The organism is Sphingobacterium spiritivorum ATCC 33861 (assembly GCF_000143765.1).
GTDB lineage: Bacteria > Bacteroidota > Bacteroidia > Sphingobacteriales > Sphingobacteriaceae > Sphingobacterium > Sphingobacterium spiritivorum.
In genome coordinates this window covers 173,014-229,370 of record NZ_GL379770.1, presented here as the reverse complement: position 1 = coordinate 229,370, position 56,357 = coordinate 173,014, and the positions used below count along the sequence as shown (strand labels likewise).

Sequence of the window (56,357 nt, the reverse complement as noted above, 5' to 3'; positions counted from 1 at the left end):
CTTTTTTGGCTTTTCTTAGTAGATCTATGTAAGCTTTAATGGCATCTGTGCTAGCGATCCAAGATTTTTGTAGGTTAAGTTCAATTCTAGCTGAATTCACTTGGCCGATTAAATCTTCATAATGTTCCTTAATTAAATTTCCACTACTTAATTCCTTATTAAGTCTATCCTGAATATCCTTTAAAGATTTGTTAGTTGCCGATTTACTCAAATATTGAAGGGTTGAGAAAGTCTTTTCCCACTGAACCTCCTTTTGAAGGCCTGCCATAACTCCTGCACTTATTTCTTCATTATGACGGTTATTTAATTCTTCCAACTGCTCCTTGGTAGCATTTTTTCCTAAAACTAATCTTGCATCGTTGTACTTTTTTTCAATGTCAAGCAGCTTCTGATTATGACCTTTAGAAAGATTTAAAGCTGAAACAAATTCCTCTTGTAATCTCAATCTCTCTTCTTTATTCAAGGATTCTAGATACTTTTTATAATAATCTGCTCTCTCTTTTTGAGCCTGAGTCAGTTCAGATGCGGAACCTGTAAATCCGCTTAAAGAAGCACTCTTTTCAAGAGCTATCAGATCTTCATATTCACTTTGAATGTTTTTTTTAAAATTTTTAATAATTGATAATTGTTCGGAGAATCTTTTATCAGCTTCTTCCTTTGACGTTTTCGCTAAATAGTTATTGTATTCATCAACAAGAGCCTTTTGTTCAGCTAGGTCTTCAGAAATTCTTTTAGTCCCTTGCCTAAATTGGAGTTCACTTATTTCAAAATCCTCATTCCCTTTCAGTCTTCCAGTATCAACCTTTAACCCTTTGTTTTTTGGATCAGCATAGAACTTCCTGACTTCTTCTCTGATCTTAGCATATTTATCGCGAATAGAAGCTACTTCCTGTTCATCTCGAGACAACTGCCCACGTAGTGATTGCTCATTTATTTGGTCAATAGACAACTGCAATGCTCGCTGCCTTTCCATAGCTTGGCGACGGGCTTCTGCTTCTCGTTCCGCTTTATTTCTCGCTGCTTCTGCTGCTCTTTCAGCCTTTCTTCTCTCCTCCTCTGATTGTTCAAAATCTATTTTTTCTGTAGCCTGAGGAGCTCTTGATTTCATAAAAAGCTCAATTTGCCACATTGAACCGCTAAGGTTTTGAATTAACTTAGTATAGTCCTCAATTCTTTTTTGCCCTCCTTCTGTCAATAGACCATCTTTTACATAAGTTTTATATTTTTCTGTAACGATTTGCAAAGCCTTAATTGATGACCCTACCTCTTCATATTTTTCTTTGAGTTTATCATAATTAGCTGCAGAAAAATTGAACCCAGATAAACCTGCGAATGTTTCTGCGGCATCTTTGTATCCAATTGTGACTTCTCTGATTGCATCTGCTTCGTCATTAGCAAATGATACTCGTGATTTCCATTCTTGAAATGAAGAAGGGTTAATTACCTTAGCCATGTAGTCAGCATAATTAGCTACAAGATTTGCTATACTCGCTGCGGCTTTGCCGAGTACACCATCCCCTTGTTCAATTGATAGGATGAAGTTGTCCCAGGCTATTCCAATTCTATTTAATTGTTGTTCCAGTTTGCTTGCTCCGGTTTCAAACTCCCTATCCATTGCCCCTGCTGCCTCTCCAACTTTCACTAATGCGTCACTTAAAGTAGCGTAGCCATTAGTTGCAAGAGTAGCAATAACCCTTTGATCTCGAACAGCTATTACTCCCGTTCTTTCTAACGCTTCGTTTACTGATCCTCCGGAAAGCGATATTCTGTTCAGTCCGTTTATATAATCTTTAAAAACAGATGAAGCATCTTTTTTAAATTGATCAGAGATTTCTTGAGAAGATTTACCAATAACTTTAGAAAGATCAGCGACACCTTTTCCTGTCCTGATCATCTTTTCAAACTCTCCTAAAGTTCTAGAGAAGGTAGAACCAACAACCTCAGCTTCAAGTCCAACAGCTTTAGTAGCTACAGCATACGCAAGAACGTCCCTTCTACCAACTTTATACACCCCAGTATTCTGTGCAATTGATTCGGCATTTGAAAGAATTTCACCTTCAGTTGCAGCGAAATTATTACCCAGGTTTACAATTTCATCGCCAAAGTCCTTCACATTCTGCACGCCACCATCTACCAGCGTCAATGTTCTTGCTATAGAAGTACCTCCTTCTTCGCCTTTAATATCAGAAGCTGTTTCTAACTTTGCTAATGCTTCGGCGAAAGCCAGTAGATTGGCTCTACCTTTAACACCTAGTTGCCCGGCGACAGTAGCATATTCAAGTAATTTATCTGTGCTAACAACCTGCAGTTTTCTTGATAACTCTACTATCGCATCACCAAACTTATTAAGCTCTACACCTGCTAATCCGGTAGTCTTAGAAACAGACATTAGACGAGAATTGAATCCAATAACTACTGATCCACCAGCGCGAATTAAACTATACAACGTAGCAAGCAATGCAATAACTGCTCCTACAGGAGTTAAAAGAAAAGATGCAAGTCCAGCTCCTAATGATTTTACACTGGACAGCAAAGTGGTGAACCCGGCAGCTCCCCCAGCAGCTAACTCACTTACTGAAGTCCCCATTAGTGCAAGGTTCATATTTAACCGGGCTATTATTGGAGACATATTTTCTAATGCCTGTGCATAGTTACCAACGTTACGCTGATGCTGACCCACTGTAGCATCAATACGCTTTATTGCCTTATCTAAATATTGAGTTTGCTTTGTTAATGCTTCTGATTTCCTTTTGAGCATTTCATAAGAAGCGGAACTAGATCTACCTTGACGCTCCAATTTAAACATCTCTGCAAGTAAATCTTTGGTTTCCCTTCTAACATTATTTAATGCTTTTGAGAGCTGAGCATATTCACTATTATCAGCAAGATTCTTCTTTAGCTCCCTTTCAATTCTTGATTGTTCTTTTCTTGCAGCATTAAGCTTCCCTTGTTCAAGACGAAACTCTTGCAGAGTAAGTTGTCCCTCTTTGAACTTCGTTGTTAACTCAGATTGCTCTTGTTTCTGCTTTGCCTGTTCTAAACGAGCCTGTCTAATAGACTCAATGTTTGCAATCTGCGCCTCTTTTAATCTCAAGGTGGCATTGCGAACATCATCTACGGTAGTAGCTGATTTTTTAGAATCTTCTTTAGGATTGGAGGAAGATCCCACACCCGTATTCGACAAAAGCTCGCGTAATTTTTTGCGAGCTTCTGTATCGTCTAATACTACTTTATATCTTAAATCAGCCATGAACTATCCTCAGATGTGATAGCTCAAAAATAAAGTTTCTAATATACGCAAAACAGCAACAATCATTGCTGATTACTACAATAGCAACACCTTCTTATCTGTTACTAAACATTTGAAACATATCAACTTCCTTTTGACTGTTAGGTGCATTTTCATCTTTTGAGTAAGATGGTATGCATAACCCATACAACATTAAATTTACATATGAGATCTTCCATTTAATGTGATCCTCATCCCAACCTTTACTTGCTATTGCAGCGCTAATTACGCTTGCCCAAGGGCTTCCGGATCCGGGAAAAGGTTTAGAGTCAGATTCTTTGATAAAGCCATAATGTCGAAAAAAGACGATAAGTCTAACCTCCGGTAGACTTCAATAAAAGCTTTATAAATTAACGACATACTCCATTGCTCAGAAATAGCTGTCAAGGTATCAACTTCGAAACGTCTTGTTTTACTAATCGCAATCGCGATAATTTGTAAAATAGGATTGATATTGTCTGATAATAAAATGTTGATCTGATCTGCTTGAGAATATTTTTGAATAGACTCTAAATTGGTCATTTGCTTAAGCAAAACTCCTATCTGCTGCACTTTGCCAACAGGTATAGGCCCTACTTCAATATCAATTGAATGAGTTCGCTTCAATATTTTATTAATTAATCCTCCTTTGGGCAATGCAATAGAGCCAATGTGAGTAGGAGAATCGATAAATGTATCAGCAATTTCTTGTTGTGTCATTTCCTTTTTGGTTAGATGAATAAACCCCTACTTTCCAGCTAACCAAAGTGGATTTCGGGGTTGTTTTTTTATGCTACTGCTACTTTCTCATAGTACCATGGAGAAACAGCATCTCCATCAGCATCACTTACAGCTTGAGCTTCTGCAGTGAAGCCCAAAGCCAGGAATGCATCTCCGTCTTTGGTAAGAGCATTCTCAATTCTTCCAATTACTGATCCATTAAGAATTACAAAAACCATCTTAAATCCATCCCAAGGTTTACTTGTAACGCGAACAGCAAGATTTACTGCGGTAGTGCTATCAATAGCCGCTTCAAATTTGGTCGTTGCGGTGGAAGTTGCATTACCTTTGAAAATTAAATCTGCCATCTTTGGATCAAGATTTAAGAACTTAGCAGTTACACTTGCTCCATCACCTTCTTCTCCAATTATTGCGAAAATACCTGCTTTGTCTTCGACTTTAACTTTAGTCATAGTCTTTTCCGGAATGTTCATTGTCGCAGACCCCATTTCAATATTTTCGCCTTTAACCCAGCCTGTAGCTGGTAAGGTTCCATCTGTACTCACAGGCGCAAACTCAATGGATTCTACTCCTTTTACAACAAATTGTGCCATAATTTATTCTTTGTTATATCGGGGTTCCCCGATGTTAATTTTATTATTAAATATCTGTTCTTAAGAACGTATACTCAACTTGGATGTTGTATAACCACTGCTTGCCAAAATTCTCTATATGACCGGGATCTCGAAGTTTTAATGAAAAGTTAGGACCTATATATCCATCCAATTTAGATGATGCTATACGTCCGAGATATTCCATCCTCTGAATATCTGGTTGAGTATTGTCTACTACTGTAGGGTTTTCAGCTGATGATCCTGGAAGATTAGGTACATGAAAGTTAATATTCAGCACTCCTCCTTGTATCTGTTCGGCATCCCAAATCAAAGTATTAATAACACAATCCTCCTTAGTGCTGCCAAGCTTTCGTTGAAATAACCGAATTTCACCAGTTATAAGATCTTCAATGCCTGCAACAATCAATACGGATTTGACATCCTTCATTCCTTCTATGGAATTCTTTAAGACCTTTGCTATCATACATCAATTTCGTTAAAGGCTTGATCAAGCGACTTATATACTTCCTTTCTCGCTTCACTTACAACTGTAAGTCCATGATTAGTTTCAACCCAACTGGCATATTCCATCCCGGCAACTAAAGTAATACCCCAACCTGATGATTCACGTAACTCTGCAAATGCCTTCTCACGTCCTTCTTTCAGTCCCGGCGCTTTATCCGTTCCGTATGGGCTTAACTCGAAATCCTCATAAAGCACCTTTCCATCACGGTAAATAATGCCGCCAGTAGACGATCGTAGCTGACCAGTTTGATCATTATACCCATCTGGCCTTATCTTCGCTCGCTGTATTTGCAAAGCCCTGGAAAGAACACGCTTAAACGCTTCTAACGTTTTGCGATCCATCTCCTCGATCTGCTCATTGTAAATAGCATCAAGTTCGGATTGGTTCATATCTAATTTCATTCTAAACATAAGCTACACAATGAAGTTGCCCCCTATGAAAGATCGCAATACTGTCTTGCCACACAATCACCTCACCATTCCTATCATATCCAGTTATCACCTCGTCAACTAAGAGCATTGGAGAATCAACCGGAAGGGCGATGGTAAACTTTACATCAACCTCGGCACCATCCTTAATCTTCTTTAGGCCTGCGCTGCGGTTATTTGGGTAAAAACGGCAAGATAACTGGCTACCGTCTTCTCTCACCAACTTGTCCGGATATTGTTCTATCATCTTTCCTTCTTTTAGTGAGTATTTGAAATATCTACGAATCCAGAGTCAGAAGGTACTTCATCAATTCCCCATTTCCACAACAAACGACGGCGTAAAGCTTCCAAAGCTGCAGCGTCCTGTTGAGTAAGCTGATAATCCAATTCCTTGACAGATTTAGGCTGTGTTAAAAGGAAGTCAATCAACCCCGCTCGGGATAGATCCAATGCTTTAGTCTGATCTTGACTTTGGGGCTCACGTTCCGCTACAGGATCCAACCCATTTTCCGCCAACACCATGTCAACTGTTGCATCCGGGAACTTATACCCCATCGATGACACTAAGACTTCCTTTACACTTGCCATTATCCTAGCCCTTCTTTACCAAACCACGTTCAACACACAAGTCCAAACGGTCCTGCTCGAAATGAGATACATCATCACCTTCAACCCATTTCTTACCAAAGTTGTCTTTGTCAGCAAATGGAGAGATGACAGTATATTTTTTAGACTTCTTGTCCTTCTCGGCTTTGGCATCAGCTTTAGCCTTTGCGTCGGCCGCATCCTTGTCAGCTTTAGCCTTTGCTTCTTGCTCTGCTTTTAATTTTGCATCTTCAGCACCTTGTGGTGAAGATGAAGGAACACCTGGTTGCGTTCCCTGCTTATTTTCTTGATCTGCCATTATGCTTGTACAGTTTTAGTGTCCAATTGGAAAATCTCGTTTACATTGTTGATTACAGGAACGTTGCGCGCCTGGATGTCAGTGAATTCTCCAAAAGGTTTGTGTGTAACATATTTAGAAAGCAAGGCCCCGTGTTCACCTTGACGATACTCAACCGCTTTAGATTGGTGATCTGATTCAACTGGCTTTTTCCATACTAATTGCCCGACAAGCAAGTCAGGGTGCAAAATTGCTTTACCTTCGTCCCAAGCTTTCACAGTTTTCTTTGCGCCATCTTTTTCAAACTTGATTGAACGATTGACAACAATCAACTTCACTCCCAATTCTTCTTCTAAAAAACTTGGGAAGTTTTTATTAGATGGCGAAGGCTTAGTGTCACTAAAGTTTCCATTAGCCACAGCATACAAATCCTTAACCTCATTACATCTGCGCGCGATGTCCAAAGAAGTTTTGTCAATTGATATGTAGCCAATTGTAATTCCTAAAGCATCTGCTTTGTCAATCTCCCTCTGTAAATCCGCTACAGGGGTCATTGTAGCTAAATTTGCATTCGACCAAACAACGGGCACACCAGCTTGATTTGTATATCCATAATTGACGCGTACACCAGTACCAACATTGTCGTTATCAGTTAATGCAATGCCGCTTGAGAAACCACGAAGAAAAAGGTATTCCTTTTGTTCTTCTACACCGACGATACAACGTTTTGTGTCATCAAAAATTTCAGTTACAATGTCCTTGATATCCGCGTTTTTAGCAAGCATAGTGTCAACCTGATCGAGTTGATTCTCGTTCATTTTTAACTCCATACCTAACTTTGGAATATCTCCTGAAACAGATCCCATTGACGGACGTAATTTCAATGGTAATGGAGAATCCATTGCCACAACATCAGCTGCAACGTTTTGGTTATCCGCCAATAGAGATGTCCATTTACCATCAACAGAAGGTTTTGGCGTCAACATCTGTTTGTACAGATATTTTGGCGCATTCTTCTCACCATTAATGGTTTTATATACAGAAGCAATAAACCCTGTAAAGTACTTCTGAATGTATTTGATAAATTGTGTTTGCTCTGCCATTATGCCAAATCTGATCTAAATTTAACCTCGTTGTTTAATGCTGTAAGAAACGCCGCTTTGATTGCCGTCACTGGAAATGGCGATGCCACTTCATTCACATATCCCTCAATCATTACACCTGCGAATGGGCGTTTTTTAAGGATTGTTGCTACCAATACGCCTGCATACTCATGGTCTGCCGGTAAAGCAGCGTAAGCTGTTGCACCTGCATTCAAAGGCATTGGCTTGTAATTGTTTGTTGCTGTTTCTTTAATTAAGATGTGACCAGCATTAATCACATCAGGAGCGAATCCAGTAACATCCAAAGATTTCCCACCAGGAATGCAGAATTGGTTATGTATAATAACAATGCTATCCTTTGAGGTATCTACGTTAATCTGATCGTCCACTAAGTTTACTTGAACTGCCATTTGTTTTAAATTTTAATGTCTCCAAACAGCTTATCTACTTCTGCTTGTGAAGCTTCAGTGATTTTGCCATCTTTACCTACTCCTGCAAATGGATTATCTTTCCCTAATTTACTTTCAGCCTGTGTTTGCGTATGATTCGCAAAGTCGGTTTCAACATCAGTAAGATATGCTGTAAAGTCTTCATCAGTTGCAAAGTTCATTCGACCGAAGTCACGTAAAACCTTTGAACTGTAGTCTTTATCGGCGTCTTTGAGCTTGGCTTGGATGATAGATCGACGGTCGTTAACTACCTTTTGCCCTTCAAGAGCTGCAAGTTTCTCAGTCACTGTTTTATTCCCATCAATAATTGCCTTGGCCCACGCTGGAATCTCTTCCGATCCTGCGCCACTCGCCGCACCACTTCCACCAGCACCTTCATCTCCTTTGTCCTTATCGTCAGATTGGCCAGCGCCTTTTTTAAGTTTTTCAATTTCAGATTGAAAACTTCTCATTCGGTCATCTTCTTTAACTTTCTCTGAAAAAGGTTCCAACTCATTTAATAAAGAAAGCTTCTCTTTGAGCTCATCTTCTGTTGTCACTTTGCCTTCTAAGCGCTTCGCTAATTGCTCCACCCTGGCATCTGAAAGTTGCGCGCCTCCAAAATTTGATTGGAGTAATGTCTTAATTAGTTCTTTGATATTCATCCGTAATTTCTAATTTTAGTAATAGCCCTCATTGAATGGCCTATCTATGAAGTATATGCCTAAATAATTGTTGCGCAAAATTGCGCTAGTGCAACAAAAATAATAAACGGATATTTGCATAAGAAAGTTAAAGTGTTGCTGATTTTAGTTTTGGCAATAGTTATACTAATACTTTATCTTACAAATGGGTTCCCATAAAATCTATAAATGTTTTTTCATTATATTTACATTTCAAAAATATAATTATGAGAAAATATTTATTAACCTTCTTTGTTATAGGAGCGTTTTCAAAATTAGCAACTGGACAGGAGCTCAAACTAATTCAATCTGGATTTGCTGATGTCAAAGAAAATAGCAAAAACTTCATTGTTATTGATGCTCCTGGAAAGGCAAAGAATGATTTATACAATTCTACCTTAAAATTTATTTCATCCACTTATAATAATCCGAAATTTGTAACCACAAAAATTGATGGAGAACAAATTATAATTGATGCTGTTGGTCAAGGCGTTAGTAAAAGAACAATGAGATTAAGTGAATCAAATGTATGGGATCTGAACTATAAGCTTATTATTGATTTCAAGGATAGTAAAATTAGAGTCGAGCCGATATTTAAGAACTATGAGAATTTAGAAGGTAGCAATGTAATTCTTTCCGGGAAAAAGATTTTAGGTAATGTTTTTGGACTTTTTAATGATAAAGGGAAGCCAAATTCAGATAAAGCCATTAAAGATGCTGAGGCATTTATCAATGACATAATCAAAAGATATGCTGACAACATCAAGGTATCAAAAGATAATAACGATTGGTAATGATTGCATAACTTAATATTATTAATATGTTTAACAAAATTGATAATGCATTTGACAAAATTGCAAATAGTAAATGGTTAAAATTCGGCATTGGAACGGTAATTATAATTTTCATAATGGATCAATGCTTTAAAAAAACCCCTGACGCTCCTAAAAATAAAATTGAAAATCAACTTTCTAATTTTGATGGTTCATTGATTAAATTCAGAGAATATATAAAAAACAATCTGAATGATCCTTCCAGTTTTGAGCATGTTGAGACAAGATATAAAGATAATGGGGACGGCACAGCATCTGTATATATGAAGTATAGGGGCAAAAATGCATTTAACGCAACTTTAACTAAAATAGCAAAGTGTACACTAAATGTAAGTACTGGGAACTTTTATGATGTAGTAACTGAGTAAAATATAAATATTATGAAAAAACCAATTATAATACCTGTAACACTTAGCAATGGAGAAAATGTCAAAATTCCGCTTCTATACACTATAACTAATGATGATAATAATCCTAATATCAGGTTTATTGATTGTCAGGTAGACTTACCAGATGAAGAAATACCGGAATGGCTATCGCCTACAACATTTACAATTCGACAGGTTTGCTTACCAGGAGAAGCCGGTGGGCTTGGTGTTACGAATACAGAGGTTAGCCATATACGATGCAAAAATACTGACACAGCCAAGTTTATTGGTAATACTTTTCTTGGAATAAAGGGAATTGAGGGATTGGTCTAATAATATTTAAACTACAAAATTCTATTTATGAAATGTATACTTATAATTATTTTATTGTGTTGCTGCAGTTGTGTTTATCCACAAAAATCTTATTGGACTGATATAAGAAAAAAAGAACTAATCAATTTCCTATCTAAATCAATGGATGAGAACAAAATTAATATTTCAAATTCATCCAAAAGAGAAGAGTACTTAATTTGCGTCGTTAATAAAGTTATAGCCAAATATCCTACAAAAAAAGAATTTGATAAAATATCTAATAAAAATCTAGGAGATATTAAAGAAATGTATATAAGTTGCTACAAGGACCTGCTCATCCAACAAAAAGATGGAGAATCAAAAATAATTGATACTAAGCTTGGATGGTCGGAAATTAATAAATCAGCATTTAAAAGAACCTTATTAAAACGGTTAGCAAAAGAAATGAATTCAGATTTATCAAATCCTGATTTAATAAAAATAGTTGATTGTACTACGACCAAAGTTATAAATTCTTACCCTCAAGGGTTAAATTTTTCTCAAATAGACTTATCTCAATACCATGAAAATATTAAAAAATTTGTTTTTGATTGCATAGCAATAAAAGAATAAATGGTGAATATTTTTAAATAGTATTGATTACTTAATAATATTGAAAAATAAAAAATAAAATTATTATAAATGACGAACTTCGAAATAATTACATCCATCCTAGCATTCGGCACTTTATTAACTGGGACAGGAACAATAATTTTAGCTTGGATTACTAACGAAACGAATAAGAAAATTGCAAAAAGGCAAGGAGTAATTGATCTTCACAATGCCTGGAATAATATTAGAAGTATTTCTAAAAGTGATTTAATTACCCCTGATATAGTAAACGCAACAAATGCATTAAGTCTCACTGCTTCATTATGGAATAATAGTGTTATGGAAAAAAACATTTTATACCAATCATATTGGTCTAATTTTAAAAATCTTTATGACACCCTTGCTAGCATAGATGAGCTTGTCCCAGGACATAATTTTAGTTGTAAAAGCTTATTAACTGCAGATATTAAATCAGTGTATAAAGAAATGGAAAAAATTGAATTAAGTAAAGTATCTAAAACAAATTATTAAAATCATGACTGAACGAGAATTGTTATTAAAAATTAGAGAGTTAAACAAAGCTTTGGATGATTATAAGAATGGTTGGATTAAAAAAGAGGATCTAGATTGGGGGAAAGAAATCCTAAGTGAATCAAAAGAACTTATGCAAAAAAGCCATACAATGCAAACTGGTGGCACCAAATGTGGATGTTGTGGAGGATCTGGTACTGCGTAAAAAATACCTTTCCTGAAAATCATTAGATCTTTTGGAAAGGTATTTTTATTTATTCACCTAAAAAGCTAAATATGCAACTAAACGAATTATAAAAGATTTGATAATAAAAATCTATGATGAAATTTCCTCGCCAATAGATTTCTCGTGAAAATGTATGTTACTTATGTGTTTCTGTTCATTTGAAATCTCTTTGTATATGCAAAAATTGAGGATATTGATTATATAAATAATTTTAGTTATAATAAAGTAAAGTATCTTTATCATAATGTATTATTTTACAACCTCCCAATGAGCTAGTTTTTCTATAATTTTGAAATATGAATCCCATTTATTGGAAACTGTTGGATTAGTTTTATCATTATAAAACCAAATAACCTCGATTTCATTTTTATCATCTAAACGAATCAATTCCTTATCATATATAATTTCGTCTATTTTATTTTTAGAGATATTTTTATATTTTGTATACAAAGGTAAATCTCCATACTCACTATTTTTAAAAGAGTCATTTCTTTTAAAACCAACATCATTCCATCCAATAGGTAAATATTCTCTATTAAATGCTATCCATTCATTGTTGCTATTTCTTGCGATACCATAAGGCAAGTTTATTCGAAAAAAGTTTGAAAGAGACATATTCTATAATTAATAATTGATAATCCAAAATAAAGAATTGTATTGCTAAAAACAAACAATATTTACTGTTTAAAGATGAATATTTATAATGTGTGTATAATAATCTTAAATATATTTTTCTCAAAACTTATTTTTAGCATTGCAAATTAATGTATTCATTTTACTCCCTCACCCCTGTAGCAAATCTCGCTATCAACTCGTTTAACTCAAAAACCTTATAACCATGCAAAAGTATTTTTTCTCAATTTTAATTCTATTAGCTACTACGATCTTATTCCAGGGATGTGATAAAGAAGGAAACCCATTACCTGATGGGAGATATGTTGAAGTAAATTTTAAGGGGCAGACCTATATTCATGAGGGGAAGTTCTTATCATTAAATGGAGCCATTAGAAGCCCTATGTTTGAATATTACTACTACAACCTTCCATCTTATGCAAAAGGGGTAAAATACATATCTCTAAATGCGGATCTGCATAACAAAAACACAAAAGAAAGTTCTGAACATACTATTCAAATTAAAATCCCGGTAGGAGATCAAATTATTCTAAATCATGCATATGAAATAAAATCCCTTCCGGACTATCAGTTTATAAATACCAGAGTAGATAATTATAGTATCTATGATGATGAGAATATAGCTTATATCAAATACAATAAGTATTCATACTATACACTCCTATCCTACGGTTCCGGAAAAGTCTATTTCACCAAGATCACAAAAAAGGATAATGGAGCGGAGGATATTGAAGGAACATTCGAGTGTACCATTCCCTCCCTGGATAAAGAAGGTACTAATGATAATATGAAAGGAAAGTTTAAGCTGCTGTTGAAGAGGATTTAGGGGGAAGCTTAATAACAACATTAGATCATTTGTAGAGGATAATCCACAGTTTTTCTGTTACAATTTGTAACAAATCCAAAATATTAACAAAATATTTTATCGGTCGTTTTTTTTAAACGGCTTTAAATAAGGCGATTTAAGACAAGGTAGGAAGGAGAGGAGCGATAATATATAACACAACAAACAAAACGAATTAGAGCAGCATAAATAGGTAAAGAGAAGAAAAGAGACAGAATAATCAGAAAAAACAAAAGAAAGTAATGATTTTTAGTACTATTTAGGTTGCAAAAATTTTACGGGTTCCCATATTGTATTATCAAAAAAGGTTCTTATACTTGCAACAATACCTGTTTTCGAAGGGGCTGCAAAAGTACAGTTCCTGAAACTAAATACAAAACTTATTTGACAGAAGTTTTAAACTTTTTGTTGATAAGTTGGTTTAATAAATACATAGATTTTAATATAAAGCCTTCATAAGAGTAATGGTAAATTTTAGTTTAACAGCAAATGATATAGCCCCTTTCTTTGTAAAAAAGAAAGTGTCTCCGCTTAAACTGCAGAAGCTTCTTTATTATTCACAGGTTTGGTATGTTAAAAAATTTGATCTGAAATTATTTAGCGACCCAATTAAAGCTTGGGTATTTGGGCCGGTAGTACCAGTAATTTGGAATAAGTTTAAAATTGTAAGAAGAAGCGATATAATTGCTCCAATTGCCCATTTTTATCCATGCCCTACAATTTTGCCCCAAAATGTTTTAGATCATTTAGAAGAAATATGGAACTCTTATGGACATCTGTCAGGTTCTGAATTAGTTGATCTTACTCACTCTGAATATCCATGGAACGCAAGTAGAAAAGGACTTTTGGATACTCAGCCAAGTGATAATGAAATCATAATAAATAATGATACTTTGGCTGAGTATGTTTTGGATCGTTTCAACAATATTCCATATGTCAAATCAAGTAATTCTTTAGGTTTTTTTAGTTCGTAAATCTATTTATGGATTGGATTGATCTAGTTGAAGTAAAACATATAATGAATATCCCCTTAAAAGAAGGGGATTCTTTTTTTAAAAAACAATTATATAGCTATAAGTTTCCTAGAAAGCCAAAAGCAAAAACAATCATTGAGGTTGAGCATTATGAAGGCAATATCATTGTAATATCATTCTATAAAGATGGAGCTGGAACTGATAAAAATAGATATAAGTTACGTCACAATTATCCTTCAATTTTAGTTTTAAGGATCTTACAGTCGTGTTTAAAAATATTTTTAGAACTAAACTCTGATAACTCTTATACTCTTGTATTCAATGCTTCTGATGATGTAGACGATTATAAAGCATTCAATCATAGGATGTCATCATATACCAAGTTCTTAGAGATCTATTATCCTAATTACGAGGAACATTGCTTTTATTCAGGATATATGAACCTTAACACATTTTATTGTCATCATAAGGACAATCCAAATCATGAAATAGCAAGATCATTCTTTGAAGAATATTGTGAAAAAGTTAAGGCTCAATTTAATAATTCAGAGGAATCAAGTAAATAATCCTATATACTTAATAGATTTTTATTAATAAAAATCAAATGATGCTTGTGTGTCAATTAGTAAATGGATAAATATTATTAGATTGTTATTACATTTTTAAATATAATATTAAGTCCTCCTAATTATATTAAGCTTAATCGTTTTTTATATTTTTATTATCTATTTTGAAATTATTAGGCTTTTGAATAGAGTCTAATCTATATTGCAAGTCTCTAATTTCTAATTTAGTTTTATCCTTTTCCATTTCAAATGTTTTCCATTGGATAATAAGGCTTCCTAAAGTACCCAAAGTTAAAATTGCAGTAATAATAAATTGTATATTATTTAATTTAAAACTTTGATTAGTTTGTTTAAGTATTGCTCCTTCTAGTATTTCTTTATTTATATATTCTTGATGAACATCAAGTGTTGATTTTTCATTATTTAATAAGTCTAATCCCTTTGGATTTATTATGTATGTATGGAGAAGATTTGCGTCAAATTTATAATCAACTAAACCGAAATGTAAAAGAGTATTACACCATCCCGCATAACTGGTACTGTTATTAATAGTGTCAAAATGTACATTTTGCCTTCTCGCTACATCTTGCGTATAGCTCGCCCATCCTGCGTAACCTTGAGATCTTCTAAGAAAATCTAAAATATCATCTAATTTTTCGTAATCCATATATTAAAAATTGATTGGTATAAATATAATAAAAAACCGTGGAGAAACTTGGGAGGAATCCCCACGGAATAACCAATTATAAACCTAAATTATGAAAAGACAATTTAAAAACAAGTTAGGGACTGGTTACCCTCTTGCGAGTTAATGGCTTCATCTTAGCCACTCTGAGCTAATCCTCCAACTTGTTAGATTTTTAAAGGCCCTTTGCTACTAATCCTTTATTTCTTTGATTGAAAACCATTGATGCTATTATTTTACTATTCCCTGCATCAACCCAGAAAATAAACCCTGTTCGGGAGTATCTGCAATTACTAATCGCCATCTTTCAATCAAATACTTTAAAGAACCAAGAGCCTTTCTCTCTGTATGCGTTGTGGAAAGCGAGGGAACCGACCCCCCAATTATTTGCTAATTCATTCAAATCAAAATAACTTTCAATCGTTCAGCTTAAACGCTTACTTATTACTTTTCAAATCCTGAACTTGAACCTGTTTCTATAATTTTAGCGCGCTATTATTTATAGTCATAATTCCAAATTGTTTTTCCTGTTAAACTAGCTTCCCCATTTGCCCGACTTTCCGGGCTGTCTTGTGGAGGACAAGTGATTCGAACACTTACACATCGTCATGTGAAAAATCCTAATTCCCCCAATTTCCCCACAATTCTGCATCACTGCTGTAAGTGGGTGTATTTCACTTAAAATATTATGCTGTTATAAGCAACCACTCTTGTAGAGTTGGTTTTTCAAAACAATCAACCTCTTCTTTACAACCTGAACAAATATTTACACCATCAATTGCTTCTGACCAATAACCCTTTGAAGTTTCATTGAATTGCAATTGAGAAACTTCAGATCTACAAAAAGGACATACTTCATCTTTTGACTGATAGTAATCATTGTAAATAGCTATCAAATCTTCACAATTTAAATAATCACCAGTAGTATCAATAATAGTTTGAAAATCTTCAACTGATACATTGAATTTTAATGATGCTAATAATATTTCTGCTTGCTGGTTCATAAGTCAAATATAAAAACTAAATTTATCATTTGCAAATTTTATTTTACATTTATTTATCAATTGATAAATCAGATTGCTTATTAATCCTTTTTATCTCCTCTTGCACATTTGTAACTAACCCAGACATTCCAATAGCAGTCTCCACTGAAATTAATCCACCGTCCTTAGCTCTGATTGCAAGATCAACATCAGCATCCAAATCGTCGAGCTTGAACCTTGGCACCTCAACGGTGACAGCAAGTTCCTGCAATGCAGCAGTAAGACCAGTATCCATACTTGCCAGCAACGCCTTCTCCAGGTTCACACTACGCTGTAACAGTTCGCCATATCCCCCATCAATCTCATTACTAGCGGCTAAATGGGCATCAATAAAAACCCGATCGAAAGCAACACCTGAAAGATCGCCTAACGCCTTCATTTCTTCAAAACTGATATTTGGTGTTTGGGTAAGAGAGTAGATGAAGTTCACCAATGTATCAATTTCCAATTCAACCGCAGCAACGGATTGATCCCAAGTGACGTATTTCGCGTCAGCGTGCTCACCAGTCAGCAATACAGCTTTGCCACTTTCACCTTTCTCCTGAGCTTGGGCACCCGTTGCACCTTTGAACACTAAAGTCGGAGAAGCGTGGTAGTCGTTAGTATCAGCAAAGTTTGATATCACTGTTTCCAATCGTTCTATCAATGGTTGCACATTGGCCCAAATCGGGATATCTTTGGAGTAGTAGATAATTGGAAGCTTTTTGTATGGCAAATCCACTGATGCAACTAACATCCACCCACCTTCAGCTCCTCCACCGGATCCTCCTTGCTCAAACTTAAGAAGACGATCAGAACTGTAGATATCAAAGCACTTCACTGTCTTGTCCCCACCACTGGTTTCTCCGGCAAGTTCTTCTAAAGACTTACGACGATCGTATTGCCTACCGAAGTAAGTCAAATCACCATTTGCATCAAACACCGGAAGAAGAGTGTCGCCTTTACTTGGCGCTAGGATCTGCATTTTATAGTCAACAGCAACCTTACTCAAACCTCCCCAGTGGCTCGCGTCATCAGTCACCTTAGAATACCACAACTTAGCAACCTGCAGTTCCTTGTTCAACAGCTTTGCAATCTCCGATTCCTTGTACCCAACTTTATTATTTTCCCTCAAACGTTGCAATAGGTTGAAAGCCTTTTCCTGGGCACCCTTGGCCGGCTCCGCATATAGCCTCGCTTTACCCAAGTTCATAAACGCGACCCTTCTGGTAACGATGATCTCCTGCAGCGCTAAAGGAAGTCGAGCAGGATCGACGTAGGTTGTAGTTGTTGTTGGCGTTCTTCCATCCGCCATCATCACAGGCTTACCATCAGGCCCTATTACTTTCTTGACTACTGTCTTGAGTTTCCTCAGTTGCTCATCATATATATTGTGCTCCTTTATATCGGTTTCCTTCTTAACCTCATAAGCAGGAGCTGACTCCTTACCTAGTTCTTCAATTATCTTTGGATCAATGGCAGCAGTTGCCACCTTAATTTCTTTTGCCATAACTATATATTATTGGGGTTACCCAAACATTCCAATTACTGAGTCGTCAAAACCGTTAATACCCTTCTTATGTCTACGCTTTGCATATCTGATTGGGTCAATAGTATGGTTATTTGAATCGACAGGTATATTAGCTTTTTTATCACTCCAAACGTATGTTTTCAACTCGCGCTTAATATTTGGAGAATCGGGACTAACGACTATAGTATAATCTTGTAAATCTGCTATCCCTGCCTTAACACTTCCAGGACCTTTGTCGCATTCTTCAATATTCAAACCCAATCCTGCCAAGTCTGCAATTAGCCTATCCTCTGCACTATCACCTATTATTAAATCATTTGGATAGTCTAAGTAGGCTAAATTCATATTATATACATTCTGCAATTTCAGTTGAGACTTACTGTAGAATTTCTCCTGGACATATACTCGCTTTCTACGTTCATCAACAGCTACTTTTACAAGTGTTGTTGGATCAATAGAGAAACCATAATCCTGACCATATAAGTAAGGCAAACTTTCATCAAAGTCTCCTTCTTCCCAATCAGTGAATATTACACCTTCTGCAATATCAGCCCAACGGCCAATAACAACATATGCATATTTTGTACGTTGAAAAGCCCGGTGGTACGCCCTTTTATATTCTTCACTATGAACCTCAGGAAACTCAGCAATAGCTGCTTGATGGGCTTGCTTTTCACTTTTACGTTTGATCTCAGCTATTTCAGCAAGAAAAGTTTCGCTGACATTCTCAATGTTATCCAGGTAAGATGTATGAATATGAAGTACATTTGGATGAGTGGAAATTTGGACCTCTACACCATCTATAACCTCAACACGATGTGTATCTTGGATATATTTTTTATAAACGAAATGCTCATCATCTGAAGGGTTCATAATCAGGATTACACGATTCTGTATTCCTTTTTTACGAATGGAAAGGATTAGTTTATCGTAATCGTCTTCGCTCTGCCATTCTTCCATCTCATCCCCCACAAACGTCGTAAGACCTTCAATAGATTTTAAGTTTGCAGTTTGGTTTCCTGATGATGTTTTGATACCACGAAACATGATTTCGCTCTTTGAGTATTCATTGACAATATCCTCTGATTTAACCGTGAAATGTTGCGACACTCCATCTAAGTCAATCTTTCCTTTAATCTCAGGAATAACGGATATATCTGCCGATTTCATCGTATAACGACTGTATAAAACTTTATGACCGGCTTCGAAAGTAAGTCTAGTAACAAAGGTAGAAACCTCAAATGATTTACCTGATCCACGGCCTCCTGTCACTAAAATGATGAAATGATCCTTATCAGTATAAATCGGTTGAAATTTATCCTTTACAACTACCATTACTTACCCTCCTGTAATTTTAACCAATTCTCTGGCCTTATTGATCCGTTTACGTTCGCTTCAACATTAAGGTTATCTTTAAACTTACCGTAAATACGGGCCATATTTACTGCCATGTCAGCAGCAGAATAAAATTCAACTTCAATACCATATTTGCCGTACTTAAATGATTTTATCCTCCCCGATTCTTTATCTTTTTTAAGTTTTACCAAGTCAAGTTCAACTTCATCAACAAGTTTGGTTTCACCATGGACAATTCTATGCGCTTTTGGATTTCTTTCAAGTTCAATCTCAAGGCGTACAACTTTAGCATTTAAAGAAGCGATCATCTTATCATAAGATTTTTGCGCTTCCTTATCGGTTATAGGAACTCTACGGACAAACTCCTCTTCAAATGATATTTGGTCTTTAACTTCTTGAATAATATCAATTAAAGGTTTTTTTACCCGGTCTGACCTTTCTACTTTCCTAGTGATCAAGTAATCTTTAATATCAAATTTTGCTATATCAGAAATGAGCTTGACCGTCTCATCGGCTGATATTGTCTGCTCTTTTGCCAACCGGTCGATTTCTTTGCGTATGTAGGGTTTTGTTAGGTTTTCATGACCAATAAAGCGAGCACTATCTCTGCTATACCCAGCAGCTGTAGCTGCCTTTGTAGCATTGAAATTATTATCCAAATAAGCTTGGCAAAATAGCTTTTGCTTTTCAGTAAGATCTTCCCTTTCCTCACTCATATCCTCTTACCTCCTTTACAATATAATCTACAGCCTCCCGAACCCTTGCTACGTTGAGGTAGTAATGACGCGCCCGGTCTACTTTATGACAAACTGCTTGCCGGGAAACTCCAAGAACATTGGATATAGATACAGCAATTCCGTTGCGAACTTTGCTTTTAGTATGAATGGTCTCAGGACTACACAAGACCAATACCGCAGCTATAGTTTTTAATTGATATTCCCAGTGTTCTTCTGCAGTTGCTAGAGAAGAGATCTTACGAACTAACTTAGGATTGCACTTTATAGATGTAAGTTTAGTGATGATTTCTTCGGCTACATCAGGATAATGCGCAGCTAGATAAGATTGGATGTGGATGGTTGATGCTATCATGCCGCTACCTCCTTTTTTGGTTCACCGATTATGGTAAAGATTTCAAACTGGAACTCTTCGAAAGAGCGAATGATGTAAACGGGTGTTCCATCATCCTGCCAAACCTTGTGTACTTTTTGCTGTTCCGGACTAACTTTACCCGATTGGGTTTTCATTTCGAATCCGTAAGCGTTCCCCATGTGGATTAGCACACAGTCAGGAATACCAGCTACAACACCAGATGCTTTTAGCTGCATACCTTCTACAGCATTGCGACTACCACCATTAGGTACATGAAAAAACTTACGTCGTGTTTGTGGGTAGTTATTCCACAACCATTGAAAGCATTTAGATTGTAACTGGATTTCTGACATAACACACTTAATTTATGAACCAGGTACTTTGACCTCCCTGATACTCACAAAAATAAGCATAGTTTCTAATTATTGCATAAAAGCAACACAAAAAGCAACAATTAATAACAATTCATAATTAAAACTGTGACTTGTTACGCAAATTAAGAAAAGTTTCAAACAATATTACAAAATCTAACCATCGTAAATAACACAAAATCAATTAATTAAATATCATGTTACTCAATCTAAGGTGTTTTTATAAACTTTTGTATAATCATAAAAAAAGTAAATCGTAATTAAGGATATACGTATGTAAATGACATATACATTAAAAATAATTATAGGGTTTTTGGGAAAAAGGGGTGTATTTTTGTAATTTTATGTAATATAGCTGATTATCAATAAATTACAAAGTAACAGAAATTATAAAAAACTGTAACAAAAAACCGTCATACTTATGGGAAGCATGACGGCACGTCAAAGAATTATTGATTAGTATTAAGTATGTATCATTGATAGAATTATTATTAATCCTATAAGAAGGAGTATCGATAGTATGATTATTATAATTCCTAATATTGCATCTTTAGTATCTTCTTTCTTTAAGGATGATTCATAAATTATTTTTAGATCATTCCACCTCTTTAAAACCTTATCAGAGGTATTTGGAACTTCATTATGAATGTTTCTTAAAGTGTCATTTAAGAAACATCGTGAATACATTGATTTACTTTTGTTAATTTGCGAGTTCATAATAAATTACATTGTTAAGTGTGATTAAAGCGGCCGAAGTTTTGCCGACGACGGCCGCTACTTTATACTCCAATCCTATCAACCCCTTGGGTTAACGATACAAATGTATAAATTATTTATCATTTGAAAAATTAAATGTAAAATAAAGTTTTCAAAAGTTGCCAAGCTCAGGCGCCAATTTAAAACGGTATTCCGTCATCCTCATCTAGATATACATTAAATTGTTCCCAATTCCCAGTAAATATGTGAGTACGTACAGTTTCATGTGCAATACGTTTTACCATACTTTGTTCAAAATTAATATCGTACCGTTCGCAAAACTCCTTGACGGCCGACATTAACTTCTTCTTACCGAGTTTATAACGCTCCTTCAATTCGCTAATATGATTATCATATTGCACCTGAAAATCTGAGGCTTTTACATAATCCGATTTAACCCAATTTTGGATGTTGTCGCGAATGAAATCGTAGTTATCCTCTCCATACATCGTGATGAACTTCTTGATCCATCCAGTTTCCGATAAATCAACACTCTCAATCTTACCATTAGCGGCGAGATTATGTTGAATGCAGTGCAGGATCATATCATCAAAGCCCTTCCAATCTTCTTGCGCCCAATCTCCCTTTGAACCTGGGGCAGGGAATAACTTCCCATGCACAGTGTCCACGCCGCCATTAATTGTGTAATAGTCCGTAAATTCTACAATGCGTATACGGCGTTTTAATCCCCCATCGACATCTGCAAATGAATAATTGGTATTGAGCAAGAGCTTCGGTGTTTCCTGCATATTGATCGATATCTCACGATCGTACTTTTTATTTATTAGCGGGTTCTCAATAGCATTCTTTAAAAACGTCCAGTCGATGACTTTAGGCAGATCAGGAACGAAGTACAGTCGGTTTCCCGGCTTCCAAACAGCATAAAACTTATCATCCCATTTGACCATAGATCCCGAAGCTGTAGACATCCCGATAACATTGGCCAGCAGGCCCGCAAAAATGTTCTTTCCTGATCCTCCACCTTCTTTGGGATCCAAAACACGCTCTGTCATCACCACCATGTAAAGGCGGGCCGCGGAGTTGTAGTCGTGGCAGAGCCATCCGATGATGTTTTTGACGTGCGGATCGATCTTACCAGTGACCGATGTCGAATTAATAAGGTATTGTTCGTACAGATTGCTTGATTGCCTCTCTATATGATATTCACGATCCAGCATCTTATGCGACCAAACGTAACCCGAAAGTTCCTCGTAGGGTTTTATACGAATCTTCGAGGCAGTTATCTCAACAAAACAATTTGCATAAAACTTATAGCAAGCGTCCGCGGAATCCGTAAGAATATCCTCGTCATCGAATGCAGCAAGGCGTTTAGAGGTTATAAAGCTGCCGTAAGTCTTAAGAAATCGCTCGTAAACATTCTTTATTTCAATGGCCACATCCTCATTATCCTCCTTGATGTAATCCTTAATTGTGTCGAAGAAATAAATATCATCAACAGTTGTAACGAACTTTCCATTGACCTGCACGACGGTCCCATTAAATGACCTGAAGCCAAGCTCGACAGCCACAGTGAGCAGATTTTCAAGGTTGATAACGAAATCCCCCTGCTTGTTGTACTCCCAAAAGGTTCCGTGCGGATGATCTTCATTGTACTTTTCAGCTAACTGGATGTGGTCCGCCTTTGCTTCGTCACTAAAGTTGGATGGAATGCCGGTGCCTTTGATTGCCGCCTTTTTAATTACCGCTTGTTCTATCTGCCTCTTAACTTTACCGTAACCGCTTTTTACTAAGTCGTGGTAAGCCTCTTTCTTATTTCCTCCGTGACGAAGCTCGGCCAGTATGCTTGCAGGATTATAACCTCGTGTTGGCTCAAGCTCGGTTGAGCTCGTAAAGATGTAGAACACACGCTTACTACGATTAAATGAAGCGGAAACTCCCTTATCTTTGCCGGGGCGCGTAAACCAAAAGAACCTATCCGAAAAATGCTTGGTGCGCTTCCATCCAAATTCCTCGATGAGTTGAACAGGATCGCAGTTCTCGTTGAAATCTTCAAACGGGTTGGTCGTGTACCAGTCATCTTCCTTTTTGGTTGGTTTAGGAGTTGGTTCAATTTTTACCAAACGGTTGTATGATCGGCATAGGTTAATAATACCGCAGCGTTCCTCCCAAGTTAATTGAGGTATAGGCACATCCTGAATGACAGAATAGCCCATCGATGGAGGATAAAGAAAATACCCGCCTTCGCCGCGTGTCTCTAGGAAATTCACCTGAGTAGATAAGCGCTTGCGACCCTTTTTGCGCTGATCCTGCAGTTCCGCTTCTGTTGCCTCACGTCCCGCTAGCTTTTGGTTTCCCTCAACATCACCATCCTCAATTCGGTAAATGATATGCCTTCCTCCGGAAGGTGTTGCATGAATGCGAAGTATTGGGTATAGATCAGGGTATAATTTTTCTATATCCTTCAGCACTAGTGCTTCGATACCTGGCTCGTACTTACTATCTATATCAATAAGCTCAAGTCTGCCGGAAACTTCTCCAGTTACAACAGCAACAGCGGAAGTACCATAGGTTTGCATAGCCTGCCATAAAGCACCCTCATCCATCCTTTCGGTTTGGTATTGCTTCCATGCGCTTATGCAGGGAGTCTTTGCAGGCCTTTCCCCTTCATCTTTATCGCGAACAGGGATCAATGAGCACCCGTCGTCGATAAGCTGTTTTATTTGTGGCCACAAAGTAGCCATCCTAATTTGCTCTTGCATTTAACGTAATTGTATGTCAGTAAATTCAATTGGCATTGATCCAATCATTCTAGATTGAATATCAACCCAAGTAGACTTGTATCCCATAGCAGCTCCGAATGCGGAAAGAAAGCCCTTGTGCATTTGCTCTTTAGCTTTAGCAACACGTGTCGCAAAAACCTGCTTCTTTTTCATCTTTGCATAAATGGCAAGTTCAATCGGAGTGAGTTCGCTGATCTTTCTGCCTATGAGCGAGGTGTAATGCGAAGTGACTTCCACCAATTCCCCTTGCTCCAGTTCCTTTTCGGTCAATGGCCGTTCGTGTCCACAGAATGGACAGATACGTTGCGTTGTTGAAATGATGGATTCGCACGAAGGGCATAGGGCCACGGGTGCAACACCTTCACCTTTCTTGGAACGCTTTGTAACCTCCCACATGTTTTCCCAATCGCGGTCTTCAAAGTATAAGCCGTGACGCTCCCAGTTGCCGCCGTAGTCGAGCACGCGAAAGTGAGCTTTCAGGGGCATGCCATCGGGTGCCCAAACAGGCCTTGATCCTCGGCCTATCATTTGCAGATATAGAGGTAACGAGGTTGTTGCGCGGTTGAGAATAACCAAATCAACAGCCGGAGCATCGAAACCCTTTGTCAAACTCGCTACCGATACGCAAATATTTGCTAGTCCCAGTTCAGTAAATTTTGCTAATTCATAGGAACCATTTTCAAGTTGGGAGTGGTACTCTACGCATTCGAATCCCCCGGCAAGTAGTCGCTCATTCATTTCACGCGCATGTTTGATGGACGAAACGAAAATCATACACTTTTTAAAAGTAGCTGAACGGAGATCTTCGAAAATACCATCGTACACCGCTGCGGTTGAAAAGGCTGCGGTCTGCGATTGCTCTGTATATTCTCCATTGCGCATTTCGAGGATATCGGTATCAGCTTTAGTGCGTGCAAGATGTTGATATGAACAAAGAAAACCTTGTTGGATTAGTTCGTCTACCTGACAACATACAACACAAGTATTATATAGCTCCGTGAGATGTTTAGCAACTCTACCATCGGGAGTGGCGGTAAAACCAAGGATATACGGATTACTTACCTCGATCAAACGACGGATAATATTCGAAGGTGTCCCAATATGGGCTTCATCGACAATAATAAGTGGCGGAAATTCCAATTGCGCAAGTTGCTCCAGTATCAGTGGGCGCCGCGTGAGTGTTTGGGCCATTGCAATATATAGTTGCCCGGCTTTGATATGGACGTGCTTTTTACCGTTGGCTATCTCAATCCCTCCTGCTTCACCAATAATCTGGTCGAAAATCTTGGTAGTCTCACTGATGATAACGACGGCTCGGCCATTCGAAATTGACTTGTAAGCAATGTCAATAAACATTTTGGTCTTTCCGGATCCTGTCGGAGCGCAAGCAATGACCCGCCGGTGATCCCTCAGGGCCACAGCTAAGTTTTTTACAAATTCAGCTTGATATGGTCTTAATGTTGGTAGCATAACTTTCATGCCACTACCTCACTTTCTGGTAGCGCGCAAAAAATCAATACATGATTTGTCATGCGGATAAATTTTTGTTAGAGATTTTTTAAATGAAGCGGTGAAAGGGTTTGCCCTCCACAGTCACCGCTTTTAGTAACTTCGGACTCGGATTAGAATGGTAGATCGTCGTCGTCACTTCCTGAGGAAATATCCACAGGTGCCGGCGGCATATCTGCATATCCTGATGATGGTGGAGCCGATGTGGTATTACCCAGTTTAGTGACCCTCCATGCCACAAGACTGTTGAAGTAGGTTGTCACACCGTCTTTGTTAGTCCATGGGCGGCCACGGAGATTGAAAGATACTTCGACTTCTTGCCCGATAGCTAGGTTGTCGAAAATTGATGTCCGATCTTGTGTAGCTTCAAATCTGATATACTCTACAAATTGCGGATTCTCCGCATAAGCGACTATCATATCGCGTTTTTTAAATGATTCTGTCACTTGTTCTGTTGTTCCAACTTCGTGTACTTTACCTCTAATTTCCATTGTTATACTGCTTTTTGTAATTTATTCTGTTTTGATTTATGCTCCGCTTCCAGGTTATCCATGATATCCGAAATGGTTTCCGGTGCTAGTCTGGAAAAGAAGTCCATCGCTCGATATAGTTCCGCAGGCGCTTCGAATTGTACGGTATCATTGTCCTTCGGTTTGAAATGCTTTCTGAACTCTTTGAGCAGGAAAACAGAGCTTTCACGTGCTTTTCGCAGATGATTATTCATTAACGGATTCCAAAACTTAATCGGTTCGAAGAAACATTTGTCAACGTTTTCGGCGCACTGCAAGAAAAGGTAATACGCATTTATCTGATAATACATTTCCTCGGCTTGGTCTTGTGTTAGGTGGACTTGGTTCATGGTTTGGGGTCTCCTTTCGTGATGCCGTAGCCGTATTTTTTATCAATTTGACGTAGAAAGAACCTATCATACCAGTTAGCTTTTCTTAAGTTCTTGGCTTCTCCAAAATATTGAGCTCTTCTTATTGCAATAGTCGTCTCATTCATTCGGGAAAAGTAGTCAGTGAAACGTAGTCGGTACCACCCTTTGATAATTAATTTTTTATCAAGCCAACAAATTAATGCCTCAGTGAAACAATAGAGGCAAACAATTGAATAATATGGAAGTCCAATGAGCACACAAATAATACATTGCAATAAACCTTCCCTGTACCCGATCGCTAATCCCGTCATAAATGCATTAGCGATAAAATAAATATAGATTAAGTGTATCATCCTCCAATCTCCTTCCCAAAAAGTAGTTCCACCACTTCACTTTTATTCAATCTAATTGCGTTCAAAAATCTAAGACCATTGCAATAGTAAGTTGTAGGTATAACAAATAAACTTGGAGAATATCCAGTCATTACGCCAATAACATAATCTCTTGAGTCGTAATCCCAAAACTTACACACATCTCCAACTCTTCCATTTTTGTCTTCAACACGATTATCGATTTTTATTTTTGAACCATCAGCAAACTCAATTTCCTCACTAATGCCAACTGCATCTTCCAAAGCGGCTAGCCGTCTTAATATTTCTTTCTTCCCCATTACGCAGCCCTCTTTTTACTAACACGTGCAACAGCCTTGTATTTAGGCTCATAAACCACGTCCTTATGTTCAACCATTTCACCAGTAGCTTTGGCCTGCTTTTCAGCAAACATGCGCATACTATCTAGTTTCACCTTTGCAAGATCTTCCGCGGTTGTGCCGCTGTTGGTCAAGTAATACTCAATCACAGCGCGCCAACCATCTACACTGCCCACCACCACTGCATACGATTCAACTGTTTTTGGAGCTTCCTCCTGGCGATTTGCCTGCGCCACCATGACAGTAACATTTGCTTGTTGCTTTGCTTTGGCTGCTTCATCTGCGGCTCGCTTTTCTGCGGCCAATCGAGCTTCCTCAGCTTCTTGCTCCTGCTTTTGTTTTAGCTCTTCAGCTGCTTTATTGTCAGCGATACCTTGTTCTAACTCGGCAACGCGATTAGGGAACATTTCAAGGATATATTCTGCGTATTTGGTTACCTCGCTAGTAAAATGAGCTGAGCAAGTAGCGAAACGCTCCTCTGTGCGAACCTCGCCGATCAACTCCTCCGATCCAACCAACGAAATAGTTTCCCACGCTTCATTTGAAAGCTTGGCGTTGACGAAAGATTGAATAACTGCCTTGGCTTCCTCAGCGTTTGCCAAATTGAAATTACTGTACACTTGTAGAATAGTACGCTTTGTTTCGCCAAGCAAAGCCGCATATCCATTCCTTAACTGAGTCTCCAAACTGGCTATGTCATCAATCCTCTTTTGCTTGCGTTGAAGTTCCTCTCGTTCTTTACGTGCAGCTTCAGCTGCTTCTTCCGCGTGAATCTTTGCAGACTTGTCACGCAATTTTTGAATTGGGTCGTATAAGTCTTTTCCCAACTCGTTTTCGATCGCTGTGAATGCTTTAATGAAAGCGTGTGCTTTTTCGGTAAACGGCTTGCGTTGTGCTTCGATGGAAGAAACGGCTTTTTTATTTGTGACTTGATATTGCATCAACTCGTCATCCAATTCTTTCGGAAGTTTATCACCATTGGCATTAGCCTTCGCAATAAGTGAATCGAATTTCGATTTGCGCTTCCCAAGATATTCTATCGAAGTATTATAAACAGCACCTGCACTTTGCAGGTCTGTTTGGGACAGGTGTATTGCTAGACCTGTGGTTTGATTTTCTTGTGTTGCCATAATTAAAACGGTAATGGATCAGAAACTGGTTCTTTAATAACAGTAGACTTCTTTGGAAGTGGATCGATATTCTGAGCAGCCTTATAAGATTTTTCAACGTAATTCTGAGTTTTATCACCGCCCCTCTGTATCGGCTCCATCGTCTCCTCCGCAACTCCAAACTTCCTTCCAACAAATTCACCAATACCCTCCCGAAGGATAACCGAGGACAGCCCCTTCTCACGGTCGGCTATTGAGAATACCCCGCCAATGGTAGTGTATGTCTTACTTTCAGCCTTGCTAGCATACCTAATATCCGCAAGAGTCATAATCGCATCGACCTCTGCAGTGGTGATATCGCCAGTCCAATCTTTAAAGTTATAAGTTGGCGTTTCACCTCTCCATTCTTTAGGCGACCAGTTGCATGCGGCATCCAGTGGAAGATCCGGAAAGTTTTCTTCCCATAATTGACGCTCGGCTTCAAGCTGCAGTCCATTGGTTCGGTAGAAACCGTGGCGGCCTGACTTGAAGTTGATGATTGCGCGGATGGTTTTATCCACTTTGATTTCTTTGGGTTGGCCTTTTCTCGGACCCGACTTGTAAACCTCGGTATCTGAGTAGCCATCTACTTGAATAGTCATGTTGCAAACTAAGTCGATCAAGGTTCCGTAACCTCTCTCCGACAGCAGGACGTATTCAATACCTAACGGCACAATTTGGTAATCCAAATAGAACTGAATGAATGCAGCTAAATCATTGCGAAGCTTTTCAGGCCATTCTTTGGTGTCCGGCTGATAGTAGCTGTTTTCGGCCAAATAGTCATCAACCACCGTATCAACAGCATCAAAGTCGTATTGCCCATTGATCAGAAACTTGCCTATTTCCAAGTGCATCAATGTGCCATAATTCTGACTTAGCTCTAGCAGTCTGCCGGCCTCTTTCAATCCGTGCTTAACATACCATTCCAACAATGGCTGCTCCATAGGTGCGCAAGCATTGATTGCGGTGGTTAGACTGGTGTATAGCCGTAGCGGACTATCGACGGGAATTCCATCTTCATTTAAACGAATGTATGAACGACCTTGGCCGAAGTTGACGCGGCCTACTTTATATGATGGTAGTCTCAGCGCTGTATCGTTGAACCACTCTGTATTAATATTTTCGAATGTAATTGACATAGGGGTTATATTTTGGTTGCTGCTTTGATTAGTTCTTCAATTTTGTAGGCTTCAACGATGTTGCCACATTTCGCCAATGCCAATATATGGTTTAGCATTTCTAGCATCTCAGGCGCCTTAATAACTAATTGCGCATTAGCATGGGCTTCTTTAATCTTTTTCTTATTGTTCTGTCCATCCAACAATGTGGATACATCGAAAAGAATATTGCCTTTAGAATCTCTAATAAACTTTCGGTAATTATCACTCATGTCAAAATTACCATCAATTAACCACTGGTCTTTTGTCCCTTTAAATTCCATTACTTCACCTCCTCAACTGCTACAGCTACACCACTTCCCGAACCCAACTGCAACAAACTTCCGCTGGTGATCATGTTGGTGGTTAATCGGTTCAATTCACCGCCCGATTCAACATAGGCACGTACCTGCTCGATAGTTTCTTCTGTGAAATTTGGGATAAGCTTAACTATTGGATAGTTCTTTGCCATACCGGGAGTGTACGACTGCACCTTCTCCACCACAAGCGAGAACGGGAAACCAATTATGCTTCCACTACGCTCCATCACCATATCAAATGCTTTCACAATACTAGGGATCGTTGTCTCTTTGGCCTTCGTTTGAAATGTCCAGTATCCAAGAACACCTTTCATTTTAAGGAGGACAAAACGTAAAGTCAGCGTCCGCGCAAAAAACTTCCTGATAGCACCGACCTTTGGATCGGTCGGTGCCAAATCAGACTCATAGGCACCTTTATTATCTTTTCCCCCTGAAGGATTCCAAACAGTAAAGGTCGAACCGTCTCCCCATCCAAGTCTCTTGCCTTTATCCCATGCCTCGAATTGCTCATTACACACCTCACTAAGATTATTACTAACAAAAGCAATGTGCAATTCGGTGGGCTTATCACCCACTAGCGAGGCGAAATGAGTTGCAAACTTTCCGGTAGCCCGGAAATAGTCTAATGATGTAGGCAAACCACGTTCGGTTTTCATACCTACCTTAATTCTTCCGATTTCGGGCAACGTACTACCTTGTACAGTTCCCGTTGAAATTCGTCCTTTCATAATAAATATTTGTTAAGTGTAGCCTTTAGGCTGTTTTACAATATTCAGTTGGTTAGTTTGCCGTCATCCCCAACTGAACTTTAATTTCATGCACATCTTCTAATGCGCTATGTACTTCGCTAAGCAGATCTTTTACCTGACTTAGCAATTTTTTCTTTAGCTCTGGACTCATTATCCTTTTCAATTTGATAGCTTAATAAGTCGTCAGCTTCTGCCAACGCTTCAATTTCACCCCTGTTGATTCTCATTTTACTGCTGGTCCCAACTTCATCCTGACTGATAGACAAATGCCCATCTGAAATCCATTTATCTACCTTTCCTCTTCCATACATCTTATAAGCTTCAGCTTTACTTATATATGGTTTAAGCCCTCCTGTCATAGTCAGCATTTCGGTAGCGGTCAATTTTGCCATTGACCGCAGTACCTTTGCTATTGTAGATTGATTTTCAACAAGTGTTACATCTCTACTTTGAGTTGCTAGTAAACTAATCATTGTTTAAACCTCCTTCCTTAAGGGCATCATCTTCCTTTCTCCATAATTTATACTTACCTGGATGCATCGGATCTTTTTTTACTGTGAATCGCTTTTTACTTCGTGCCTTCGCTGAGTGAAAATGCTTGCTTGCGATGTATCTTACAGATTTTACAACCCTTTGGTCCACAGGTTCACTTTCACCTATTTCCATTCGATCCATTTTTTCACGCCATGATTGAGGCCAAGTAGGCTTAGTTATAGCTTCCATACTATTCTTAATTTTGAATGATTGATAAATTTCTTTTGCATTTTGAACACACTTTATTTACTTTTGTTAAACTTTGACAATACAAATGTAATATTGATATTTATCATTTGCAAATATTATTTATCATTTGTACAATATTTTTTGCTAAAACACACTTGAAAGATGAAAAATCAAGGATTGTATATTAAATCAATCCTAAAAGAACGCGGAATAACAATTGAAGAATTGGCTAATTATTTAGGTATGACGCGAGTAACTTTAGGAAATAGATTAAAACATGAGGTGTACCCAAGCACCGATGAAAAAGTTAGAATCATCGAGTTTTTAAAGATGACTCCTTCTGAGATAAATTCACTCAATGCGATGGGTGGAAATGCCTTTGATTTAGGATCAATAGAAGAAGATCAAGTAAGCGAACTTGTTGAGATCTCACCAGGCAGATTCCGGATGAAAGTAGAATTAGTTCCTATGTATGCTCAAGCAGGTTATTTAACAGACTATACTGATACACATTTTTTAGAAGAATTACCAGTACACTATTTTACTACAGATAGGCCTGCAAAAGGAAACTACCGTGCTTTTGAAACATATGGAGATAGTATGGATAATGGAGATATAAAAGAAGCTATACCAAGCGGAATTATTGTAGTTGGCAGAGAACTCGATCGTAAGTATTGGACTAGTAAACTTCATAGTCACAAGTGGCCCAACTGGATCTTTGTTCACAATACAGAAGGTATTGTTGTCAAGCAGATAGCGGATCAAAATCTAGAGACAGGAGATTTGACTCTAACAAGCTTAAATCCGGATAAAAGGAAATACCCTGATTTCACAATCAATCTTGATGATGTTAAACAAATCTATAATGTTATAAAGAGAGAGTTGGATTATTAGAATGGCAACTTCTAATAAATGGGATGAAACAAAACCATATTATTGGTGTGATACTGAAAATACACGAGCAGTTTTGGAACATTTATGGAATTACCTGATCCATCATCCGGAAAATGGGATCTTTATTTTGGGAACAAGAAAAAGAACTCCAAATAGTATTACTATTAACACTCTTGTTAATAGTAATATAATAAATATTAACATAACAATTGACGATAAAGATTTAAGAGAAGGTATAACAGAAAGTATAAAAATAATAATGGAAGACGCTCTTTTGATAGATAAGCATTTCATTTTAAATTCTAAAGAATCAAGAAATAACACACAAAATTTACAATACATATGGCAACAAAAGGACAAAAAATAAAGACCTTCCGAATGATGAAAGGCATTACTCAAGAGCAGTTAGCTGAAAAATTTAACGGCAATAAATCTACAGTTTCAAGAATTGAGAATGACACAATGGAACCTAATGCTCAAGTTCTTGCAGCTCTTGCTTCCTTTGGAATGAACATTGACGATCTTTTACAAGCTGAAAATGGTTACGTAAAAGAAAAAGCTCTGCAAATGAGAGTTACAGAGCTAGAGTTAAAATTGATGCAAATAGAAAGTAAACTAGAAGGACTTGTTAAGTTTATCGAAGAAAAACTTTAAAACTTTAGACTGAACTTCATCCACAATACTCCAATCCTTTGCCAAATATCCATCTGTTATACTCATTCCATTAACTACATGATTTAGAGCATCAGCAATGTCATCTTTAGTACATCTACAATTGTTTCGAGCTACTGTCGCAAATGAATGTCTGGCCGAATAGAATGTTAGCATAAATCCTAACTTTTCCCCAATCTGCTTCAAACCAATATTCAGCGCTTTTGTAAAGTTCCTAGCGTCACTATATCTCTTGGCTATTGTACCTCTGTATTCTTTAAAATAAGCTACGACCACATCTGGAACCGCAATACTTATAAACGCACTATCATTTCTCTTTCCTTGAGTTTTACTTCGGTTATAGCCTAACCTCCCTGATATTGGAGTCATATCACTCTTGTAAATATCCACTGCATTTATCCCACACAAAAAGAAAGATAAGAAAAACATATCTTTTGCAAGTTGTTCCCTCCTGCCTTCAGGTTTGTATCGGAAAAGTTTTATTAAGTGATCTATATCAACATTTCTCTTTTTATTATTTCTGGAAGGCTTTAGTTTATATTTACCGAAAGGATTATTGAAAATTACAATATTACCTATGTCATCATCATTATATTTAAACTTACATGCGTTGAACAATATCCTCAAATTGGACATATGCTTGAATACTCCTGCATCTGTTAATCCGTAGCTGACAGTTTTTACTTTATTACCATGTTGATTCGTTCTCACTAAAGTCCTGTCAGTCCGTAAATAATTTTCATATTCTACCAGAATCTTTGATGTGAGCATTGCAGGATTTAGCCGGCCTTTGAAGTAATCAGCTAACGAATTAACAACAGATTTTAATGGCACCGCTGAAGATACTCGATCATCATCCATCAACCCTTTGATGTATTCATAGCAAAATGCTATAAAGTCAATATCTTCCGCCAACTGAACCGGCTCTTCCTTTTTTAATATAAAATCCTTTATTCTTTGAGCTGAATAGCTCCTCGAAATTTCTTCTGTCAAATAATCACGAAACCTATTAAGAACAGGTGAAACATATCTATCTATATATGCTGATCTAAGTTTGCCCCTATTATCAATATTTCGAGCACCTATGTAAAGATCTGTTGGAATATATACGGATTTGCCTTTTTGAGTGATACGAATTTTGACATTAACAGTACGATCACCCTTAAAATGGTGGTCAAGAATCACTGCGGATAAAGTTGCCATGGCTGTAAAGTATTTGTAAAGTTTTTTCTAATTATTTTAACAGTAAAAGTTGTCAAAGCTAACACTGTAAACAGAATGTATTCTTCACAAAACCTATCAAATAACGCACTTTAAGCATAAAAAAGGCCGATTTTTCAATCAGCCTTTTAGTAGCGGGGAGCAGGATCGAACTGCCGACCTCAGGGTTATGAATCCTGCGCTCTAACCATCTGAGCTACCCCGCCGTTTTTGAGTATGCAAATATAGCAATATCAACTTACATTCAAAGTAATTTTAGTTATAATTTCTCCTTTTTTTCCTCCTCACGCCTGTCCATACGCACAAAACCCTAAAAATGAAAAAAATACACAGAAAAAAGATTTTAAAAATTTATTTTAATAAAATTCTTATTCTATTTTTTTAAACAAAATAAATCTGTATACTTACAAAAAGAGAGTTATCTGTTGCATTTAAAAGCCCAATTACAGGCCTTCTTCACAAACAAGAATGGCACGGTTTTTAACAGTAGAGAGGCAAAAGTAAAACAACTAAACAAGTGCAAAATATCGTATGGAAGAAAAAGTAAAATTTCAACGCGAATATATCATCAACTCGTCGCCACGCATTCTTTTCCCGTTTTTGGAAGAGGCAAATGCCTTGGCGCAGTGGTTTGCTGACGAAGTTCATTACCGTGACAACACCTATGAATTTATATGGGATAATGAAAGCCACAAGGCCAAACTCATTGCCTCCAAAGAAAACAAAAGTGTAAAGTTCAAATGGTTGGACGATGAGCCCTATTTTTTCGAAATGGAGATCAATCAGGATGAACTGACAAATGATGTCGCTTTATCCATCGTTGATTTTGCGAAAGAGGATAATCTGGAGGATCGAAAAAAAATCTGGGACAATCAGATAGAATATCTCCAAAGTGTTATTGGAGCATAAAAAATCTTTATCTTTGTAGCATAATAATATATTATGCTACAACTTACTCTAAATTAATAGTGATAGGTTGTACAGGGAGCTGACGAATGAAAAAAATTCACTTATTAATTCTTCAATCTTTCATAAAGCCGTTTATCGTCACATTTTGTATCGTGATGTTTGTGCTATTGATGCTTTTCCTTTTCAAGTATATAGATGATTTGATTGGAAAAGGATTTGAATGGTACGTTATTCTGCAGCTTATCGGCTATCAATGTGCTGTACAAATGCAGATGGCTCTCCCTCTATCCATGTTATTATCTTCGATTATGACATTTGGTAATCTGGGTGAAAGCTATGAACTGGTAGCTATCAAAGCTGCCGGAGTATCTCTTCGCAAGGCCATGACTCCCCTGTTTATTCTCGTCGCCCTATTCAGTGCAGGTTCTTTTTTGTTCTCTGATTACATATTACCTGTCGTAAACCTGAAGATGGGTTCTCTGCTATATGATGTGCGGAATAAGAAAGCAGATTTTCTGATCAAACCCGGAATATTTAACAATACCATTCCCGGATATGCTATTCGCGCAAAGAGTAAAAGCAAGGATGGTACCGTATTAAATGAACTGATGATCTACGATCATACATCCGGCAGCTCATCTAACAATGTACTCTTAGCCAAAGAAGGCTTTGTTCAAAATTCTCCGGACAACAGCTACATGGTTCTGAAGTTAAAAGACGGTATCCGTTACGAAGAGTCAAAAGGGAAAGACAGCAAGTCCTATGATCCCAGAAAACAATTTGTACGTTTCCAGTTTAAGGAGACCGAACAGAAATTTGATATGGGTGATTTTCAGATGAAACGTACAGACGAAAATCTGTTTAAATCTCATCACGCCATGTTGAATCTTCGTCAGCTCAAGATGTACACAGACTCTAATCATCGACAGATGGATAGCGTAGGTCGTATGGCTGAACATGATATTCGAAATTATTATAATTATTATTCCAACTATTTCCGTTCTCCGGGTATGAAAATTGTTCCGGCCAAAGTAAAACCGTTCAAGAATCTGCTTGAAGATGTGGTTCCTGCCACAGAACGCAGACAGATCGTCGGATCAGCCATGACACAATCCCGTTATATTACGGAGACATTGGGCAATAAAACACTGGAATATAAGGCATTCAGAGATAAAGATATCCGGTACCGTTTAGAATTCCATCGCAAATTCACATTGGCAGTCTCCTGTTTACTCCTTTTTGGTATCGGGGCACCGCTTGGTGCTATCATCCGTAAAGGAGGATTAGGACTTCCGGTAGTAATGGCGATTATTTTCTTTCTGATCTATCACATCATATCTACGGTGTCCGAAAAAGCAGCAAAAGATGCGAGCTTAGCACCGATGACAGGTATGTGGATGGCTATAATAGTACTGACTCCACTGGCAATATTTCTGACCTATAAATCTACTACAGACTCCTCCCTATTCGATGTTGAGCAATATAAACTCAAAGCACAATCGATCTGGAAATGGATCAGAACCAGGTTTACTAAACATAAAAACATTCCCCAGCAGGGCACTTCAATATAATTATGACAGGTTCATTATAAATACTTGTATAAACAACTCTAACTTTGTAAAAACATATTTTCTTAAATTAAAATGGAAATAAAGCTTAATTCGATTGAAGAAGCAATTGCCGATATACAAGCCGGTAAAGTAATTATTGTAGTAGATGATGAAGATCGTGAAAATGAAGGCGATTTTGTTACCGCAGCCCGAAACGCGACTCCGGAAATCATCAATTTTATGGCTACACATGGCCGTGGATTAGTATGTGCTCCTTTAACAAAAGAACGTTGTGATGAACTGGGCCTTGACCTTATGGTTGGACAGAACACAGCTGTGTACGAGACTAATTTTACCGTGTCCGTAGACTTACAGGGGTACGGTTGTACAACTGGTATTTCTGCTTCAGATCGTTCAAAGACGATCAAAGCTCTAATCGATCCGAATATCCGTCCTGAAGAACTGGGACGTCCGGGGCATATCTTCCCGCTCATTGCAAAAGATGGTGGTGTACTTCGCCGTACAGGCCACACGGAGGCAACTGTAGATCTGGCTCGTCTTGCCGGATTTGAACCTGCCGGTGTATTGGTCGAAATATTGAAAGAAGACGGAGAAATGGCACGTCTGCCGGAGTTGATTGAAGTAGCGAAACGTTTTGACCTTAAGATCATCAGCATTGAAGACCTGATCGAATATCGTTTGAAACATGATTCATTGATTAATGAAGAGGTAACAGTGAATATGCCTACGGAATATGGTGATTTTCAATTAAAAGCCTATACACAAAAAGATACAGGCGCACAGCATTTAGCCCTTTACAAAGGAGAATGGAAAGAAGATGAGCCGATTTTAGTCCGTGTACACAGTTCATGTATGACAGGAGACATCTTCGGATCATGTCGTTGTGACTGCGGGCCGCAGCTTCACAAAGCAATGGAAATGATCCAGCAAGAGGGCAAAGGTGTCATTGTATACATGAATCAGGAAGGCAGAGGAATCGGCCTTATCAATAAACTGCATGCTTATAAACTGCAGGAAGGTGGTGTAGATACAGTAGATGCCAATCTTCAGCTCGGTTTCAAACCCGACTTAAGAGACTATGGTGTAGGTGCACAAATTCTCCGTAATCTTGGAGTGACTAAAATGCGTCTGATGTCTAACAATCCCACAAAACGTGCCGGACTGGTAGGATATGGTCTGGAAATTATTGAGAATGTGCCTATCGAGATTCAGGCAAATCAATACAACGAAGAGTATCTGAAAACAAAACGTGACCGTATGGGACATACAATCATGAAAAACTTGTAAGATCAATAAAAAAACAGGGGGCTCATCAATGATGAGCCCCCTGTTTTTTTATGCGTATTCCTTTTTATAGGCCTGATAAAAAACTACAGGTAGGACAGCGAAAGACAGAATCAGACAAATAATCAATCCCCCGACAATCATAATAGCCAAAGGCTTCTGAATCTCAGAACCCATGCCGCTGGAAAGTGCAGCAGGCAGCAATCCCATTGATCCCATCAATGCGATCATAACCACCGGACGGATCCGGCTTTTAACACCTTCATAGATCGCATCTTTCAGCTTCATTTTATGTTTCAGATTTTCCTTCATCACACCTATTAGTACAATACCATCAATAGTGGCCACTCCGAAGAGAATGATAAACCCGATTCCGGCAGAAATACCAAAGATAGTCCCGGTTATCCAGAGTGACAGGAATCCGCCGATAAAGGCAAATGGCAACGTAATAGCAGATATCACTGTATCTTTGACATTTCCAAAATTGGCATACAACAGGATCAGGATCAGCACCAACGAAACCGGAACTACCATCATCAACTGTTTTGATGCACGTTCTTTACTTTCAAACTCCCCGGCCCAGACCATTTTATTCTCTTTCGGAAGTTTTACATCCTGCTTTACTTTCGTCTTAGCCTCCTGAATAGTGCTTCCCAGGTCACGGCCTTCAATATTAAAGCCGACCCCTATATATCTGGAATTTCCTTCCCGGTAAATAAATGCAGGACCGGTATGATAGTCAATCGTTGCAATCTCCCGAAGCGGAACTTTCTGGTCATTCATAGTAGGGATCAGGATATTACCGATCTTTTCGGGATTATCCCGGTAATCCTTTTGAAAACGTACCATTACATCAAACATACGTTCGTTCTCATAGAAAGTCGTTGCAGACTGCCCGCCTATAGTCATTTCGATAACAGATTGCACATCATTGGTAGACACTCCATATTTAGCCATTTTAGAATCGTGAAGCTGTATCCTCAATTCCGGCAATCCGATATTTTTAAATACATTAATATCTGTAATACCATGTACCGATTTGATAGCATTAGCGACTTCAAAGGCTTTCTTTTCCAGCTCATAGAGATCATCACCAAAAATCTTAATAACCAACGGACTCTTTACCCCGGCCACATATTCTTCAACATTATCCTGTATCGGCTGGCTGAATCCAAATGTAATTCCGGGATATTGCTGAAGCTTTTGCCGCATCTGGGCGATGAGCTCATCCTTGGAAATCTTTTGCTTCCATTTTTCTTTTGGCTTCAGTTCAATATTAAATTCAATATTAAAAAATCCTGTAGGATCTGTACCGTCATTTGGCCTTCCTGTCTGCGTCATAATGAAGTCTATCTCATCAAAGTCTGTTCTAAGCATCTCCTTCATTTCCTTCGTCAGTTTGACAGATTCATCGAGATTCACACTATTCGGCAGTGTAGCCCGCACATAAATAGCACCTTCATTCAGTTTGGGCAAGAATTCCGAACCATAAAAATGAAAACGAAAGGCACATCCGATCAAAATAAATACAAAAACTCCGATTGTCCATTTCTTATGCTTAAAGGTGAACCTGAAAAAGTTAAACACATATTTCCTGAAAAACCTGGAAATAGCATTTTCCTTTTCGCTGATATTTTTATTGAGCAGATATTTACACATTGCCGGCACATAGGTCAGACTCAGGATCAGAGAACCCAGCAAGGCATATCCAAGTGTAAATGCCAGTGGAGAAAACATCTTGCCTTCCACTTTCTGGAAAGAAAAGATCGGTAATAAAGCTACGATCAGAATCAATAAAGCAAAGAAGATATAACTGGCTACTGAACCTGCACTTTTCTTAATAATACCCAGTTTTGAAATCTTGTTGAACCGGGCAGCTCCGAGGTGATGAGCCTCCCGTTCCAGTGCAACAAATACGGTTTCAACAATGACCAGCGTTCCCTCCAGTAACAGACCAAAATCCAGAGAACCCATGGAGATCAGATTAGCAGGAAGCCCCTGTATCCGAAGCATAATGATAGCAAAAAGAAAGGCCAGCGGAATAACTGAGGCTACGATAAAAGTAGTTTTCCAATTGTATAAAAAGATAAATACAATAAAAGATACCAGCAATATACCTTCCACCAGATTTTTGGAAACCGTGTGTACGGTATTATCAACCAGTTTTGTCCGGTCTACAATGGGAACGATCTGCACATTCTTTGGCAATATCCGATTATTCAGATCTTCAATCTTGGCTTTCAGCCGTACGATAACATCTGAAGGATTCTCTCCCCGCAACATCACCACAATTCCTTCCACGAGATCGTCCTCCTTATTATAGCCGACCTGTCCTAATCTTGGTTTGGCAGAGATAGATACTTCTGCCACATGTCTGATCAGAATAGGTGTAGACCCATTCACTTTGATTAGAATATTCTTAATATCATCTACTTTGTCCAGTAAGCCGACACCCCTGACGACATAGGCCTGATTACCCTGCTGTATCACATCTCCTCCCACATTGATATTTGATCGGGATACCGCTTCATATACATCCAGAGGTGACAAATTATAATTAGCCAGTTCAGTAGGGTTGATCTTTATCTCATAGATCTTTTCTTCTCCACCAAAGCTCACGACATCAGCAACCCCCGGAACAGAGACCAATTCACGTTCTATGGTCCAATCCTGAATCGCTGAAACTTCTTTGATAGGCAGATCACTTTTTATGACATAGCGGAATATCTCTCCCGTAGCTCCATAGGGTGGTTCAATTTCACTCTTTGCACCCGATGGAAGTTCGACCCCGTTCATTCTGTTAGCCACGTACTGTTGTGCATAGAAATCATCTACCTCGTCATCAAATTGTACGGTCACAACGGAAAGACCAAAAAGAGAAATGGAACGTACCTCCGACTTCTTGGGAATGGTATTCATTTCCTTAGAGATCGGGAGTGTTACAAATTTTTCTATTTCTTCCGCACTCCGTCCGGACCACTGCGTAATAATACGTGCTCTGGTATTGGTAACATCCGGAAAGGCTTCAATAGGCGTATGGAGATAGGCATATATCCCTGAGCACAACAGGACAACTGTCGCAAAAATAACAATAAGGGAATGCCTTAATGAAAAGGCTACTATATGTTGAACAAATTTCTTCATCTTATTTCATCAACTCTTCAAATACTATCAATTCGTTCTTAGTGATTACCTGGTCACCTTCTTTGTACCCTTCGCGCACATAAGTATATTCATTATTTTCAGCAACGGCCTTGATCGGCATGACTAACAGATCACAATCACCATTATACACAACAGCATATTTCTGATTATTGTTAAAGATAATCGCATGATTGGGAATAGCGATCAGGGACTCTCCTACCAAGGATGATTTATCTATAATCACATCCGCACTCATACCAGGCTTCAGTCTCAAATCTGCATTATCCAGAAGTACTCTGGCTTTCAGGACACGTTCATCCTGATCAAACACATTGGAAATCTGCTGAATCTTACCTGTGAAAATTTCATCAGGATAAGCCAATGTCTTGACAGCAACTGTAGCTCCGTTTTTGACATACTGCAGGTTATTTGCGTAGATATTGACCATTACCCATATCTGTCTGAGATTGCTGAGTGCAAAGAGCTGATCCTCATTATTAATATTTGCTCCCGGATTAAGGTTTTTTTCTACAATATAGCCGTCTTTAGGAGCCTTGATCTCAAAAACACCTCTGTGAGAAGTCGCGTTATACAGATTCATATTGGCATCGAGGCTCTGCAGAGCCGACTGCAGAGTAGCCAGTTCCATGCGCACTTCTTCTACCTGACGGGCAGAAGCCAGACCATCCTGAAACATACTCTGCGTGGAGGAGACTTTCTGTCTGGCCAGTGCAATCTGATTTGTCAGACTTTGCCTTTCATTAGACATATCGTTCACCGAGGTACTGCGTACAGTAGCCAGCACCTGCCCTCTCTTGACAAATTGTCCAAGGTTGAACTGCACATTCTCGACTACACCTTCCAGCATACTCTTAAATTTGACCACATCATCCTCATTATAGCTGATACTTCCCGTCAGCGAGATTTGTTCCTTTACAGGCCGGTAAGCTAAAGGTTCGAGTGCTATTTTCTTTTTGAATTCTTCATTCAGACAAAATTTATCCTGTTTGTCATCTTCGCCTTCTTTTGTTTGATCAGTCCCTTGTCCACAGGAAACAAAAGACAGCAGCAGTGCCATTAATACGGGAGTATAATATATCTTTTTCATCTTAAATATCTTTTCCGATAACATATTGCAGTTCTTCGATAGTTTTTAAATATTGTTCTTTACGGTCAATAAGGTTTTTCTTGTTTTCAAGATAAGAGGACACGAAATCCACAAATTCCATTACGGAAATATTACGATTCTGAAAATTCCGGGTATATTTCTCAAGGGAAAGATCCAGTTGCTTATCAAAAGCACCGCTCAGCTTTTCCAGAATCCGCTGCAACTGAACTAACCGCTGTACCGTTGCATCGATTTCATTTACGATCATGAGTTTATTTTGGGTAAGCTCCGTAGTACTTTTTTCGATTTCCAGTTGTGCAATACGGATATTCCCCTGATTACGGTTAAAAACAGGGAGTTCAATGCTCGCACCAAGACCGATGAAGTCCGGCATCACATTTCCTCCGCGATCGTATCCCAGACTTAATTGCACATTAGGCTTTCGCTCTGCTTTTTCTATTACCAATTGCTGCCTGCTGATGTCCAGTTGATTGCTAGCCATCCGAAAATCCGCTCTGTTCTCCAATGCAGTCTCTTTCCATCTCAATAAATCCGGAATAACGTACGTATTGATCTGCAAGGCATTGGCCAGCACAATAGACTCCGGTCCTTCTACATTGGAATAGGTCTTTATCTTTTTGATCAGGTCAATCTTACTGGCTCTGATTTCCGCCAGTTCATTTTCAAAGGACAACATTTCCGAATGGATACGCACATATTCCATTTCACTTACATTGCCCTGTTTCCATTGTTTCTCAAAAGCCTCAGACAGATTACGGAACAGTTCAAACTGGGATTGGTACAGTGATTCCTGACCCTGCAACTTCTGTAATTCAATTACTGATTCCCGCAGGTCGAACTTCAGATTACGCAATGTTTCCTCAAATTCCAGTTCCTGATTCTTAAGGTTCAGTTGCTCCAGTCTTACTCTCTTCTTACGTTTCCCCGCCGTTTCGATAAGTTGTTCCAGTTCTAAGGCTACCTGTTGATTTCTTCCCCAGTTCCCTATTAACGGAGACATGGTCTCCACAGGATTATTTTTCCAGAGATTGACTTCCGAAATAGAAAATGTAGGGTTGGGCCACAGTTTGGCCTGCAGGATGGCTGCTCTTGACTGTTCAATCTTATACTTCCCCGCCAGCAGTTCCAGATTGGAAGAAAGAAAGTGTTGTTCGATCTGCTCTTTGGAACGAACCACAACGCTGTCCTGCTGCGCAAAACTCTGAAAAGAAACGGTAATGAATATGCTTATAGCTGCTAAATATTTCACACGATTTAATTTTGCAACAAAACTAATCGTGGCAGATTACACCCGGATTTGAGGAAGATTAGAATTTGGTTAGAACGGGTTAGAATTTAATTAGAGCGTACCTGGAAACAAAAGCTCAACAGTTGTTCCCTGCGGATTTGATTGGATATAAAAATCAACTTTGTGTTGCTTGAAAATCACAGAAGCCAGTGAAAGTCCGATACCGCTACCTTTCGTCGCTCCGATATTCTTACCTCTGTAAAATGTCTGTGTAATCAAAGGCAGATCATGAGCAGAGATACCTATACCCTGATCGATAACAGAAAGGTTTAATCGCTCATTCACCTGCTCCAGCCGGATCAGTACCGGTTTATTACCGGAATATTTAATGGCATTTTCTACAATATTCAGAATAGACAGCTGGATCAGCACTTCATTACCTTTCACATTCAGTACATCCGGATTTCTTACTTGCAGATCTACATCTATCTGTGCCTGATAGTCCTCCTGGCACTGACTCACAATGTTCCACACCACTTCATCCAGACGAAATTGCTGAAAAGCATCTGTCGAATTCCGTGCTTCCGTCAGGATCAGCATATTATTGAGAATATCTTCCAAAGCATCTACATTTTCAAGTGCAATACGCGTAGCACGCTGATATTCCTCCGGACTTCGTTCCTTCTGCGAAAAAACTTCCAGTGTACCGGATATAGCGGTCAGTGGTGTTCTGAATTCGTGCGAAACATAACTGACAAAATTTTTCTGGATTGCAAAGGTCTCGGAAACTCTACTCAACAACGCATTGTAGGTGTCTACCAATTCCTGAAGCTCATCTCCCGAATCTATAGAAGAAATCGGCTGATGAATAGTAGCTATCTCTTTATTACGCACTTCTTCCACCACCCTTTTTATCGGTCTGTAAGCGATCTTGCTCAACACCTTAGCCAGTACGACTATACTCGTCCAGGCTGCCAGCAGTACTACTACCACAATAGCCAGGAGTCTGTTGATCTGATTTTCAAATTCCGAATTCTGTTCTTTCACAAAGACATAAAAATCACCCTGATTGTCCGGATAATACATACCATAATAGAAATGGTTAGTGGATTGGAAAGAAATCTTTTTGCTTTTTTTCAATTGATTCAGCCTGTCTGCTGATATGTTTTGATCATGCATAAGGTCTCCGAACCGGACTTTACCTGTAGCGTCATAAATGGCTACACGGGAGCGGTGGATCAGGTTTTCAAACTGAATTTTAAACTCATTATGCTTTTCTCCGGATTGTTCATCTTTTTCCAGATAATAGATACCCGTAATAAGGCAGGTTTTCTCCAGTTCCTTGAAGACGGAACGTTCCGATGATTTATAAAATGTCCAGTAAATAAGAATTGCAGCCACAGAGAAGATCACACCGAATATCAGTGAAGTAATAAATGCTAATCTGTTTCTTAAATTCATATTATCCCTGAAACATATATCCTGTACCTTTTACAGTCAGAATGAATTGATGTTTACTTTCATCTATTTTGTTGCGCAGATATGATATATATACATCTACCACATTGGTATTATTATCAAAATTGATTCCCCATACCGCATTTAAGACCATTGTACGTGATACTACTTTATCGGTATTTTCTGCCAGATATAATAATAATTTGAACTCTTTTGGAGAAAGCTCAATTTTCTCACCATCCTGATATACCGCATATTTATCCCGATCGATCTTTAAATTCTGGATGACAAGACTGTTACTCAATACTTCCTGTTTTTGGTATTTCGTTCTTCGTGTCAATGCATTGATACGGGAAATAAGTTCTTTGAAATGAAAGGGCTTGACCAGAAAATCATCGGCACCACTATCCAGAGCTGCAATCTTGTCTTCGGCTTCATTCAATGCACTCAGCATCAGTATAGGCGTCAGATTCTTTTTATAACGGATCATTTTCGTAAGCTGGATACCATCAATACCGGGCAGCATTACATCCATAATAATGACATCAAAGCTATGTTCGAAAACGACTTCACGTGCCTCTTCAGCAGATACACACAGTTGTACATTAAATCCGTTCTCTTCCAGTCCTTTGACAATAAAATCACTGATCCGGGCATCATCTTCTACAAGTAATATCTGCATAATCTGTCTAATAGTCCAATACTTCAAATCTAGCCAAAAAAGATGTATTCGGAGAGAAGAAGAGTTTATGTTTTTCAATTTCAGGATTAGAGATAAGGATTTCACATTCTCTTTTTGACTTCAAAATGGCCTTATTAGATGTGATTATACGTACTTTTATAAGGTTAATAAAACAGTAATTTTGATGCTACATACTAAAAATATCGTTTTATTCGATGGCATCTGTAATGTCTGCAATGGCACGGTGAATTTTATTATGAAGCACGACAGGCAGCATAAATTTTATTTTTCATCGCTGCAATCTCCTCTTGGTCAGCAAGTGCAACAACAAACCGGACATCAGCTGGACTCCATCCTCTATATCAGACAAAACAAAGTCTGGAATAAAAGCAATGCTGTGCTTTATATCGCTAAGGATATGGGATTTCCCTGGTCTCTTTGTTTTATTTTCAAGCCGCTGCCAACTTCTTTACGCGATCGTTGTTATGACTTTATAGCACGCAACAGATACAAATGGTTCGGCAAAAGAGAACAATGCCGGGTTCCGACTGCTGAGGAACGTCAGCATTTTATCTGATAGCACTGTTCTATTCAAACAGATATAAAATCCTGATGAATACACCTGCCTCAAATCAGTTGTATCATCGCCCTTAATACAAATTATATACAGATGAAAAACTCATTATTGATTAACAAAGCATATATCAACGGTAAATTCGTTTCCGGTACAAAAACATTTGATGTCATTAATCCTGCAACCGGAAAGGTTATCGACGCGCTGCCTGATCTTTCGGTCAAAGAATGTACGAAAGCAATCGTTGCAGCAGAAAAAGCCTGGTTATCCTGGCGTGATGTACCTTCGGGAGAGCGCTCTGCCCTGATCCGGAAGTGGTATGAGCTGATCCTCGAAAATAAAAAAGCTCTTGCTGAGATTATGACACTGGAAAGCGGAAAACCTTTACAGGAGTCTCTTACGGAAGTAGATTATGGCAACTCATTCGTCGAGTGGTTTGCTGAAGAAGCCAAACGTGCTTACGGAGAAACCATCCCCTCTTCAAAAAAAGGAATGCACCTGATGACTATCAAACAGGGAATAGGAGTTGTGGCGGCCATTACTCCCTGGAATTTCCCTTTAGCAATGGTGACTCGTAAAGTAGCGCCCGCACTGGCTGCAGGTTGCACGGTCATATTAAAACCGGCATCTCAAACTCCTTTTACAGCAATCGCTATTGCAAAGCTTGCGGAAGAAGCGGGACTGCCTAAAGGCGTTATCAATGTTATCACCGGTAAGGATAGTGCCGGTATAGGTAAAGAACTGGCGACTCATAAAAGTATCCGGAAATTATCTTTCACAGGCTCTACCGAAGTCGGAAAAACGCTAATGGAACAATCCGCTTCGAATATCAAAAAATTGTCTATGGAATTAGGTGGTAACGCGCCTTTCATAGTGTTTGATGATGCAGATATAGACGCTGCTGTACAGGGAGCGATCGCAGCAAAATTCAGAAATTCAGGTCAGACCTGTGTGTCTGTCAACAGATTTTATGTTCAGGACAGTGTATATGATACTTTTTCAAAAAAACTCACGCAGGCTGTAAAGGGACTAAAAGTAGGAAATGGTTTGGACAAAGGGGTTCAGGTGGGTCCGCTAATCAATGCAAAAGGACTTGAAAAGGTAGAGCTACATGTAGCTGATGCAACAAAACGGGGAGCTAAAATTGCTGCCGGAGGAAAGCATATAGACGGATTATTCTTTGAACCTACAGTGCTGACTCATGTCCCGACAGATGCACTGATCGCACATGAAGAAACATTTGGACCGGTATGTGCTCTTTTCAGATTTACGACAGAAGAAGAAGCTATCACATTGGCTAACGATACAGAATTCGGACTGGCTTCTTATTTTTACAGTCAGCAGTTGAATCGCTGTTTACGTGTTGCAGAAAGATTAGAGGCAGGTATGGTGGGTATTAATGTAGGATTGATATCCAATGCTGCAGCTCCTTTTGGCGGAGTCAAAGAATCCGGGGTAGGTCGCGAAGGTTCCAGATACGGACTGGATGAGTATATGGAAATCAAATATTTATGTTTTGGCGTTTAATAAACGCCAAAACATAAATACTCAGCTTATTTAGAAGAATTGATAAACGACATTAACTTTTCTTTGCTATCTGAAAAGACAAGTTTGTCCAGTAAGGTATGGTAATTTCTACGGTCATAACAAGTAGCGTAGGCTGCCCGGGCAAATGTCAGTTTCCCATCATCAAACGAAAATAAATCCAGTACCTGACCGATCTGCTTTACGGTCATACTGTTTTTCTGTGCGATCATAGAGGCTACCTTGGCTTTGTCACTATCAAACCCCTGCCGATTGACAACACGTATAGCATCCTTTAACTCTTCGGCTGTCATGACTCTTTGGCTATATTCTCCTTCTCCGGGATCAACAAAAACAGGATCATTAGGATAACCAAAATCATAGGTATCAAAACTACGCTGATCCGGCATTCTGAATTCTACAGGAAACATGGCAAATAACCTTAATTCCGGTCTTCCGACTCTGGAATAACGCACAAGATACATTTTATCCATAAAATAACCGTCTTCATCTGTAGGTCTGAAATTGTAGGAGACGATACTCGCCAGTCTTCTGTTTTTGAATTCCAGACGTACATCGTAGGATCTCTTTTCTAATCGTTCAATACGTACTGCAGTGCTGTACTGATCGTTGTAACGAACATTATTAAGATATAAAATAAAAGGCTCCCGCTCCGAAAAAACGCTGAATACACCATTCGTAGAATTAGGGGTCTGAGCAAAAGCACTTGTCAGGCAAAGAAATGCAATAAGGCTAAAAAAGAGTTTACGAATAATCATATAATAGGATATTAATTTAATTCTATGACTACTATGTAAGGGAAAGGATTAAGAGGCTTTAAGATTTTCTATACTTCTTATAAAGTTTGACGGCCATCATCAGTACAACAGACAATCCGACCAGTCCCACTACTCCAAAGATCCAGTTGATAGCAGACTTGAGTACAATCGTAAACACAATGGCAAACAGAAAAAGAGTAGCCAGTTCATTCCACAAACGCAGATTGGTGGAAGACCATGTACAGGTTTCGGCAGCTAACTGACGCATAATCCTCTGACATATAAAATGGTAAACGACGAGCCCTGCTACAAACAGCAGTTTGACATGCATCCAGCCCATTTGCAGCCACGACGGACTGAGATAAAGCATGAGCGCGCCAGCGGCGATAGTCAGGTACATAGCTGGTGTCGTGATGATCCACCACAACTTCGATTCCATAATCACAAACTGCTTATGCAGTATCGTATATTCCCCGGCAGATTTACGCTTGGCTTCTATATGATAGATAAACAACCGGACGATATAAAACAATCCGGCCATCCAGCATACGACAAAAATAATATGAATCGCTTTAGCGTATAAATAAACCATGTAATGAATATTCTATTTTGAACAAAGATATAAAGAAGCTGTCTGAACAGATGCCTTTGTGCCGCTTGCAAAACAAATGCAGTTTCCCAAATCCAACCAAACTTATCCAGACAGCATCTTACAGATACTGCACTTATGTGGTATTAGTATCTGAATTCTTTAATTACATCCACGGTGTATTTGACATGATCAAAAGGCATATCCGGCATAATACCATGTCCCAGATTGAACAAAAAGCCATCCTGTCCTCTCATACGTTCGAACAGTTCATGTATTTTTTTTCTGATTACAGGCTTATCTGCATACAGAATAATCGGATCAAAATTTCCCTGAACCGCAATTTCTTTTGGCAGATTATTTTTTACATTCAGAATATCAGCATTCCAGTCTAATGATATAACATCCGGCTTTGCTTCACTCATAATAGGATAGAAAACGGAACTACCGCGTGCGAATGAGATAACAGGAATACTTTCTCTGTTGATACGGGAAATAATCTGCTGTGTGTAAGCATGACCAAATTCGATATAATCATTCCAGGTCAATGCCATAGCCCAGCTGTCGAACAACTGAACGGCATTCACACCCGCAGCGATCTGCATATTCAGATAATCAACAGTAAGATCGGTGATCTTTTGTAAGATATAATGAGCCAGTTTAGGATCATTATTCAACAGTGTTTTAGTGAGCTTAAAATCTCGTGACGATTTACCTTCTACCAGATAACTCAGGATCGTAAAAGGAGCACCGGCAAAACCTATCAACGGAATACTTCCATTCAACCGCTCCTGGATCACTTTGATCGCATCTGCCACATACTGCAATCTGTCTGCACTTTGTGCATTCAGTTTTTCTGCATCTTCCCAGTTTCTGACCGGATTGGAAAAACGAGGTCCTACCCCCTGCTCAAAAGACAAATCTCCACCCATCGCTTCCGGAGTCACCAGAATATCCGAAAATAAAATAGCAGCATCAATATCCAGCAGGTCTACCGGCAACATCGTTACATCGGCAGCTATTTCGGGAGTTTTGCACATCTCAAGAAAAGTATATTTATTCTTGATTTCCCAATACTCAGGCATGTAACGTCCTGCCTGACGCATCATCCAGACTGGCGGACGCTCGGTTTGCTGTCCAAAAGCAGCTCTGATAAATAAATCGTTTTGTAAAGTTTTATTCACTATAAATGTTTTGATAATTCGTTTTCTATTTTTTCAACAATTGATTTCTGACGCTCTGTCAATTTCAATTTATTTGCCACATCCAGATAAGCTTTCACTCTGTCATATGCTTGTTTTCTGAGGTTGATATTGGCAAGATTGATCAGCACCATTCCCTTTTCATGTTCCCGTTTCCAGGGTAAGCGTGATGCAAGCTGAAAATGATATTCTGCTTCGTCAATACGATCTTCCTTGAGGGCAATATTTCCCATCATGAATTCATAAAAGTTACGCCTTCCTTTGCGTAATGCATCCGGATTCGTTACTTCTGAAAGCAGTTGTTTTGTTTTTTCATAATCCTGCTTATGAAAAGCCTGTGTCGCCATAAATACAGATCCTTCTCTATACTGGCTCCACACTAAATAACCAATACCACCTACGATATAGACACAAGCGTAATAGTGCCCGGCATAGATGGCATAGAGAAGAAAGCATACAGCAATGGCAATGACTATATATCTAGCCTTTTTTGTCATTGGATATTATGGATTGTCGGTAAATTTATATCCAACACCACGGATGGAATGAAAATAAATAGGGTGTTTCTGATCCGGCTCAAAATATTTACGGAATGTCAGAATAAAATTGTCGATGGTACGTGTCGATGGATACACATCATAATTCCATACCGTTTCCAGAATCTGTTCACGCGACACCGCCTCATTTCTACGCTCTATCAGTAGTTTCAACAGCATAGTTTCTTTCTTCGTCAATGAGGTAATTGTACCATCAGCATGGTGCAGCTCATAGGAATTAAAATAAATGGTTTTATCACCGATTGTATACGAATTCAGTTCTTTCAGATCATCCCCCTTCATTCCTCTGCGAACCAGATTTCCTACACGCAGAATAAGTTCTTCCAGATTGAAAGGTTTGACAAGATAATCATCCGCTCCCTTTTTAAGTCCTGTGATACGGTCTTCACTACTGTTTTTGGCCGTCAGGAACATAATAGGAACTTCACTGTTTTGCAGACGAATAGTTTCAGCCACCTGAAAGCCATCGATCTCAGGGATCATGACATCCAGGATAATCAGGTTGAACCGCTCTTCTTTAAAAACTTTTAGTGCTTTTTTACCGTCTGTAGCGGTAGTTACACGATATCCCTCTAGCTCGAGGTTTAATTTGATTGCTTCCAGCAGATGTTCTTCATCTTCTACTAAAAGTATGCGTTGTTTAGCCTGCATAGTTGTCAAATGTTACTTCAAAAATACTCCCTGAAGGAGTGTTATCTTTTACCTTAATACTGGCATTGTGTTTTTGCAAAACCGTTTTCACTATATATAACCCCAAACCTGTGCCTTTGGTTTTCCGCGTAGATTCATTCCCTACACGATAAAATTTATTAAATATATTCTTTTTTTCTTCATCCGGAATACCGATACCATGATCTGTTACCGAAAATATCAATTTGCCTGATTCTCTTTTCAATCGTACAAATACACTTGCACATGGCGGAGAATATTTGATCGCATTTTCAATCAGATTAGTCACGACATTTGTAATCGCAAATTTATCGGCCACCAAACGTACATCTGTATCAAGATCAGGCTTGATGATCTGCGATCTGCAGGAATTCTTCTGCAAACGGTCTACGATAGATTCGACCATCTCTGTCAGATTAAACTCCTCTTTTGGCAGATTATAACTGCGGTTCTCAAGTTTAGTTGTCAGTAATACATTCTCTACAAGATCATCAAGACGCTCAATATCCTTTAGCGAATTTTGTAAAAACATCTGCTGCTGTTCCTTGTCCAGATCTCTTTTCAGAATAGTCTGAATGTACAGTTTCACGGATGCCAGCGGAGATTTTAATTCATGTGTGATCGCCAGCAAAAAATTTTGTTGTTGCTGGTGTATTTTGTGTTCTCTTTTGAAATTGTTCTTCAACCGTAGTACTCCCCATAGAAATATCAGCAGAAAAAACATCCCCTCACCGATAATCATAGACTTGCGCTGAGGTTCGTATTTCACTAACATAATACCCCACCAGATTAGTTGGGAGATGGCATAAAACACTAAAAAATAAAACAGAAAAAGTGTCTTTCTCATACAGAAACTGAACAATGAAGGACAAAAATAGGTAATAGATCAGGTATTATAAAGTATCTACTGCATTATGACAATAATAGGAAAAACATTTATCACCTTTGCTGCAGCCTGTGTTTACGGGAATTTATTCCTCTCTCTTTTAGAGGATAAAATAATACGGATCTTGGTTCCCTGTATAAATATTTATTTTGGTTTTTAATTTCTAATTTTGACTTTACATATGTTCCATCATAAAAAAGATATATTTTTTGACCTGGATCACACGATCTGGGATTTCGATAAGAATGCTGAAGAAACCTTAGACGAACTGTTTTTTAAGTACGACTTTGATAAACTGTTCAATCATAGCAGTGCGGATCTGTTTATCTCTACGTACACCTCGAACAATCATCGTTTATGGAATCTGTATCATCATGGAAAAATCGATAAACCTACCCTGAGAAAAGCACGGTTTGAAAATACATTTACGGATCTGGGTGTAGATCCATCTTTGTTTCCAAAGGATTTTGAGGAAGAATATCTTTTTATCTGTCCGCAGAAAACGAATTTATTCCCAAATGCACATGAAACCTTAGCTTATCTCAAAGAGCGTTATAATCTTCATCTGATATCAAACGGATTTAAAGAAGCCTGTGAAGTAAAACTTGGCAAAAGCGATCTGGAGCAATATTTTCAGCATATTTTTATTTCTGAACTGGTGGGCGTAAACAAACCGGATCCGCTTATTTTTCATCATGCGATGCAAACTGCAGGTACGTCTGCTACTCATGCTGTCATGATCGGAGACAATCTGGATGCGGATGTCAGAGGTGCCCGGAATGTGGGAATGGATGCCATTTATTTTAATCCCAATCAAACGCAGTTACCAAAAGATGTATCGCATTCGATTACTGATCTAAGCGAATTGAAACATATGTTTTAGCGCATCCGCAAAAAGCCTGTTTACAGAAACCCCTGATTTAACTCAGATTATGCGACATTGCAAACTGAAATAAGCCGTTCTTTTTATCCACCTTAAGTTTATAGATCATATTTTTCCGATGCGTATCAACAGTAAACATACTGATAAAGAGTTTTTCGGCAATTTGCTGCGAGGTAAAGTTTTGACCTATCAGCCTTAGTATCTCCAGTTCTCTGGAAGTAAGTTTGTATTTCTTTAAAAAGACATCACTGCTCAAAAATTTATTCTCTTCATTATTATTGGATACAGACCCGAAACAAGGTTTACCGTTACAGATCTCCCGGATAGTATCAAACAACAGTTTTGTACTGGTATCCTTCGGAAGATAGCCGTGAACTCCGATTTCTTTTAATTTTCGCTGAAGAACAGGACTGCTGTACATCGACAATACCAGAATTTTAATGCAGGGATATTGTTCATGAACTTTGACAGCTATGGTTTCGCCATCCATACCCGGCATATTGAGATCCAGTATCAAAAGATCAGGTTGCTGCTTATTCAAGACATGTAAGGTACCTTTGCCGTTTGTAGTCTTTGCAATAACGTTGAAATCAGGCTGACTGCGTAAGAGACCGCATAACCCTTCCATGAACAGCAGATGATCATCAGCGATCATGATAGTGATACTATATTCCTGAACCTTATTCATAATGAGGTATAAATATACTAATGCTTGTCCCCCTTTCATTACTTTCCAGGTTCAGCGTCCCGTTAAGATGATTTATTCTTAACCTTATATTACTGAGACCAATACCTGCAGGAGTAGATCCGGTATCGAATCCTGTACCATTATCCTCACACATCACGATGATATGTTCATCTGTAGAAATAATCTGCAGAGATGCTTTTGTTGCGGCAGAATGTCTCACCACATTATTTATCAGCTCTTTCATAATGCGATATAGCGTTAGTTCCGTCTCCGGCAATATGGATCTTCCGATTTCATGTACAAACTCAAAAGTAATATGACCAGACTGATTAAGCTCAGTAAGCTGTTCGGACAGCGTATGTGTAAGGCCTTTCTCATCCAATGTTTTGGGCATCAGGTTATGGGATATTTCTCTTAAACTCTCACAGGCTGTTTCTATCATACGAATCGTCTGCTGATAAAATGCATGAATCTCATCCGGTGATTTTACAATATTAGCCTTGAAGGCCGTAACATTTAGCTTAATAGCTGATAATGTACCCCCCAGATCATCATGCAGATCTCTTGCCAGACGGATACGCTCTTTCTCCTGAACAGCAAAAACATCATCGACAAGAGCAATCTCCAGTTTTGCCTTTTCCTGCTGCAGGATTCTGGTCTCCTTTTTCAGGAAATTATAACGCTGAGTCAATGCAAAAGAAAGAAATACTATCTCAACTGTAAGACCTATTACCAAACCTGTTGTATTGAATAAATAAAAGCTGGTAATTCCCAGAATATTGAACACATAATTTAAGATACCCAGTAACAGTATCAACATGGAAGCCAGATAATACCAGGCCAGACTGTATCCGCTGATAATGCGCTCTATCGTATTCACAATCAGGATGAGTACAGTCAGCAGCGCAATAATATTAGCGGTATAAAAATTTAGCTTTTCCATCCACAGGTTGCTGTCAAAAAAAAGATAAGCCGGCAAAAGCATCAAAAGGATACAAAACCACTTATAGCCGTTCAGTACCGGATATAATCTGCTGTTATCTCTGGTCTGATGAATGAAGAGCAACATGATGTGAACCAGCAAAGCCGAACTGGCATAAGCAATAAAACTACGCAGATAATCCTGCAAATAAGGCAGATCCCGATATAACCACTGAAATCCCAGACCTTCATCCTCCAGATTGAAGATCAGTACACAGATCACATAAAATGCATAATAGATATGAATACTGTCTCTGAGCGAAATATAGAGAAAAAGGTTAAAGACGATTGCAAACAGGTAGATACCGACAAATATCCCGAATGCAGTGTAAAAAGGAATTTCTTCCCTCATCAAACTTATATCCTTAGCCAGTCCGAGAGGCATCATCATATTCTGGCCTCTTTTGTCAGCCCATAGATAAAATGTAGCCTTTTCATGAGCTTTTAATTTTACAGGGAATAAATAATTATGATACTCGACAGGCCGGCTGCTGAATTTAAAATGGTCTCCCGTCATACCTGTTGCGTTGATTCTTCCTGCGCTGTCTACCTTAAATAACTGAAGACGATTAATACTGTTACTACGCTCATTAAAGAAAAGATGAACCGTTTCATTAAGAATATTATGAACATCAAATACGATCCACCAGTAACTTTCACTAAAACCCTTATTAAACGTTTTACCGGGTGTAAGCGGGTTTAACCTGTTCTGATTTTTCAGGCGGATCAACGAATCAATTGTCGCTGTAAGCGCTCTGTCTTCATAAAAAAAACCGTGATTACTGATATTAAAGCGTTCTGCATTGTCGATCAATATAGGGCCTCTGCCTTGAGCAAGTCCAGACCATCCGCAAAGGATACATATCCAGAACAACAGAACACTCTTCATGATTAATTTTATATTGGCTGATTAATATTGGTATTATAAATATAGCATAAAATTAAATATATAAATATACCTACTACTCGGTATATAAAATCCCCTTTTACAACAGGTAAATTTGTAAAGTAGTTGAATATAAGGACAGCTACCAGATTATACCCTAGATTAGGTAGCGTACTTTTCATAATTACAAACGAGTAAACCGAAAATCGGATATTGAACAGAGTAGGTCTAACAAGTATACCATCATGAAAAAAAACATGATCATGCTAATGGCTTTATCATTAATCACAGCACTTCTAATGAGCTTCGTGGTACGTTCCGACAAAAAATATGGCGGAACAGCCAGCGCTAGTGGAAAAGTAACCTATGTAACAACCTATGAAAGTACACAAGGAAGAAAGGTTGGTGATATAGAAACTATTAATGTAGCTGTAGATTGTATGTATGATGATAATGCAGAGGCAAAAAAGGCATTAAAAACAGAAATAGAAAATACAGCTATCGTAAAAAAAATAACATTGACAGGTGCGATCAATTATGATGTAACGACATGCAATAATTGATCTGATGTATATCGAATAGCTTGTTGCAGGTGAACCCGTTTTCAGACAGGTTTGCCGGAAAACCTCTATCCTCTGTAAGCCAGATTTTCGCAACGGAATGCAATATG

General features: G+C 38.4%; 63 protein-coding genes and 1 tRNA gene (1 of these 64 running past the window's edge). 19 read left to right on the top strand and 45 right to left on the bottom strand.

What is annotated here, in order from left to right; genetic code table 11:
• The 11 genes from HMPREF0766_RS21770 to HMPREF0766_RS01075 form a co-directional block, all read right to left on the bottom strand.
• Positions 1-3,250, bottom strand: the 5' portion of a protein-coding gene (locus HMPREF0766_RS21770) for a phage tail tape measure protein (protein WP_002992977.1). The gene continues 1,223 nt to the left of window position 1, outside the view; the window shows 3,250 of its 4,473 coding nt (coding positions 1-3,250); its start codon is at positions 3,248-3,250; its stop codon lies beyond the left edge, outside the window.
• Between the two features lie 264 nt (positions 3,251-3,514).
• Positions 3,515-3,988 (bottom strand): hypothetical protein, encoded by a 474-nt coding sequence (locus tag HMPREF0766_RS01120; RefSeq protein ID WP_002992976.1) that lies wholly within the window; start codon positions 3,986-3,988, stop codon positions 3,515-3,517.
• A gap of 68 nt (positions 3,989-4,056) precedes the next feature.
• Positions 4,057-4,602: a hypothetical protein gene (locus HMPREF0766_RS01115; protein WP_002992975.1), complete on the bottom strand. Its 546-nt coding sequence runs from the start codon at positions 4,600-4,602 to the stop codon at positions 4,057-4,059.
• Between the two features lie 46 nt (positions 4,603-4,648).
• Positions 4,649-5,086 (bottom strand): hypothetical protein, encoded by a 438-nt coding sequence (locus HMPREF0766_RS01110; protein ID WP_002992974.1) that lies wholly within the window; start codon positions 5,084-5,086, stop codon positions 4,649-4,651.
• On the bottom strand, positions 5,083-5,529 hold the full coding sequence (locus tag HMPREF0766_RS01105) for a hypothetical protein (protein WP_138944194.1): 447 nt from the start codon (positions 5,527-5,529) through the stop codon (positions 5,083-5,085). Before HMPREF0766_RS01105 ends, HMPREF0766_RS01110 begins: the two co-directional genes overlap by 4 nt.
• Position 5,530: 1 nt before the next feature.
• Positions 5,531-5,803 carry a hypothetical protein gene (locus HMPREF0766_RS01100; RefSeq protein ID WP_002992971.1) on the bottom strand — a complete coding sequence of 91 codons (273 nt, stop codon included), beginning with the start codon at positions 5,801-5,803 and terminating at the stop codon, positions 5,531-5,533.
• Positions 5,804-5,814: 11 nt separating this feature from the next.
• Positions 5,815-6,144 (bottom strand): hypothetical protein, encoded by a 330-nt coding sequence (locus HMPREF0766_RS01095; RefSeq protein ID WP_002992969.1) that lies wholly within the window; start codon positions 6,142-6,144, stop codon positions 5,815-5,817.
• 4 nt (positions 6,145-6,148) lie between these two features.
• Complete coding sequence (locus tag HMPREF0766_RS01090) at positions 6,149-6,460, bottom strand: hypothetical protein (RefSeq protein ID WP_002992967.1); 312 nt, start codon at positions 6,458-6,460, stop codon at positions 6,149-6,151.
• A complete protein-coding gene (locus tag HMPREF0766_RS01085; protein WP_002992966.1) occupies positions 6,460-7,542 on the bottom strand; it encodes a hypothetical protein in 1,083 nt (360 codons plus the stop codon). The genes HMPREF0766_RS01090 and HMPREF0766_RS01085 overlap by 1 nt, the downstream gene beginning before the upstream one ends.
• Positions 7,542-7,952 (bottom strand): hypothetical protein, encoded by a 411-nt coding sequence (locus HMPREF0766_RS01080; RefSeq protein WP_002992964.1) that lies wholly within the window; start codon positions 7,950-7,952, stop codon positions 7,542-7,544. Before HMPREF0766_RS01080 ends, HMPREF0766_RS01085 begins: the two co-directional genes overlap by 1 nt.
• Positions 7,953-7,957: 5 nt before the next feature.
• Complete coding sequence (locus HMPREF0766_RS01075; RefSeq protein ID WP_002992963.1) at positions 7,958-8,635, bottom strand: hypothetical protein; 678 nt, start codon at positions 8,633-8,635, stop codon at positions 7,958-7,960.
• A 245-nt stretch (positions 8,636-8,880) separates the two neighbouring features.
• Here HMPREF0766_RS01075 and HMPREF0766_RS01070 point away from each other — a divergent pair, with 245 nt between their 5' ends.
• From HMPREF0766_RS01070 to HMPREF0766_RS01045, 6 genes are all read left to right on the top strand, one after another.
• The gene (locus tag HMPREF0766_RS01070; RefSeq protein WP_002992962.1) at positions 8,881-9,447 is read left to right on the top strand and encodes a DUF4468 domain-containing protein; all 567 of its coding nucleotides are present in this window, start codon (positions 8,881-8,883) and stop codon (positions 9,445-9,447) included.
• Between the two features lie 26 nt (positions 9,448-9,473).
• On the top strand, positions 9,474-9,854 hold the full coding sequence (locus tag HMPREF0766_RS01065) for a hypothetical protein (protein ID WP_002992961.1): 381 nt from the start codon (positions 9,474-9,476) through the stop codon (positions 9,852-9,854).
• 12 nt (positions 9,855-9,866) lie between these two features.
• A complete protein-coding gene (locus tag HMPREF0766_RS01060; protein ID WP_002992960.1) occupies positions 9,867-10,187 on the top strand; it encodes a hypothetical protein in 321 nt (106 codons plus the stop codon).
• Between the two features lie 141 nt (positions 10,188-10,328).
• On the top strand, positions 10,329-10,778 hold the full coding sequence (locus HMPREF0766_RS01055) for a hypothetical protein (protein WP_002992959.1): 450 nt from the start codon (positions 10,329-10,331) through the stop codon (positions 10,776-10,778).
• A gap of 69 nt (positions 10,779-10,847) precedes the next feature.
• Positions 10,848-11,288, top strand: coding sequence for a hypothetical protein (locus HMPREF0766_RS01050; protein ID WP_002992958.1), 441 nt, complete (start codon positions 10,848-10,850; stop codon positions 11,286-11,288).
• Positions 11,289-11,292: 4 nt separating this feature from the next.
• A complete protein-coding gene (locus HMPREF0766_RS01045) occupies positions 11,293-11,493 on the top strand; it encodes a hypothetical protein (RefSeq protein ID WP_002992957.1) in 201 nt (66 codons plus the stop codon).
• 270 nt (positions 11,494-11,763) lie between these two features.
• On the opposite strand, the gene HMPREF0766_RS01040 is transcribed toward HMPREF0766_RS01045, so the two are convergent.
• Positions 11,764-12,129 (bottom strand): hypothetical protein, encoded by a 366-nt coding sequence (locus tag HMPREF0766_RS01040; RefSeq protein ID WP_002992956.1) that lies wholly within the window; start codon positions 12,127-12,129, stop codon positions 11,764-11,766.
• Positions 12,130-12,352: 223 nt separating this feature from the next.
• On the opposite strand from HMPREF0766_RS01040, the gene HMPREF0766_RS01035 reads away from it, so the two are divergent.
• The 3 genes from HMPREF0766_RS01035 to HMPREF0766_RS01025 all read left to right on the top strand — a co-directional run bounded on the left by HMPREF0766_RS01035 (position 12,353) and on the right by HMPREF0766_RS01025 (position 14,531).
• A complete protein-coding gene (locus HMPREF0766_RS01035) occupies positions 12,353-12,973 on the top strand; it encodes a hypothetical protein (RefSeq protein ID WP_002992955.1) in 621 nt (206 codons plus the stop codon).
• 482 nt (positions 12,974-13,455) lie between these two features.
• Entirely contained in the window at positions 13,456-13,965 is a 510-nt protein-coding gene (locus tag HMPREF0766_RS01030) for a Panacea domain-containing protein (RefSeq protein WP_002992953.1), read from the top strand.
• 8 nt (positions 13,966-13,973) lie between these two features.
• Complete coding sequence (locus HMPREF0766_RS01025; protein ID WP_002992951.1) at positions 13,974-14,531, top strand: hypothetical protein; 558 nt, start codon at positions 13,974-13,976, stop codon at positions 14,529-14,531.
• A 133-nt stretch (positions 14,532-14,664) separates the two neighbouring features.
• On the opposite strand, the gene HMPREF0766_RS01020 is transcribed toward HMPREF0766_RS01025, so the two are convergent.
• The 18 genes from HMPREF0766_RS01020 to HMPREF0766_RS00925 all read right to left on the bottom strand — a co-directional run bounded on the left by HMPREF0766_RS01020 (position 14,665) and on the right by HMPREF0766_RS00925 (position 31,277).
• Positions 14,665-15,198: a hypothetical protein gene (locus tag HMPREF0766_RS01020; RefSeq protein ID WP_002992950.1), complete on the bottom strand. Its 534-nt coding sequence runs from the start codon at positions 15,196-15,198 to the stop codon at positions 14,665-14,667.
• 704 nt (positions 15,199-15,902) lie between these two features.
• Entirely contained in the window at positions 15,903-16,220 is a 318-nt protein-coding gene (locus HMPREF0766_RS01015; RefSeq protein WP_002992948.1) for a hypothetical protein, read from the bottom strand.
• A gap of 49 nt (positions 16,221-16,269) precedes the next feature.
• Entirely contained in the window at positions 16,270-17,748 is a 1,479-nt protein-coding gene (locus HMPREF0766_RS01010; protein ID WP_002992947.1) for a phage portal protein, read from the bottom strand.
• Positions 17,749-17,766: 18 nt separating this feature from the next.
• On the bottom strand, positions 17,767-19,104 hold the full coding sequence (locus HMPREF0766_RS01005; protein ID WP_002992946.1) for a PBSX family phage terminase large subunit: 1,338 nt from the start codon (positions 19,102-19,104) through the stop codon (positions 17,767-17,769).
• Positions 19,104-19,841 carry a terminase small subunit gene (locus HMPREF0766_RS21765; RefSeq protein WP_002992945.1) on the bottom strand — a complete coding sequence of 246 codons (738 nt, stop codon included), beginning with the start codon at positions 19,839-19,841 and terminating at the stop codon, positions 19,104-19,106. Before HMPREF0766_RS21765 ends, HMPREF0766_RS01005 begins: the two co-directional genes overlap by 1 nt.
• The gene (locus HMPREF0766_RS00995; RefSeq protein ID WP_002992944.1) at positions 19,834-20,214 is read right to left on the bottom strand and encodes a hypothetical protein; all 381 of its coding nucleotides are present in this window, start codon (positions 20,212-20,214) and stop codon (positions 19,834-19,836) included. Before HMPREF0766_RS00995 ends, HMPREF0766_RS21765 begins: the two co-directional genes overlap by 8 nt.
• Entirely contained in the window at positions 20,211-20,567 is a 357-nt protein-coding gene (locus HMPREF0766_RS21760) for a VRR-NUC domain-containing protein (RefSeq protein ID WP_002992937.1), read from the bottom strand. Before HMPREF0766_RS21760 ends, HMPREF0766_RS00995 begins: the two co-directional genes overlap by 4 nt.
• 914 nt (positions 20,568-21,481) lie before the next feature.
• Entirely contained in the window at positions 21,482-24,061 is a 2,580-nt protein-coding gene (locus HMPREF0766_RS00980; protein WP_002992935.1) for a bifunctional DNA primase/polymerase, read from the bottom strand.
• The gene (locus tag HMPREF0766_RS00975) at positions 24,062-25,561 is read right to left on the bottom strand and encodes a DEAD/DEAH box helicase (protein ID WP_002992934.1); all 1,500 of its coding nucleotides are present in this window, start codon (positions 25,559-25,561) and stop codon (positions 24,062-24,064) included.
• Between the two features lie 143 nt (positions 25,562-25,704).
• Entirely contained in the window at positions 25,705-26,082 is a 378-nt protein-coding gene (locus HMPREF0766_RS00970; protein ID WP_002992933.1) for a DUF3127 domain-containing protein, read from the bottom strand.
• Positions 26,083-26,084: 2 nt separating this feature from the next.
• Positions 26,085-26,315, bottom strand: coding sequence for a hypothetical protein (locus HMPREF0766_RS22250; protein ID WP_138944193.1), 231 nt, complete (start codon positions 26,313-26,315; stop codon positions 26,085-26,087).
• A 505-nt stretch (positions 26,316-26,820) separates the two neighbouring features.
• Entirely contained in the window at positions 26,821-27,141 is a 321-nt protein-coding gene (locus HMPREF0766_RS00955) for a hypothetical protein (RefSeq protein ID WP_002992930.1), read from the bottom strand.
• The gene (locus HMPREF0766_RS00950; protein WP_002992929.1) at positions 27,141-28,310 is read right to left on the bottom strand and encodes a hypothetical protein; all 1,170 of its coding nucleotides are present in this window, start codon (positions 28,308-28,310) and stop codon (positions 27,141-27,143) included. Before HMPREF0766_RS00950 ends, HMPREF0766_RS00955 begins: the two co-directional genes overlap by 1 nt.
• A 2-nt stretch (positions 28,311-28,312) precedes the next feature.
• Positions 28,313-29,467 carry a hypothetical protein gene (locus HMPREF0766_RS00945; protein ID WP_002992928.1) on the bottom strand — a complete coding sequence of 385 codons (1,155 nt, stop codon included), beginning with the start codon at positions 29,465-29,467 and terminating at the stop codon, positions 28,313-28,315.
• Between the two features lie 5 nt (positions 29,468-29,472).
• Positions 29,473-29,769 carry a hypothetical protein gene (locus HMPREF0766_RS00940; protein ID WP_002992927.1) on the bottom strand — a complete coding sequence of 99 codons (297 nt, stop codon included), beginning with the start codon at positions 29,767-29,769 and terminating at the stop codon, positions 29,473-29,475.
• Positions 29,769-30,533, bottom strand: a complete 765-nt coding sequence (locus tag HMPREF0766_RS00935; RefSeq protein WP_002992926.1) for a recombination directionality factor — start codon at positions 30,531-30,533, stop codon at positions 29,769-29,771. The genes HMPREF0766_RS00940 and HMPREF0766_RS00935 overlap by 1 nt, the downstream gene beginning before the upstream one ends.
• A gap of 119 nt (positions 30,534-30,652) precedes the next feature.
• Entirely contained in the window at positions 30,653-31,027 is a 375-nt protein-coding gene (locus HMPREF0766_RS00930; RefSeq protein WP_002992925.1) for a hypothetical protein, read from the bottom strand.
• Complete coding sequence (locus HMPREF0766_RS00925; protein ID WP_002992924.1) at positions 31,020-31,277, bottom strand: hypothetical protein; 258 nt, start codon at positions 31,275-31,277, stop codon at positions 31,020-31,022. Before HMPREF0766_RS00925 ends, HMPREF0766_RS00930 begins: the two co-directional genes overlap by 8 nt.
• Positions 31,278-31,439: 162 nt before the next feature.
• Between HMPREF0766_RS00925 and HMPREF0766_RS21755 the strand changes: the two genes are divergently transcribed.
• The 3 genes from HMPREF0766_RS21755 to HMPREF0766_RS21750 are packed head-to-tail and all read left to right on the top strand — an operon-like array spanning position 31,440 to position 32,825.
• Positions 31,440-32,171 carry a LexA family transcriptional regulator gene (locus HMPREF0766_RS21755; protein ID WP_002992922.1) on the top strand — a complete coding sequence of 244 codons (732 nt, stop codon included), beginning with the start codon at positions 31,440-31,442 and terminating at the stop codon, positions 32,169-32,171.
• A gap of 1 nt (position 32,172) precedes the next feature.
• Positions 32,173-32,538, top strand: a complete 366-nt coding sequence (locus HMPREF0766_RS00915) for a hypothetical protein (RefSeq protein WP_002992920.1) — start codon at positions 32,173-32,175, stop codon at positions 32,536-32,538.
• Positions 32,514-32,825: a helix-turn-helix domain-containing protein gene (locus HMPREF0766_RS21750; RefSeq protein ID WP_002992918.1), complete on the top strand. Its 312-nt coding sequence runs from the start codon at positions 32,514-32,516 to the stop codon at positions 32,823-32,825. The genes HMPREF0766_RS00915 and HMPREF0766_RS21750 overlap by 25 nt, the downstream gene beginning before the upstream one ends.
• On the opposite strand, the gene HMPREF0766_RS00905 is transcribed toward HMPREF0766_RS21750, so the two are convergent.
• Both HMPREF0766_RS00905 and HMPREF0766_RS00900 read right to left on the bottom strand, forming a co-directional pair.
• Positions 32,787-34,046 carry a phage integrase SAM-like domain-containing protein gene (locus HMPREF0766_RS00905; protein WP_002992916.1) on the bottom strand — a complete coding sequence of 420 codons (1,260 nt, stop codon included), beginning with the start codon at positions 34,044-34,046 and terminating at the stop codon, positions 32,787-32,789. The genes HMPREF0766_RS21750 and HMPREF0766_RS00905 overlap by 39 nt on opposite strands.
• A 150-nt stretch (positions 34,047-34,196) precedes the next feature.
• Positions 34,197-34,270 (bottom strand) — tRNA-Met (locus HMPREF0766_RS00900).
• Between the two features lie 325 nt (positions 34,271-34,595).
• Between HMPREF0766_RS00900 and HMPREF0766_RS00895 the strand changes: the two genes are divergently transcribed.
• From HMPREF0766_RS00895 to HMPREF0766_RS00885, 3 genes are all read left to right on the top strand, one after another.
• On the top strand, positions 34,596-34,973 hold the full coding sequence (locus tag HMPREF0766_RS00895) for an START-like domain-containing protein (protein WP_002992915.1): 378 nt from the start codon (positions 34,596-34,598) through the stop codon (positions 34,971-34,973).
• An 86-nt stretch (positions 34,974-35,059) separates the two neighbouring features.
• Positions 35,060-36,544 (top strand): LptF/LptG family permease, encoded by a 1,485-nt coding sequence (locus HMPREF0766_RS00890; protein WP_002992914.1) that lies wholly within the window; start codon positions 35,060-35,062, stop codon positions 36,542-36,544.
• A gap of 72 nt (positions 36,545-36,616) precedes the next feature.
• On the top strand, positions 36,617-37,831 hold the full coding sequence (locus HMPREF0766_RS00885) for a bifunctional 3,4-dihydroxy-2-butanone-4-phosphate synthase/GTP cyclohydrolase II (RefSeq protein ID WP_002992913.1): 1,215 nt from the start codon (positions 36,617-36,619) through the stop codon (positions 37,829-37,831).
• A gap of 48 nt (positions 37,832-37,879) precedes the next feature.
• Here the strand turns inward: HMPREF0766_RS00885 and HMPREF0766_RS00880 are convergent, their stop codons facing one another.
• The 5 genes from HMPREF0766_RS00880 to HMPREF0766_RS00860 form a co-directional block, all read right to left on the bottom strand.
• On the bottom strand, positions 37,880-40,972 hold the full coding sequence (locus HMPREF0766_RS00880; RefSeq protein ID WP_002992912.1) for an efflux RND transporter permease subunit: 3,093 nt from the start codon (positions 40,970-40,972) through the stop codon (positions 37,880-37,882).
• 1 nt (position 40,973) lies between these two features.
• Positions 40,974-42,080 carry an efflux RND transporter periplasmic adaptor subunit gene (locus HMPREF0766_RS00875; protein WP_236590571.1) on the bottom strand — a complete coding sequence of 369 codons (1,107 nt, stop codon included), beginning with the start codon at positions 42,078-42,080 and terminating at the stop codon, positions 40,974-40,976.
• 1 nt (position 42,081) lies between these two features.
• Positions 42,082-43,350, bottom strand: a complete 1,269-nt coding sequence (locus tag HMPREF0766_RS00870; protein ID WP_002992910.1) for a TolC family protein — start codon at positions 43,348-43,350, stop codon at positions 42,082-42,084.
• A 90-nt stretch (positions 43,351-43,440) separates the two neighbouring features.
• The gene (locus HMPREF0766_RS00865) at positions 43,441-44,790 is read right to left on the bottom strand and encodes a sensor histidine kinase (RefSeq protein ID WP_002992909.1); all 1,350 of its coding nucleotides are present in this window, start codon (positions 44,788-44,790) and stop codon (positions 43,441-43,443) included.
• Position 44,791: 1 nt separating this feature from the next.
• The gene (locus tag HMPREF0766_RS00860; protein WP_002992907.1) at positions 44,792-45,469 is read right to left on the bottom strand and encodes a response regulator transcription factor; all 678 of its coding nucleotides are present in this window, start codon (positions 45,467-45,469) and stop codon (positions 44,792-44,794) included.
• Between the two features lie 184 nt (positions 45,470-45,653).
• On the opposite strand from HMPREF0766_RS00860, the gene HMPREF0766_RS00855 reads away from it, so the two are divergent.
• Both HMPREF0766_RS00855 and HMPREF0766_RS00850 read left to right on the top strand, forming a co-directional pair.
• Positions 45,654-46,046 (top strand): thiol-disulfide oxidoreductase DCC family protein, encoded by a 393-nt coding sequence (locus HMPREF0766_RS00855; RefSeq protein ID WP_002992905.1) that lies wholly within the window; start codon positions 45,654-45,656, stop codon positions 46,044-46,046.
• A 93-nt stretch (positions 46,047-46,139) separates the two neighbouring features.
• Positions 46,140-47,570: an NAD-dependent succinate-semialdehyde dehydrogenase gene (locus HMPREF0766_RS00850; protein WP_002992904.1), complete on the top strand. Its 1,431-nt coding sequence runs from the start codon at positions 46,140-46,142 to the stop codon at positions 47,568-47,570.
• Between the two features lie 26 nt (positions 47,571-47,596).
• Here the strand turns inward: HMPREF0766_RS00850 and HMPREF0766_RS00845 are convergent, their stop codons facing one another.
• The 6 genes from HMPREF0766_RS00845 to HMPREF0766_RS00820 all read right to left on the bottom strand — a co-directional run bounded on the left by HMPREF0766_RS00845 (position 47,597) and on the right by HMPREF0766_RS00820 (position 52,210).
• Positions 47,597-48,346: a proline and serine-rich protein 1 family protein gene (locus HMPREF0766_RS00845; RefSeq protein WP_002992903.1), complete on the bottom strand. Its 750-nt coding sequence runs from the start codon at positions 48,344-48,346 to the stop codon at positions 47,597-47,599.
• A gap of 58 nt (positions 48,347-48,404) precedes the next feature.
• The gene (locus HMPREF0766_RS00840) at positions 48,405-48,938 is read right to left on the bottom strand and encodes a CopD family protein (RefSeq protein ID WP_002992902.1); all 534 of its coding nucleotides are present in this window, start codon (positions 48,936-48,938) and stop codon (positions 48,405-48,407) included.
• 143 nt (positions 48,939-49,081) lie between these two features.
• On the bottom strand, positions 49,082-50,119 hold the full coding sequence (gene hemE / locus HMPREF0766_RS00835) for a uroporphyrinogen decarboxylase (RefSeq protein ID WP_002992901.1): 1,038 nt from the start codon (positions 50,117-50,119) through the stop codon (positions 49,082-49,084).
• Positions 50,119-50,634 carry a hypothetical protein gene (locus HMPREF0766_RS00830; RefSeq protein WP_002992900.1) on the bottom strand — a complete coding sequence of 172 codons (516 nt, stop codon included), beginning with the start codon at positions 50,632-50,634 and terminating at the stop codon, positions 50,119-50,121. Before HMPREF0766_RS00830 ends, hemE begins: the two co-directional genes overlap by 1 nt.
• Positions 50,635-50,640: 6 nt before the next feature.
• Complete coding sequence (locus tag HMPREF0766_RS00825) at positions 50,641-51,345, bottom strand: response regulator transcription factor (RefSeq protein WP_002992899.1); 705 nt, start codon at positions 51,343-51,345, stop codon at positions 50,641-50,643.
• A complete protein-coding gene (locus HMPREF0766_RS00820) occupies positions 51,335-52,210 on the bottom strand; it encodes a sensor histidine kinase (protein WP_002992898.1) in 876 nt (291 codons plus the stop codon). Before HMPREF0766_RS00820 ends, HMPREF0766_RS00825 begins: the two co-directional genes overlap by 11 nt.
• A gap of 220 nt (positions 52,211-52,430) precedes the next feature.
• Here HMPREF0766_RS00820 and HMPREF0766_RS00815 point away from each other — a divergent pair, with 220 nt between their 5' ends.
• Positions 52,431-53,132 (top strand): YjjG family noncanonical pyrimidine nucleotidase, encoded by a 702-nt coding sequence (locus HMPREF0766_RS00815; RefSeq protein WP_002992896.1) that lies wholly within the window; start codon positions 52,431-52,433, stop codon positions 53,130-53,132.
• 37 nt (positions 53,133-53,169) lie between these two features.
• Here the strand turns inward: HMPREF0766_RS00815 and HMPREF0766_RS00810 are convergent, their stop codons facing one another.
• A complete protein-coding gene (locus HMPREF0766_RS00810; protein ID WP_002992895.1) occupies positions 53,170-53,820 on the bottom strand; it encodes a response regulator transcription factor in 651 nt (216 codons plus the stop codon).
• Entirely contained in the window at positions 53,813-55,690 is a 1,878-nt protein-coding gene (locus tag HMPREF0766_RS00805; RefSeq protein WP_002992893.1) for a sensor histidine kinase, read from the bottom strand. The genes HMPREF0766_RS00810 and HMPREF0766_RS00805 overlap by 8 nt, the downstream gene beginning before the upstream one ends.
• A 266-nt stretch (positions 55,691-55,956) precedes the next feature.
• Between HMPREF0766_RS00805 and HMPREF0766_RS00800 the strand changes: the two genes are divergently transcribed.
• Positions 55,957-56,250 carry a hypothetical protein gene (locus HMPREF0766_RS00800; protein WP_236590572.1) on the top strand — a complete coding sequence of 98 codons (294 nt, stop codon included), beginning with the start codon at positions 55,957-55,959 and terminating at the stop codon, positions 56,248-56,250.
• Positions 56,251-56,357: the final 107 nt, after the last annotated feature.

Excerpts from the sequence above, each read along its gene's own strand:
- HMPREF0766_RS01120 (WP_002992976.1), bottom strand. The coding sequence starts at position 3,988 with ATGACACAACAAGAAATTGCTGATACATTTATCGATTCTCCTACTCAC.
- HMPREF0766_RS01115 (WP_002992975.1), bottom strand. The coding sequence starts at position 4,602 with ATGGCACAATTTGTTGTAAAAGGAGTAGAATCCATTGAGTTTGCGCCT.
- HMPREF0766_RS01110 (WP_002992974.1), bottom strand. The coding sequence starts at position 5,086 with ATGATAGCAAAGGTCTTAAAGAATTCCATAGAAGGAATGAAGGATGTC.
- HMPREF0766_RS01105 (WP_138944194.1), bottom strand. The coding sequence starts at position 5,529 with ATGAAATTAGATATGAACCAATCCGAACTTGATGCTATTTACAATGAG.
- HMPREF0766_RS01100 (WP_002992971.1), bottom strand. The coding sequence starts at position 5,803 with ATGATAGAACAATATCCGGACAAGTTGGTGAGAGAAGACGGTAGCCAG.
- HMPREF0766_RS01095 (WP_002992969.1), bottom strand. The coding sequence starts at position 6,144 with ATGGCAAGTGTAAAGGAAGTCTTAGTGTCATCGATGGGGTATAAGTTC.
- HMPREF0766_RS01090 (WP_002992967.1), bottom strand. The coding sequence starts at position 6,460 with ATGGCAGATCAAGAAAATAAGCAGGGAACGCAACCAGGTGTTCCTTCA.
- HMPREF0766_RS01085 (WP_002992966.1), bottom strand. The coding sequence starts at position 7,542 with ATGGCAGAGCAAACACAATTTATCAAATACATTCAGAAGTACTTTACA.
- HMPREF0766_RS01080 (WP_002992964.1), bottom strand. The coding sequence starts at position 7,952 with ATGGCAGTTCAAGTAAACTTAGTGGACGATCAGATTAACGTAGATACC.
- HMPREF0766_RS01075 (WP_002992963.1), bottom strand. The coding sequence starts at position 8,635 with ATGAATATCAAAGAACTAATTAAGACATTACTCCAATCAAATTTTGGA.
- HMPREF0766_RS01070 (WP_002992962.1), top strand. The coding sequence starts at position 8,881 with ATGAGAAAATATTTATTAACCTTCTTTGTTATAGGAGCGTTTTCAAAA.
- HMPREF0766_RS01065 (WP_002992961.1), top strand. The coding sequence starts at position 9,474 with ATGTTTAACAAAATTGATAATGCATTTGACAAAATTGCAAATAGTAAA.
- HMPREF0766_RS01060 (WP_002992960.1), top strand. The coding sequence starts at position 9,867 with ATGAAAAAACCAATTATAATACCTGTAACACTTAGCAATGGAGAAAAT.
- HMPREF0766_RS01055 (WP_002992959.1), top strand. The coding sequence starts at position 10,329 with ATGGATGAGAACAAAATTAATATTTCAAATTCATCCAAAAGAGAAGAG.
- HMPREF0766_RS01050 (WP_002992958.1), top strand. The coding sequence starts at position 10,848 with ATGACGAACTTCGAAATAATTACATCCATCCTAGCATTCGGCACTTTA.
- HMPREF0766_RS01045 (WP_002992957.1), top strand. The coding sequence starts at position 11,293 with ATGACTGAACGAGAATTGTTATTAAAAATTAGAGAGTTAAACAAAGCT.
- HMPREF0766_RS01040 (WP_002992956.1), bottom strand. The coding sequence starts at position 12,129 with ATGTCTCTTTCAAACTTTTTTCGAATAAACTTGCCTTATGGTATCGCA.
- HMPREF0766_RS01035 (WP_002992955.1), top strand. The coding sequence starts at position 12,353 with ATGCAAAAGTATTTTTTCTCAATTTTAATTCTATTAGCTACTACGATC.
- HMPREF0766_RS01030 (WP_002992953.1), top strand. The coding sequence starts at position 13,456 with ATGGTAAATTTTAGTTTAACAGCAAATGATATAGCCCCTTTCTTTGTA.
- HMPREF0766_RS01025 (WP_002992951.1), top strand. The coding sequence starts at position 13,974 with ATGGATTGGATTGATCTAGTTGAAGTAAAACATATAATGAATATCCCC.
- HMPREF0766_RS01020 (WP_002992950.1), bottom strand. The coding sequence starts at position 15,198 with ATGGATTACGAAAAATTAGATGATATTTTAGATTTTCTTAGAAGATCT.
- HMPREF0766_RS01015 (WP_002992948.1), bottom strand. The coding sequence starts at position 16,220 with ATGAACCAGCAAGCAGAAATATTATTAGCATCATTAAAATTCAATGTA.
- HMPREF0766_RS01010 (WP_002992947.1), bottom strand. The coding sequence starts at position 17,748 with ATGGCAAAAGAAATTAAGGTGGCAACTGCTGCCATTGATCCAAAGATA.
- HMPREF0766_RS01005 (WP_002992946.1), bottom strand. The coding sequence starts at position 19,104 with ATGGTAGTTGTAAAGGATAAATTTCAACCGATTTATACTGATAAGGAT.
- HMPREF0766_RS21765 (WP_002992945.1), bottom strand. The coding sequence starts at position 19,841 with ATGAGTGAGGAAAGGGAAGATCTTACTGAAAAGCAAAAGCTATTTTGC.
- HMPREF0766_RS00995 (WP_002992944.1), bottom strand. The coding sequence starts at position 20,214 with ATGATAGCATCAACCATCCACATCCAATCTTATCTAGCTGCGCATTAT.
- HMPREF0766_RS21760 (WP_002992937.1), bottom strand. The coding sequence starts at position 20,567 with ATGTCAGAAATCCAGTTACAATCTAAATGCTTTCAATGGTTGTGGAAT.
- HMPREF0766_RS00980 (WP_002992935.1), bottom strand. The coding sequence starts at position 24,061 with ATGCAAGAGCAAATTAGGATGGCTACTTTGTGGCCACAAATAAAACAG.
- HMPREF0766_RS00975 (WP_002992934.1), bottom strand. The coding sequence starts at position 25,561 with ATGAAAGTTATGCTACCAACATTAAGACCATATCAAGCTGAATTTGTA.
- HMPREF0766_RS00970 (WP_002992933.1), bottom strand. The coding sequence starts at position 26,082 with ATGGAAATTAGAGGTAAAGTACACGAAGTTGGAACAACAGAACAAGTG.
- HMPREF0766_RS22250 (WP_138944193.1), bottom strand. The coding sequence starts at position 26,315 with ATGAATAATCATCTGCGAAAAGCACGTGAAAGCTCTGTTTTCCTGCTC.
- HMPREF0766_RS00955 (WP_002992930.1), bottom strand. The coding sequence starts at position 27,141 with ATGGGGAAGAAAGAAATATTAAGACGGCTAGCCGCTTTGGAAGATGCA.
- HMPREF0766_RS00950 (WP_002992929.1), bottom strand. The coding sequence starts at position 28,310 with ATGGCAACACAAGAAAATCAAACCACAGGTCTAGCAATACACCTGTCC.
- HMPREF0766_RS00945 (WP_002992928.1), bottom strand. The coding sequence starts at position 29,467 with ATGTCAATTACATTCGAAAATATTAATACAGAGTGGTTCAACGATACA.
- HMPREF0766_RS00940 (WP_002992927.1), bottom strand. The coding sequence starts at position 29,769 with ATGGAATTTAAAGGGACAAAAGACCAGTGGTTAATTGATGGTAATTTT.
- HMPREF0766_RS00935 (WP_002992926.1), bottom strand. The coding sequence starts at position 30,533 with ATGAAAGGACGAATTTCAACGGGAACTGTACAAGGTAGTACGTTGCCC.
- HMPREF0766_RS00930 (WP_002992925.1), bottom strand. The coding sequence starts at position 31,027 with ATGATTAGTTTACTAGCAACTCAAAGTAGAGATGTAACACTTGTTGAA.
- HMPREF0766_RS00925 (WP_002992924.1), bottom strand. The coding sequence starts at position 31,277 with ATGGAAGCTATAACTAAGCCTACTTGGCCTCAATCATGGCGTGAAAAA.
- HMPREF0766_RS21755 (WP_002992922.1), top strand. The coding sequence starts at position 31,440 with ATGAAAAATCAAGGATTGTATATTAAATCAATCCTAAAAGAACGCGGA.
- HMPREF0766_RS00915 (WP_002992920.1), top strand. The coding sequence starts at position 32,173 with ATGGCAACTTCTAATAAATGGGATGAAACAAAACCATATTATTGGTGT.
- HMPREF0766_RS21750 (WP_002992918.1), top strand. The coding sequence starts at position 32,514 with ATGGCAACAAAAGGACAAAAAATAAAGACCTTCCGAATGATGAAAGGC.
- HMPREF0766_RS00905 (WP_002992916.1), bottom strand. The coding sequence starts at position 34,046 with ATGGCAACTTTATCCGCAGTGATTCTTGACCACCATTTTAAGGGTGAT.
- HMPREF0766_RS00895 (WP_002992915.1), top strand. The coding sequence starts at position 34,596 with ATGGAAGAAAAAGTAAAATTTCAACGCGAATATATCATCAACTCGTCG.
- HMPREF0766_RS00890 (WP_002992914.1), top strand. The coding sequence starts at position 35,060 with ATGAAAAAAATTCACTTATTAATTCTTCAATCTTTCATAAAGCCGTTT.
- HMPREF0766_RS00885 (WP_002992913.1), top strand. The coding sequence starts at position 36,617 with ATGGAAATAAAGCTTAATTCGATTGAAGAAGCAATTGCCGATATACAA.
- HMPREF0766_RS00880 (WP_002992912.1), bottom strand. The coding sequence starts at position 40,972 with ATGAAGAAATTTGTTCAACATATAGTAGCCTTTTCATTAAGGCATTCC.
- HMPREF0766_RS00875 (WP_236590571.1), bottom strand. The coding sequence starts at position 42,080 with ATGAAAAAGATATATTATACTCCCGTATTAATGGCACTGCTGCTGTCT.
- HMPREF0766_RS00865 (WP_002992909.1), bottom strand. The coding sequence starts at position 44,790 with ATGAATTTAAGAAACAGATTAGCATTTATTACTTCACTGATATTCGGT.
- HMPREF0766_RS00860 (WP_002992907.1), bottom strand. The coding sequence starts at position 45,469 with ATGCAGATATTACTTGTAGAAGATGATGCCCGGATCAGTGATTTTATT.
- HMPREF0766_RS00855 (WP_002992905.1), top strand. The coding sequence starts at position 45,654 with ATGCTACATACTAAAAATATCGTTTTATTCGATGGCATCTGTAATGTC.
- HMPREF0766_RS00850 (WP_002992904.1), top strand. The coding sequence starts at position 46,140 with ATGAAAAACTCATTATTGATTAACAAAGCATATATCAACGGTAAATTC.
- HMPREF0766_RS00845 (WP_002992903.1), bottom strand. The coding sequence starts at position 48,346 with ATGATTATTCGTAAACTCTTTTTTAGCCTTATTGCATTTCTTTGCCTG.
- HMPREF0766_RS00840 (WP_002992902.1), bottom strand. The coding sequence starts at position 48,938 with ATGGTTTATTTATACGCTAAAGCGATTCATATTATTTTTGTCGTATGC.
- HMPREF0766_RS00830 (WP_002992900.1), bottom strand. The coding sequence starts at position 50,634 with ATGACAAAAAAGGCTAGATATATAGTCATTGCCATTGCTGTATGCTTT.
- HMPREF0766_RS00825 (WP_002992899.1), bottom strand. The coding sequence starts at position 51,345 with ATGCAGGCTAAACAACGCATACTTTTAGTAGAAGATGAAGAACATCTG.
- HMPREF0766_RS00820 (WP_002992898.1), bottom strand. The coding sequence starts at position 52,210 with ATGAGAAAGACACTTTTTCTGTTTTATTTTTTAGTGTTTTATGCCATC.
- HMPREF0766_RS00815 (WP_002992896.1), top strand. The coding sequence starts at position 52,431 with ATGTTCCATCATAAAAAAGATATATTTTTTGACCTGGATCACACGATC.
- HMPREF0766_RS00810 (WP_002992895.1), bottom strand. The coding sequence starts at position 53,820 with ATGAATAAGGTTCAGGAATATAGTATCACTATCATGATCGCTGATGAT.
- HMPREF0766_RS00805 (WP_002992893.1), bottom strand. The coding sequence starts at position 55,690 with ATGAAGAGTGTTCTGTTGTTCTGGATATGTATCCTTTGCGGATGGTCT.
- HMPREF0766_RS00800 (WP_236590572.1), top strand. The coding sequence starts at position 55,957 with ATGGCTTTATCATTAATCACAGCACTTCTAATGAGCTTCGTGGTACGT.